This window comes from Salsuginibacillus halophilus (genome assembly GCF_003014715.1).
Taxonomy (GTDB): domain Bacteria; phylum Bacillota; class Bacilli; order Bacillales; family Marinococcaceae; genus Salsuginibacillus; species Salsuginibacillus halophilus.
In genome coordinates this window covers 172400-230070 of sequence record NZ_PYAV01000003.1, presented here as the reverse complement: position 1 = coordinate 230070, position 57671 = coordinate 172400, and the positions used below count along the sequence as shown (strand labels likewise).

The 57671-nt window shown below is 42.7% G+C and carries 49 protein-coding genes, 1 pseudogene and 1 riboswitch (1 of these 51 cut by a window edge); of the genes and pseudogenes, 7 read left to right on the top strand and 43 right to left on the bottom strand.

Features of this window, described 5'->3' with window-relative positions; genetic code table 11:
- The 12 genes from B0H94_RS03900 to B0H94_RS03845 all read right to left on the bottom strand — a co-directional run.
- Positions 1 to 605, bottom strand: the 5' portion of a protein-coding gene (locus B0H94_RS03900) for a phosphate/phosphite/phosphonate ABC transporter substrate-binding protein (protein WP_106587932.1). 307 nt of this gene lie to the left of the window's left edge; only the first 605 of its 912 coding nucleotides appear in the window; the start codon lies at positions 603 to 605; the stop codon falls past the left edge of the window.
- A gap of 327 nt (positions 606 to 932) precedes the next feature.
- On the bottom strand, positions 933 to 2156 hold the full coding sequence (locus B0H94_RS03895) for a NupC/NupG family nucleoside CNT transporter (RefSeq protein WP_106587931.1): 1224 nt from the start codon (positions 2154 to 2156) through the stop codon (positions 933 to 935).
- Between the two features lie 90 nt (positions 2157 to 2246).
- Positions 2247 to 2732: a hypothetical protein gene (locus B0H94_RS03890; protein ID WP_106587930.1), complete on the bottom strand. Its 486-nt coding sequence runs from the start codon at positions 2730 to 2732 to the stop codon at positions 2247 to 2249.
- Positions 2733 to 2748: 16 nt separating this feature from the next.
- Positions 2749 to 3216, bottom strand: a complete 468-nt coding sequence (locus B0H94_RS03885; RefSeq protein ID WP_106587929.1) for a hypothetical protein — start codon at positions 3214 to 3216, stop codon at positions 2749 to 2751.
- A 14-nt stretch (positions 3217 to 3230) separates the two neighbouring features.
- Entirely contained in the window at positions 3231 to 4322 is a 1092-nt protein-coding gene (locus tag B0H94_RS03880) for a C45 family autoproteolytic acyltransferase/hydrolase (protein ID WP_106587928.1), read from the bottom strand.
- Positions 4319 to 5947 (bottom strand): ABC1 kinase family protein, encoded by a 1629-nt coding sequence (locus B0H94_RS03875; RefSeq protein WP_106587927.1) that lies wholly within the window; start codon positions 5945 to 5947, stop codon positions 4319 to 4321. Before B0H94_RS03875 ends, B0H94_RS03880 begins: the two co-directional genes overlap by 4 nt.
- A 149-nt stretch (positions 5948 to 6096) precedes the next feature.
- Positions 6097 to 6507 (bottom strand): hypothetical protein, encoded by a 411-nt coding sequence (locus B0H94_RS03870; protein ID WP_106587926.1) that lies wholly within the window; start codon positions 6505 to 6507, stop codon positions 6097 to 6099.
- A 472-nt stretch (positions 6508 to 6979) separates the two neighbouring features.
- Positions 6980 to 7297 carry a CC/Se motif family (seleno)protein gene (locus B0H94_RS03865; protein ID WP_106587925.1) on the bottom strand — a complete coding sequence of 106 codons (318 nt, stop codon included), beginning with the start codon at positions 7295 to 7297 and terminating at the stop codon, positions 6980 to 6982.
- Positions 7298 to 7623: 326 nt separating this feature from the next.
- Entirely contained in the window at positions 7624 to 10782 is a 3159-nt protein-coding gene (locus B0H94_RS03860) for a UvrD-helicase domain-containing protein (protein WP_106587924.1), read from the bottom strand.
- Positions 10775 to 13657, bottom strand: coding sequence for a PD-(D/E)XK nuclease family protein (locus tag B0H94_RS03855; RefSeq protein ID WP_106587923.1), 2883 nt, complete (start codon positions 13655 to 13657; stop codon positions 10775 to 10777). Before B0H94_RS03855 ends, B0H94_RS03860 begins: the two co-directional genes overlap by 8 nt.
- A gap of 106 nt (positions 13658 to 13763) precedes the next feature.
- Positions 13764 to 15041, bottom strand: a complete 1278-nt coding sequence (odhB, locus tag B0H94_RS03850) for a 2-oxoglutarate dehydrogenase complex dihydrolipoyllysine-residue succinyltransferase (protein WP_106587922.1) — start codon at positions 15039 to 15041, stop codon at positions 13764 to 13766.
- 13 nt (positions 15042 to 15054) lie between these two features.
- Positions 15055 to 17880: a 2-oxoglutarate dehydrogenase E1 component gene (locus tag B0H94_RS03845; RefSeq protein ID WP_106587921.1), complete on the bottom strand. Its 2826-nt coding sequence runs from the start codon at positions 17878 to 17880 to the stop codon at positions 15055 to 15057.
- 549 nt (positions 17881 to 18429) lie between these two features.
- Here B0H94_RS03845 and B0H94_RS03840 point away from each other — a divergent pair.
- The gene (locus B0H94_RS03840) at positions 18430 to 19218 is read left to right on the top strand and encodes an HAD family hydrolase (protein ID WP_106587920.1); all 789 of its coding nucleotides are present in this window, start codon (positions 18430 to 18432) and stop codon (positions 19216 to 19218) included.
- Here the strand turns inward: B0H94_RS03840 and B0H94_RS03835 are convergent.
- Both B0H94_RS03835 and B0H94_RS03830 read right to left on the bottom strand, forming a co-directional pair.
- Positions 19215 to 19790: a hypothetical protein gene (locus B0H94_RS03835; RefSeq protein ID WP_106587919.1), complete on the bottom strand. Its 576-nt coding sequence runs from the start codon at positions 19788 to 19790 to the stop codon at positions 19215 to 19217. The two genes, B0H94_RS03840 and B0H94_RS03835, sit on opposite strands and share 4 nt — an antisense overlap.
- 236 nt (positions 19791 to 20026) lie before the next feature.
- Entirely contained in the window at positions 20027 to 20449 is a 423-nt protein-coding gene (locus B0H94_RS03830; protein ID WP_106587918.1) for a pyridoxamine 5'-phosphate oxidase family protein, read from the bottom strand.
- Between the two features lie 130 nt (positions 20450 to 20579).
- Between B0H94_RS03830 and B0H94_RS03825 the strand changes: the two are divergent.
- Positions 20580 to 21824: pseudogene (locus tag B0H94_RS03825) on the top strand (YeeE/YedE family protein).
- A gap of 40 nt (positions 21825 to 21864) precedes the next feature.
- Here B0H94_RS03825 and B0H94_RS03820 read toward each other — a convergent pair.
- From B0H94_RS03820 to B0H94_RS03770, 11 genes are all read right to left on the bottom strand, one after another.
- Positions 21865 to 23208, bottom strand: a complete 1344-nt coding sequence (locus tag B0H94_RS03820) for a hypothetical protein (RefSeq protein ID WP_106587917.1) — start codon at positions 23206 to 23208, stop codon at positions 21865 to 21867.
- Positions 23209 to 23290: 82 nt separating this feature from the next.
- A complete protein-coding gene (locus tag B0H94_RS03815; RefSeq protein ID WP_106587916.1) occupies positions 23291 to 23578 on the bottom strand; it encodes a hypothetical protein in 288 nt (95 codons plus the stop codon).
- 73 nt (positions 23579 to 23651) lie between these two features.
- Positions 23652 to 24551 (bottom strand): manganese catalase family protein, encoded by a 900-nt coding sequence (locus B0H94_RS03810; RefSeq protein ID WP_106587915.1) that lies wholly within the window; start codon positions 24549 to 24551, stop codon positions 23652 to 23654.
- Between the two features lie 40 nt (positions 24552 to 24591).
- Positions 24592 to 24825, bottom strand: a complete 234-nt coding sequence (locus B0H94_RS03805) for a YuzF family protein (RefSeq protein ID WP_106587914.1) — start codon at positions 24823 to 24825, stop codon at positions 24592 to 24594.
- Positions 24826 to 24924: 99 nt separating this feature from the next.
- Positions 24925 to 25254 carry a hypothetical protein gene (locus tag B0H94_RS03800; protein ID WP_106587913.1) on the bottom strand — a complete coding sequence of 110 codons (330 nt, stop codon included), beginning with the start codon at positions 25252 to 25254 and terminating at the stop codon, positions 24925 to 24927.
- A gap of 78 nt (positions 25255 to 25332) precedes the next feature.
- The gene (locus B0H94_RS03795; RefSeq protein WP_106587912.1) at positions 25333 to 26508 is read right to left on the bottom strand and encodes an alpha/beta hydrolase; all 1176 of its coding nucleotides are present in this window, start codon (positions 26506 to 26508) and stop codon (positions 25333 to 25335) included.
- A 744-nt stretch (positions 26509 to 27252) separates the two neighbouring features.
- The gene (locus B0H94_RS03790) at positions 27253 to 28230 is read right to left on the bottom strand and encodes a DUF523 and DUF1722 domain-containing protein (RefSeq protein WP_106587911.1); all 978 of its coding nucleotides are present in this window, start codon (positions 28228 to 28230) and stop codon (positions 27253 to 27255) included.
- 255 nt (positions 28231 to 28485) lie between these two features.
- Positions 28486 to 28800: a Zn-ribbon domain-containing OB-fold protein gene (locus tag B0H94_RS03785; RefSeq protein WP_106587910.1), complete on the bottom strand. Its 315-nt coding sequence runs from the start codon at positions 28798 to 28800 to the stop codon at positions 28486 to 28488.
- 3 nt (positions 28801 to 28803) lie between these two features.
- A complete protein-coding gene (locus tag B0H94_RS03780; protein ID WP_106587909.1) occupies positions 28804 to 29940 on the bottom strand; it encodes a thiolase C-terminal domain-containing protein in 1137 nt (378 codons plus the stop codon).
- A 124-nt stretch (positions 29941 to 30064) separates the two neighbouring features.
- Complete coding sequence (locus tag B0H94_RS03775) at positions 30065 to 30838, bottom strand: SDR family NAD(P)-dependent oxidoreductase (RefSeq protein WP_106587908.1); 774 nt, start codon at positions 30836 to 30838, stop codon at positions 30065 to 30067.
- Positions 30839 to 31170: 332 nt separating this feature from the next.
- Complete coding sequence (locus B0H94_RS03770; protein WP_106587907.1) at positions 31171 to 32721, bottom strand: AMP-binding protein; 1551 nt, start codon at positions 32719 to 32721, stop codon at positions 31171 to 31173.
- A gap of 224 nt (positions 32722 to 32945) precedes the next feature.
- Between B0H94_RS03770 and B0H94_RS03765 the strand changes: the two genes are divergently transcribed.
- Entirely contained in the window at positions 32946 to 33554 is a 609-nt protein-coding gene (locus tag B0H94_RS03765; RefSeq protein ID WP_106587906.1) for a TetR/AcrR family transcriptional regulator, read from the top strand.
- A 243-nt stretch (positions 33555 to 33797) separates the two neighbouring features.
- Here the strand turns inward: B0H94_RS03765 and B0H94_RS03760 are convergent, their stop codons facing one another.
- Positions 33798 to 34154, bottom strand: a complete 357-nt coding sequence (locus B0H94_RS03760) for a type II toxin-antitoxin system PemK/MazF family toxin (RefSeq protein ID WP_106587973.1) — start codon at positions 34152 to 34154, stop codon at positions 33798 to 33800.
- 86 nt (positions 34155 to 34240) lie between these two features.
- Complete coding sequence (locus B0H94_RS03755) at positions 34241 to 34507, bottom strand: hypothetical protein (RefSeq protein WP_106587905.1); 267 nt, start codon at positions 34505 to 34507, stop codon at positions 34241 to 34243.
- 228 nt (positions 34508 to 34735) lie between these two features.
- On the opposite strand from B0H94_RS03755, the gene B0H94_RS03750 reads away from it, so the two are divergent.
- On the top strand, positions 34736 to 35272 hold the full coding sequence (locus B0H94_RS03750) for a hypothetical protein (protein WP_106587904.1): 537 nt from the start codon (positions 34736 to 34738) through the stop codon (positions 35270 to 35272).
- 41 nt (positions 35273 to 35313) lie between these two features.
- On the opposite strand, the gene B0H94_RS03745 is transcribed toward B0H94_RS03750, so the two are convergent.
- The gene (locus tag B0H94_RS03745; protein ID WP_181315243.1) at positions 35314 to 35991 is read right to left on the bottom strand and encodes a YhcN/YlaJ family sporulation lipoprotein; all 678 of its coding nucleotides are present in this window, start codon (positions 35989 to 35991) and stop codon (positions 35314 to 35316) included.
- A 183-nt stretch (positions 35992 to 36174) separates the two neighbouring features.
- Positions 36175 to 36358, top strand: a riboswitch (Lysine riboswitch).
- A gap of 174 nt (positions 36359 to 36532) precedes the next feature.
- Here B0H94_RS03745 and dapA point away from each other — a divergent pair.
- Positions 36533 to 37423, top strand: a complete 891-nt coding sequence (dapA, locus tag B0H94_RS03740; RefSeq protein ID WP_106587902.1) for a 4-hydroxy-tetrahydrodipicolinate synthase — start codon at positions 36533 to 36535, stop codon at positions 37421 to 37423.
- A 70-nt stretch (positions 37424 to 37493) separates the two neighbouring features.
- Positions 37494 to 37754, top strand: a complete 261-nt coding sequence (gene yidD, locus B0H94_RS03735; RefSeq protein ID WP_106587901.1) for a membrane protein insertion efficiency factor YidD — start codon at positions 37494 to 37496, stop codon at positions 37752 to 37754.
- A 16-nt stretch (positions 37755 to 37770) separates the two neighbouring features.
- Here yidD and B0H94_RS03730 read toward each other — a convergent pair whose 3' ends face one another.
- The 10 genes from B0H94_RS03730 to B0H94_RS03685 form a co-directional block, all read right to left on the bottom strand.
- Positions 37771 to 38697, bottom strand: a complete 927-nt coding sequence (locus B0H94_RS03730; RefSeq protein ID WP_106587900.1) for a DMT family transporter — start codon at positions 38695 to 38697, stop codon at positions 37771 to 37773.
- Between the two features lie 36 nt (positions 38698 to 38733).
- The gene (locus tag B0H94_RS03725) at positions 38734 to 40095 is read right to left on the bottom strand and encodes a hypothetical protein (RefSeq protein ID WP_146139905.1); all 1362 of its coding nucleotides are present in this window, start codon (positions 40093 to 40095) and stop codon (positions 38734 to 38736) included.
- A 73-nt stretch (positions 40096 to 40168) separates the two neighbouring features.
- Positions 40169 to 41314, bottom strand: a complete 1146-nt coding sequence (locus B0H94_RS03720; RefSeq protein WP_106587972.1) for a M24 family metallopeptidase — start codon at positions 41312 to 41314, stop codon at positions 40169 to 40171.
- 117 nt (positions 41315 to 41431) lie between these two features.
- On the bottom strand, positions 41432 to 42877 hold the full coding sequence (locus B0H94_RS03715; protein ID WP_245893893.1) for an aldehyde dehydrogenase family protein: 1446 nt from the start codon (positions 42875 to 42877) through the stop codon (positions 41432 to 41434).
- Positions 42878 to 42910: 33 nt separating this feature from the next.
- Positions 42911 to 43948 (bottom strand): homoserine dehydrogenase, encoded by a 1038-nt coding sequence (locus B0H94_RS03710; protein ID WP_106587898.1) that lies wholly within the window; start codon positions 43946 to 43948, stop codon positions 42911 to 42913.
- Between the two features lie 16 nt (positions 43949 to 43964).
- Complete coding sequence (locus B0H94_RS03705) at positions 43965 to 45185, bottom strand: M20 metallopeptidase family protein (RefSeq protein WP_106587897.1); 1221 nt, start codon at positions 45183 to 45185, stop codon at positions 43965 to 43967.
- 19 nt (positions 45186 to 45204) lie between these two features.
- The gene (locus B0H94_RS03700) at positions 45205 to 46407 is read right to left on the bottom strand and encodes a cystathionine gamma-synthase family protein (RefSeq protein WP_106587896.1); all 1203 of its coding nucleotides are present in this window, start codon (positions 46405 to 46407) and stop codon (positions 45205 to 45207) included.
- A 369-nt stretch (positions 46408 to 46776) separates the two neighbouring features.
- Positions 46777 to 47151 (bottom strand): sporulation phosphorelay system protein KapB, encoded by a 375-nt coding sequence (gene kapB, locus B0H94_RS03695; RefSeq protein WP_106587895.1) that lies wholly within the window; start codon positions 47149 to 47151, stop codon positions 46777 to 46779.
- 23 nt (positions 47152 to 47174) lie between these two features.
- Complete coding sequence (locus B0H94_RS03690) at positions 47175 to 47429, bottom strand: hypothetical protein (protein WP_106587894.1); 255 nt, start codon at positions 47427 to 47429, stop codon at positions 47175 to 47177.
- 18 nt (positions 47430 to 47447) lie between these two features.
- A complete protein-coding gene (locus tag B0H94_RS03685; RefSeq protein WP_106587893.1) occupies positions 47448 to 47855 on the bottom strand; it encodes a hypothetical protein in 408 nt (135 codons plus the stop codon).
- A gap of 188 nt (positions 47856 to 48043) precedes the next feature.
- Here B0H94_RS03685 and B0H94_RS03680 point away from each other — a divergent pair, with 188 nt between their 5' ends.
- The gene (locus B0H94_RS03680) at positions 48044 to 49051 is read left to right on the top strand and encodes an FUSC family protein (RefSeq protein WP_106587892.1); all 1008 of its coding nucleotides are present in this window, start codon (positions 48044 to 48046) and stop codon (positions 49049 to 49051) included.
- Positions 49052 to 49153: 102 nt separating this feature from the next.
- Here B0H94_RS03680 and B0H94_RS03675 read toward each other — a convergent pair whose 3' ends face one another.
- The 5 genes from B0H94_RS03675 to B0H94_RS03655 all read right to left on the bottom strand — a co-directional run bounded on the left by B0H94_RS03675 (position 49154) and on the right by B0H94_RS03655 (position 57600).
- A complete protein-coding gene (locus B0H94_RS03675) occupies positions 49154 to 50638 on the bottom strand; it encodes a glutamate synthase subunit beta (protein ID WP_106587891.1) in 1485 nt (494 codons plus the stop codon).
- Positions 50639 to 50685: 47 nt separating this feature from the next.
- A complete protein-coding gene (gltB, locus tag B0H94_RS03670) occupies positions 50686 to 55278 on the bottom strand; it encodes a glutamate synthase large subunit (protein ID WP_106587890.1) in 4593 nt (1530 codons plus the stop codon).
- A gap of 278 nt (positions 55279 to 55556) precedes the next feature.
- Complete coding sequence (locus B0H94_RS03665) at positions 55557 to 56405, bottom strand: alpha/beta hydrolase family protein (protein WP_181315242.1); 849 nt, start codon at positions 56403 to 56405, stop codon at positions 55557 to 55559.
- On the bottom strand, positions 56383 to 57174 hold the full coding sequence (locus B0H94_RS03660; RefSeq protein WP_181315241.1) for an NRDE family protein: 792 nt from the start codon (positions 57172 to 57174) through the stop codon (positions 56383 to 56385). The genes B0H94_RS03665 and B0H94_RS03660 overlap by 23 nt, the downstream gene beginning before the upstream one ends.
- Positions 57175 to 57198: 24 nt before the next feature.
- A complete protein-coding gene (locus B0H94_RS03655; RefSeq protein ID WP_106587887.1) occupies positions 57199 to 57600 on the bottom strand; it encodes a DUF2203 domain-containing protein in 402 nt (133 codons plus the stop codon).
- Between the last annotated feature and the right edge of the window lie 71 nt (positions 57601 to 57671).

Below are 57671 nucleotides of genomic sequence, written 5' to 3'. Positions count from 1 at the left end.
TCTGCTTGACCATCAAGAAGGGATTGCAGGGCATTGTCGTGCCCGCCGACTGTTTGATGTCCAAAGTGTTCATTAATATCTTCTAAACCTTCATCAATCAAGTGCGAAGCCGGAAAAAGGTAACCTGCTGTTGAGGTAGTATCACCGTAAGCCCATGTAAGTTCACCTGGTTCTGCTTCAAGCACATCATCAAGGCTCTCAATATCACTATCTTCGTGTACAACAAACTGTGCTAAATACGAATCATCACCAAACCGCTCAGCTTTTAGTGCAACATTCACATCCGCCCGCTCTTCAGCTTGTACAAAGCCTAACGGCGGTAGAAACCCAATATCGATGGATTGTGTCCGCATCCCTTCAACGAGTGCAGCGTAATCGGTCATAACGTTTGCTTCAACACTGATATCATCCAGGTGTTCTTCAAGGTGTTCTTCCATAGGTTCAACTGTAGCTTCAATTTCACCTGCATCCTGAGATGGGACAAATCCCATCGAAAGCTCATCAATGTCACCATTTTCATTGTTGCCGCCTGCTTCATCATCACCACAAGCTGCTAATGCTGCCAATGTTGCCGTTAGCGTCGCACCCATTAACCATTTCTTCACAAGATAACCCCCCAGGATTGTTATTCCGCACAAGACATGGATCCTATGTAATGTCGATAACTAATCAATGATTCGTCGCCTCTCCTCCTTTATAATCCCCCGTTCCCCCCTTTGAATTTATGTGAAAGTTCAACAGGTATTTAGTTCTTTCGGGTGATTTCACGTTAATTCTAGGTGAGAATGAAACAAAAATCAATAAAGCTTTCATATTTTTTTCACAAATTTACGATGAAAGATGTTTAAAAACCGTAAAGATTGTTAAAAATATTAACTTCATAAAAAAAAACCGCGCTCTGTAAAGCGACAGAACGCGGTTCAAAGCATCGATTATAAAATAAACATACCTGCAATGGAAGCGCTGAGTAAAGAAGCTAACGCACCAGCGATAACAGCTCGTACACCAAGCTGAGCAATTTCACGGCGGCGGTCTGGTACGAGACTGCCGATACCGCCGATCAGAATTGCTAAGGAACTAATGTTAGCAAAACCACACAGGGCAAACGTAATCACAATTTCTGCTTTTTCAGAAATGTTACCTGCATCAACTTCCGGCGCGAAGTTTGCATAAGCAACAAATTCATTTAATACAAGCTTTTGACCAATAAAGTTACCGGCCATTAATGCTTCAGACCAAGGTACTCCAACAAGAAACGCAATTGGAGCAAAAATGATACCGAGAATTTGCTCAAGAGTGATTACACCAACACCTGGAATGTTACTTAATAGCTCAAGTCCGCCGTTAACAAGGGCAATTAAAGCGATAAACGCAAGAAGCATTGCACCAACATTTAAGGCAAGCTGTAAACCTGTTGCTGCACCACGGGCGGCAGCATCGATGACGTTTTGAGACTCAGTGTCTTTATGAAGCTTAATTTCATCTGAAGTCTCAGACACTTCAGTTTCCGGCATAATGGTTTTTGCCATAATCAAGCCTGCCGGTGCTGCCATAAAGCTCGCAGCTAAAAGATAATCAAGACGGACACCCAGTAAGGAGTAACCAATCAATACAGACCCGGCAACGGATGCAAGCCCTCCTGTAAGAACGGTGAAAAACTCAGAACGCGTCATCTTGTCTAAGTAAGGTCTTACAACAAGCGGCGCTTCTGTTTGTCCTACAAAGATGTTCGCTGCTGCAGACATGGATTCTGCTTTACTTGTGTTCAATACCCAAGATAAAAACCCGCCGATCACTTTCACGATAAACTGCATAATCCCTAAGTAATACAAGATCGAAATTAATGAAGAGAAAAAGATAATGACAGGTAATACTTGTAACGCGAAAATATTGTCTTCTTCAATATTATCGAATACATCATCAAATAAGAAGAGAATACCTTCATTCGTATAATCAATAATTTCTGCCACTGCAAAGGTTAAACCAGCAAGCGCATTCTCCCCTACGGTTGTACCAAGTACAATAAATGCAAATAAGAGCTGAAACGCAAGCCCGCCGATCAATGGCCGAAGCTTAATATGCTTTTTTCTCTCTGAAGCGAGAAAAGCGAGCAAAAATACGGTCGCTATCCCGAGGATACCCCATAAAATGTTCAAAATGGATCACCACTCCCTTTAGTTTTAAGAAGACATGCATTACTTTATCAAATTAAGGAGTGGTATGTAAACGTTTTATCATGTTGAATATTATTCCTTTGCCTCGTCCTCTTTCAATTGCATATACTTTTCTAAAATCAGTTGTGACTTCTCCGCATCGACCTGCATTAAAAAAGACGTATAATAGCGAAGCAGTCGCTGCTGCAGGTCAAGGCACTGCCCTTCTTTTACAATTAACCGCTCAAATGCATCTTCAGCAATAAATAAAGCGGCAGTTACTTCAGAGAAAAACAAGATCCCGGTTTTTGAAGAAACACCGGGGTGCAGGAGCCCCCGAAGTGTATCCCGCTGTTCAGCTGCCTCTAAAGCTGCTTCTTCATATAACGGCTTTATCCACGTATCAGCAGTAGTACGTCGTTCTAACAGCCAACCTTGAAGTTCATTCAGCCAGCTGATCAAAAGTGGAAGATCAATCAGGTCAATTTTTATTTCAACCCCACGCCTCCTTAAGTGATCCAAACTCACCTCAGAAAACCAAGGCCGGGATGCCCGGTAAAAGGAACGTCGTTTACTCACGTCATCCCCTCCTTAATTACGTTGACTCTGAAACGTCTTCCAGTGCTTTTTCCACATCATTGAGAATCTCTTCAACAGCGCCGGGGCCGTGTTCTGCTACAAGGCATGCTGTTCCAATCGGTGTGTTCCAAAACTCGTCAGGGATAACCGGATTTTTTAAACCCGCCGGCTTATATAGCGCACAATAAATGTTTTGCACGTGCCGGTTTGTCTCTGCGCGATCGTGCACCTTCTCGCCTCTAGCTGTATTAAACACATGCTGCATGGATTTAAAAATGTTCTCGCCTGGCATATAAGCATACAAACGAAAATAGCGCATCCGATCTTTTGCTTTCTCTGTAACAATACTTTGCATGTGCAGATAAGACAACTGTTCCATCATGTGGCGGTAGAGCATTCGAAAAATCCGCCGCTTTTCATCCATCATTACTTCGTTTGTATAAATATTTTGAAGCAGGTGAAATGCCTCTGTTTGCGTACGCATAAAAAGCCCCTCCTTTATTTTGGCTCTGTTAATTTTTGATGAAATGGCAGTGCCAGGCTGGTCTTCCAACTTGCCCGGATTTGTTTAATGGGTGTTTGCCACCCTCTGAAAAGATCCTTCAATGGTAGTTCCACCGGCCGGCGGTTGACGCCGAAGCCAAGTTTCACGGTTAAAGTATTTGTATCATAAACTGCCGTATGAAGTGTACCGTTCCACTGGCTGTAATCGACAGCGGAAATTTGTTCTTGTTTATGCTGCTTTGTTTCATTGAAGCTCTTGTATAAATGTTCAGCAGATATTTCATTTTTCAGCGCCTGTTCAGCGAGGTCCTCCCGCCGGATAGAGTCTGACACAACCTTCCGATTTTCTCGCTGCAACCGCGGCGCTCGAAACCGGTTGGCACAAACTTGTGAGGTTCCTTCAAAAACTGCAACGCCGCGCGGGGAACCTTCTACAACTGCTGTGCGCCCAAGTGCATCAGCCATCGAGTACGAAAAAGCATGGCGGTGCGGAAGTTTTTGCAGCAAAGCAGCGGCTTCTGCGACAGTGTGACACGTCTCAAGTACGATGCGGCAGATGTTCGAACAAACAATGCCTTCAGCAGGTTTAACGCGGTTAACAAAATGATACCCAAGCGCAAGACCGGCTTCATTCATCCCGTCTGTACGACCAATTAAACGTTGACTTATACCGAAAACAGCAAGGCCGTTTTCAGGAAGCGTTATAACCAACCGACCTTCATAAGATTGTGGCTGATAATCATAATTCCGTGCATAAACTCCTGCTGCTGCGGCAGCTGTACATCCAGCTTTCACGCGCGTTCCTTGAAATCCGCTATATTCATGGATGACATCATCTATCGGCCAGTTCAACCCATCTGCTAAACCTTTCAGCTCTTGAAATAAACCTGGACAAAAATGATCGTAAAGGTTTTTCACCTCATTTACCGGCGCAGCGAATCGCTTTTTTGAGCGCTTTAAACGGCGCGTATGGTTCTCGATTAAAGGTGTATTAATTAATGCCCTCCCCTGCTCATACCCAATCTCTTGATATGACCCACTGTAATATAATATCGGAAGGAAAAGTTCTTGAACATCATCGGTCATAAGCGCATTCTCCGTTCAAGCCTTTTTGTAATAAAACCTGCGCTTACTAAAGAAACGAAGGTAAGCACACCGCCGAAAATGATTGCATTGTACGCTTCAGTCCAAAGCCCGGCTCCGCTAAAGATGACACCGGTACCGATGCCTGCATACAACAAACCTCTCGTTTGCAGCATCTGTCTTTGCAGGCGGGTACGCCGTTCTTCTCGAATATACGTGCGTCTAAGCTTTTCAGGTTCATCTAAAAAACCTTGCAGCTTGCCAGGAAGTGCAACGAGCGGGCGGGCATAATAAGCCGCCCAGTCTGTCCAGCTAGAACGGTTATTTACATTCGCTTGAAGCCAGTCCATAACGACCGGGCGGCCGGCTTGAATTAAATCAAGCTGAGGATGCAAGGTATAAATTACGCCTGTAAATGTTGATACCGCCCGACCGAGAAATGCGAATTCTACAGGCAGGTGAATCGGCTGGGTACGAGCAATGTCCTGGATTCTCTCTAAAAATGCTTCCACCTGCTGCTCATCCCAAACCGGCATTCGTTCACCACCGTCAAAAAAGTCTGCCATCATTCGCTCGAGAGCTTCTTTCACCTCGTCTTCATCGGCTTGCGGCAGTAAGAAGCCAAGTAAACGCAGCGCTTCAACAACCTCATCGTACCGATCAAACACAAAGCCTGCCACAAGCTTTTGAATCGCTTCAGCTTGTTTTGGCTCAATCCATTTTGCCATCCCAAAATCAAGAAGAACAATTCTTCCATCTTTTTGAAGCAAAAGATTTCCGGAGTGCGGGTCGGCGTGGAAGATGCCTTCTTGAAGAACTTGATCTAAAAAGCCTTCAAGCAGCTGCTTTGCTATTTTTTCACGATCAAGTCCATGTTCATCAGCAAAGGCTGTATTTGTAATGTTTTCTCCGTCCATCCATTCCATAACGAGTACTTTGTCTGTTGTTAATGACTCATGATAACTTGGAATTACAAAGACAGGGTGATCTTTATATTTCTCTTGAAAAGCTTCACCATTTTTCATTTCTTGTACAAAGTTAAGTTCATCGCCCATGACTTCTTGAACTTCTCTATACATCGCGTTCAAATCCGTTCGCTCATTTAAAGAAGTGAACCGTTTCGCAAGCCAAGTGACAATACGCAAAGCGTAAAAATCAGCTTGAATAATCTTTTGGATGCGTGGGCGCTGCACTTTAACAGCGACTTTAGTGCCGCTTTTAAGCTCAGCGCGGTACACTTGACCGATTGAAGCTGAAGCTACCGGATCGCGACCAATCTGGCCAAGCACCTGCTCCGGTGGAGCTCCCCAGGCTTCTGTCATTACTTGAACACAATCATTCCATGCAACGGCTGGAACTTGGTCAACAAGCTCTGCTAATTCATCAAGAAACGCCGGTGGCATGATATCAGCTCTTGTACTTAAAAACTGCCCGAATTTTATGAGCAGACCTTCAAGCCGTAACGCTTGTTTTTTGTAAACTTGCGCTTGTTTTAGCGCCAGTGCTTCCCATGCTCGCTGACGTTCAGCTTCAGATAACCGCCGGCGGTTTAAGAGAAAGATTTGTAGAAAAAATTTAATGCTCATCCACACAATTGAAAAGATGCGATATATCGTTATGTACTTCATTGGTGCAGGTCACCGCCTGATGCTAAAAAATTTTTATAAGCATATACATATGCATTTTATTCCCTATTGCTCTTTAGAACAAACAAAAAACCGAGGCATAAGCACAGCTTATGCCTCGGTTCAGGGCTCGCAGCTTACCGAAGACACTTTTACAAGCAAGCCCAGCGTCGAACATCTGCAATGAGCTCTACAATCGGGGAGTTTCGGAACTTAGCTTCATGTAGTTCATCATCACATAAATAAATGTGCAATTTATCACGATCGTTAAATGGTTCGATACGTACACCACTAATTTCATCCGTTTCATCTACGACAGGTAGGTTGAGTCTTTCAGCGACAGATGCCTCATTCAATCGGCCTCTTGGTACATCAATGACCACATCAAGCCGGCCTGGCGCTCCACCTGCAATCATACCCCACTGCGTTCCTTTCCATGAACGACAGCCGGTTTTACTGTTTAAAATGATCGCTTCGTCCTTACCTCGTGAAAGCTTTGTATTCGCCCACCCCCTGACTTCAATTGCCGCACACAATTCGTTTGCCTTACGCTTTTCAGGCATATCGATCCCTCCTGTACATTGTGTTTAGGTTAGCCAATGACCACCCAGAAATTGTGAAAACTTTCTGAACTTTGTCCCTGTGTCTGTTCATTGGCTGCGAACCCATTTGGGGGTTACGCTCTCACAAGACACTTAACTATACCCGCTGTAGGCTGTCAGTAATCATCATCTTATGAAAAATTTTAGAAATGATGCTACTGAAATAGAGATTATCCTTAAAAATCAGAATAATCAGTTGAATTAATAATAACATATTATATAATTTTGTCTATGTATTTAAAGTGTTAATAGGTGCTCAAATGCTTATATCCCTTATATGGCAAGGAATGTGTTATTTATTAAAAATTTGTGACGCTCATTATACTACAAATATAAGAAAGCACTGTCTCCGTCTATGTTTGCAACGAAAACAGTGCTTTCACCTCGGGATACACATAAAAGTTAGTGTCCTCCTTTGAAATTCACAGAAGCTTTAAGCCATGGCTTTTTTCATTTCTTTTTTACGGAAATGCTTCACACCTTTTACTTGGATCTGTTGGAAAGGCCCAAATCCGATTAAGTGAAACGTTAGTTGTTCTTTCGTGTTCAAACTTTCATGAACGAAAACCTGAATGTTATCCATTTCGATCATCTGGTAGTCTGAAGTGTTCTCTGGTACTTCATAAGCAACCATTGCATCAATGAACCCGCCGGCAGCTGTACCAAAAAGCGGATGATAAGCATCAAGTTTAATGACCCCACCGTTTTTTTCAATCCAAGCCTCTGTTTTTTTGTTCATGTTCACTTTCATGAAACATTCCCTCCTTTGTGTGTTGACATTTTGCTTTCAAACGTATCTCTGCTTCATGTTGAAAAACAAAAAACAACTTGTACGTCAGATATGCAGAGATATGATGAAATAAAATGAAATGAAAGCAATTGATTAATTTATTTGCTCACATTTCGTATTATATCACATCTCATTCCGTTTAAAACTAGTTGAGTTTAAAAAATTTCTCAACATAAAATTTCAGAAATCTTTGTTTCACAACTTAAAACTACAAAAGCCTCCGCTTAAATCAGACGGAGGATTTTGTAGGCTGCAGGTATTTTATAGTTTAAGTTTGAACAGCATACTTAAGTAAAGTAAATGCGCTCTTGGGTGTGAAGCAAATATAAAGAAATTGTTGAAGGTTTAACAAATGCTAATTGAAACGCTTGTTTATAATACATTAATTGAGGTTGATAATATTCAGAAATGGCGTCTTTTTCATCTTCGTTTTGAAAACGATTCGTTTTAAAATCAACGAGATGCCATCCATCATCATCCTCGTATACGAGATCAATCACGCCTGATATCGTCGTTTTTTCTTGATCATCAAAATACGTGAATGGCATTTCTGTATAAGCTTGCCGTGCGGTGTTCACTTTCTTATAAAGCTCCTCATTTTGAAAGTCAACAATGATGGCTTCGAGTTTTCTTAGTTTATCTGCAAAGCCAAATTCTTGACATAATTGAGCTAACCACTCTGAAGTTATTTCTTGATGATTCATTAGATCTTCTAATGCTTTGTGAACAAGTGCTCCCCATTCAGGTCCGCTCATTTCTTCATCAGCAAGATCTGCTTTTGTCATAGGTGGTTTTCGTTTTTCATCAATCATTGCCGTTGCTGCTGTTTCACTGTAAGTAGGAGAAGATTTTTCGTTTATCCACGCTTCGGTCTCACTTTCTAAGCTGAACCATCCTTCACCAACATCTGGTTCATCAGTTTTAACAGCTTGGATGAGATTGAAATTGGTATTTATCTCTTCTAATGGCGGAAGTGAGGAAATCAGATGCTGCCATGGGTTCTTCTGTTTTTTGTCATCTTCATTCGTGCGACTGATTACAATCATTTGTTCAGCCCGTGTCGCTGCAACATAAGTTAAGCGAGTTTCTTCAGCTTCACTGTACGCTGTTTCAAGTGCAAAAAGCTCTTCCGCATTGTGAGGATGAGCGACCGTTTTTGATTGATACATACCTGTCTTTTTAGAAAACCAAAAATAACCACTACCTTCACCAGACACTCGTTCAATATGTTCTGATGAACGGCTTCCGGGTGTAATGAACTTAACAGGATGTGCTAAAAAAACGTACGGCGCTTCAAGGCCTTTTGCTTTATGAACATTTAAGATTTGTACCGCTTCATATTCGTGAGGCAGTACTGCATCTTCAAATCCCCCTTCTTCAACAAAGCTCCGGAACGTTTGAACCGCTTCAGCAAATGTACCGCTTCCGTTGGCGTTTTCGCGCCTGACGAGCGTGAGTAAATGATGAAGTCGACTTAAATTTTTTTCTGGTTCTTTACGATCTGATGCAAGAAGCGGCCAGGCTGAAGCGAATGCAATCTTTTCTAAAGCATCAATCGGCGAATATAGGTGTACATACTGACGGTAGTTCGACAGCTCTTCATTCGCTTTTTGAAAATTAGTTCCTGCTTTTTCTTCTGTTTCAATTGTTAATGCCTGTCCTGCTGCTTTTTCTGCAACGAAATCATCATCACTCAAACCAAACAACGGCCCACGGTACAGCCGGACAATATTTAAAGGTCGGTGTGGTGCAGCGACGGCTTCGTATAAATAACAAAGTTCCTGCCAGACTGGATCATCACTTAAGTTTAACTCCGTCGCCGCAGTTGCAGGTATGCCAGCTGTTTTTAATGCATCCCGGTAAATGTCCATACCTTCGTTATAACGTGTTAAAATCATAAAGTCTTGAGGCCGGGCTGCTTCTAGTTGAACTTTTTGCTGTATATAACCTGCGATGATTGTCGCTTCACGTTTTAAAACATCAGCTTTTTTACCGGCATCTAATGTAAGTTGATAAATACCTTCCATTTCTTCTTCAGCTGCAGGCTCCGGTGCGATTAATGGCCGGTACGAAGCTTGAGTGCTCGTTTCTAACGCAGGGAGCATCTTTTGAAAAGCTTCATTTAATGGTTCAGTTACTGCCTTTGAGGTACGGAAATTCATCGTTAAGGGAAGAACCCTTCCATTTGTGTTCTTTATAATGTTTTTCATCTCTTGATAAATTTGAATGTCTGCCCTGCGGAATCGGTATATGGATTGTTTCGGATCACCTACGACAAACAGCGATCCAGGGCGCGGCGTCATTTCCCGCCAATTGGAGTGGTCATCATCACTTGCAAGCAGCATGACTAGTTCTGCCTGTACAGGATCCGTATCTTGAAACTCATCAACAAGGAGCACGCGATATTTCTCACGGAAAAAAGCACGAACTTCAAGATTATGTTTTAACATCTGGACGCTGACAGTTAATAAGTCATGATAGGTCAATTTTGATTGCCGCTGTTTTTCAGCTTCATATACACTTAGAGCATCTTGTAAAACCGTAATGACTTTTGGATAACGGTAAGCCCGGTAATCAAACAAGGTCGCAGCGATTGTTTCACAAAATGCCGGTAAAGTGCTGTCACGCAGTTCTTTAGCTGCATCAGCATTCAACCAACGCTTCATTGTAACTTTAGCCGGTTTTTCAAACATCTCCAACAATTGAATTTTTGCTTCATCATTGTTGCGTCTTACATATTGCAAGTACCGTTTCGCATCAATCAGCTGTTTCTGGGCAGCGTCTAAATCAGCCGCTGTTGCTGTGTCAGGAATATTGCGCTCATGTACATGTACAAAGCGTTCAATTTGATGAACTGCTTCCTCAATGTCTGGCCTGTTTACTACATGTGCCGGCCAGTTTACATCTGCGTATGTCCGTACTTGTTCCAGCCATGGACGGATTTCTTGCAGTTCTATTCCTGTTGAAATGAGTTCCTGCATAGTCTCAGGGTCATCCCGCTTTTTTTGTTGAATAAATTTATCCCATACTTTGTCAAGCAGCTCCTGTTCCTCACGATCTTCAATGGTTTCAAATTCTAGATCAAGACCAGCCTCCACGGGCCGTTCGTGAAGCATTTTTGTACAAAAGGCATGTACTGTCCCAATGTAAATTTGATCAACTTCAGCAAGTGCCTGTTCACAGTGGAGCTTCTTTTCTCCTTCTGCCGACGCAGCCTCTTCTTTCAAAGCTTTCCGAAAGCGTTCCTCCATCTCCTGGGCAGCTTTTTGGGTGAAAGTAATGGCAGCAATTTCGTGCACTTCTGCAGCACCGCTCGCAACGGTATTGACCATCCGCTGCACCAAACTGTACGTCTTGCCCGAGCCAGCCCCGGCTTCAACGACAAAATTTTCATTTAGCTCATGAAGAATGGCTTCACGTTCTTGTTCGTCCTGCAGCCTAGTCATACTTACGTACCTCCTGAAACCCTCGATAAATCTCGGGTTGGTCTACGTCCTGTTTTTGTTCGATTAGTTCCTGGTCATAGTGGGTTCGACGACAAACGTCTTGAAAGCGGCAAAACTTACAATCTTCCGGGTCATCTGTTAAATAAAAACGCCCTGTAGCAGCCGTACGACTTAAACGTTCTAAAACCTCGGAAAGCTTCACTTGTTCCTTCTCACCGTACGAAAAACGAACAGAAGCTCCAAGACCTTTTGTTGTCGGATAATCATAACCAGTTTGTCTCACCTTTTGCTTTTCATTTTGTTCATAAGCGGCGGCATAAAGCGCCGGCTGAAGTCTGCGCCCACCTTCAAAGTAACTTGAATCTTTAAATTTTTGGGCACGGCCGGTTTTATAATCAACAATTTCAATGGATTGATCTTCGTATTGATTCACACGATCAATTTTTCCGCGAATTTGAATTGATTCACCATTTTCAGTAGGAATGGCTGTTGGATGATCAACAAACCCAAATCTGTACTCTGTGGAAATTGCTTGATGAGCCGGCTTTTGCTTTTCTACGTTTAAAAATAATTGGCTTGATGCATACAGTTCTCGACGCTCAATGTCACGAGCCGTTAAAGAAGCAGGTGGAATGCGCTCTTCTAAACTGGACATCTTTTCAATAAATAGTTCATCAAGCTTGACTTGTGATAGATTTTCTTCCATATTTATTAACCCTAATCTTACAATATCTTCGTACAGCTCATGTAGCACACTGCCACGTTCTAACGGTGTTAACCAGCGATATTCCTCACTCCGGTCTTCTTCAGGATCTAATTTGAGGACGTAAGACAAATAATAAGCAAATGGACAAGAAGCAAGTGTTTCAAGCTTTGATGCAGAAAACGGCACAGACTCGCGCTTAGGGTCTACAAGTGCAGCCGGATCTTTAAGTACACCATCCCAAGGTGTCCACTTTGAAGAAAATCTTTGCGTTGCGGCTTCTATTAATTGGTGATGCATGGTGTAAAACGATGCTGCTTCACGGGCAAAACGGTGACCCGCACCTAAATGCGCTTTATCATGCCACCAGTCCACCTGATCAAATTTCACATCAAGCGGACGATATGGTTTGTGAATGGTAATGTTTTTTGCCAATGCATCTTCAAGTGCTTGATACAGGTGGGCCTTTACCTGTGGACGGTTTTTTCCAAGATCCATTGATGCATACGAAACATAGAAACTACGGTTATTCCCATTTAGAAAAATCGAAGCCAGTTGCCATAAAGCCCTGCTCGTATGATAAGTGCTTAAATCAAGTTCGCTGTTTAGAGATGCCCGTTCTCCATCAAGCAGCAGTGGATCTTCTGACTGTCGGCCGGGATATCGGGTTTGGTCCATACCGAGTACCCAATGATGGCTGCGGTTGATGTATAAGCCATTTCGGTATGGTGTAATGTGCAGCCTTCCCGGCTTAGGTAAGGAACCGCCTGCATACAATTTACGGCATTCATGATCAATGAGCTGAAGAATATCCATCCATGCGTAATTTTCATCCAAGCATATTTCAACTGCCTCTAGATGTGTTTGTAAAGCTTCATGTACCACAGCTTCTTCACCAGCAAAATCAGGCTGAATCACCTGAAGCATTCGCTTTAAATGATTAGCTGCTGTGCCAAGGTCGAGCTCATCGTAACGGTATTTAACAGGAACACAGTCTAAAACTTGCTTAAACCGAGTAAATAACGCTAAATCGGTAGCACGTCCGCTATATTCAGCCGTTTCATATAGTTGTTGTAAAGCATATTCATTTAAAACTTGAACCCCGCGGTTTTCTAATTCTAAAAGACGTACTTCCGCTTCTTGTACGGCTACATCCGGCCATGAAAATAACCCCTCCTGCATATAATCACGCAAATCCGGTAATTTCATGTCGTTCTGCAACCATTGAACCAGAGCAAAAAAAGCCCGTCCATGTTTCGTATGATGAAGTGGAATTCCTTCAGCAAATGTTGCCGGTAATCCCATCGATGTTACAGATTCGTGTAATAACGGTAAGTAATCCTTCGTCGACGTGTAATGAATGACAACTTCATCAAAGGCATCTACGTTTTGCCTCATCGTTTCAAGCATCGCTCGTACTTCTTCATCTAATGAAAATGCCTCATGCATAGATAAGTTCGCTTGCTTTTGCTTAAGCCCGCGTTCTAGAGAAGGAACTTCTTTTTCTAAAAAGGAAAGCGGCTGGTTTGGCATCGGTGCATCAGCAGAAGATTCAGGCGCAGCAGTATAAACTGGAATATAGTCTTTAACCGTTAATAATAGCTCTCTTTCAAGCTTGTGGTATGCATCATGCGGAAAGAAAACGACAGCTGAAGGTAAAAATGTGCGTTCTACTGACGATACAGCTTTCTTTAAAATGTCTGCTTCATCGAACGCTTCTAAACTGTGCTTAATTGTTTCATACACGCGCTCCAATTTGGCAAGGTCTCGTGCCTTATCTGGATGAACAAAAGTTTCTTCACTCATTTTAGAAGCATTCAAGCCTGCTCGTTTAATGTCTAGTAAAGTTGTCATCATTTGATCAATGAAATTTGGAGAAATTGTAATGTTTGTAAAGTAGTTTAACTCCTGCTTCGACGCCTTCAATGCTTGATAAAGCCGGCGGTGAATACCATTTCGGTCCATACGTTTTGATGCTGTGTCTCCTCCAACCGCAGCGTCTGCCAACTGATCCATCGTCACTACTTTCACATTAAGAAGGGAAATCCCATTTTCTGCTAATGTTTTCATGATTAATCGTCCGTCACGAGTTGACGGAACCACCAACCAAACCGGCTCGATCGGATACGCCTCGCAAACTTCTTGCAGCTGCTTAAGCATCGCGTCATCCATGTAAAAAACTCCTTTTATTCACATAGGAACAGAAAAATTTGTAAACTCAAAACGAAACAAGACCCCTTCCTATATAAGGAAGAGGCCGTATCTGCTGGTTGAAGAGTTAACCTTCGAGCAGCAGATTTTCTGGTTCTTCAAGTAGCTCTTTAACTTTTACGAGAAAGCTAACAGCTTCTTTGCCGTCCACAATGCGGTGATCGTAAGAGAGTGCAATATACATCATCGGACGATTTTCCATGTTTTCTTCGTCAATGGCAACTGGACGCCACTGGATTTTATGCATGCCAAGGATCCCTACCTGTGGGGTATTTAGAATCGGCGTGGATAATAAAGAACCGAATACGCCGCCATTGGTAATGGTAAATGAGCCACCTTGCAGATCGGAAATTTGCAGCTGATTGTTTTGAGCTTTTTTCGATAAGTCTACAACTTCTTGTTCAATATCAGCAAAAGTTTTCTTATCAGCATCACGTACAACCGGAACAATTAGACCTTCCTCTGTCGATACAGCCATGCCAATATCATAGAATTGCTTACGCACAATTTCACTACCTTGAATCTCAGCATTCAAGTAAGGGTATTGCTTCAGAGCACCGATGACTGCTTTTGTAAAGAAAGACATGAAACCAAGACGCACATCATGCATTTCTTGAAACCGGTCTTTACGACGCTTACGGAGTTCCATGACTGCGCTCATATCAATTTCATTAAATGTTGTGAGCATTGCTGAAGTTTGTTGAGCTTCAACAAGGCGGTTTGCAATTGTTTGACGGCGACGGGACATCCGCTCGCGCACAACCGGCTTACCTTCAAATTCATCTTTTTCTTTCGGCTTAGAATCCTGCTTCTTCTCTTCTTTTTGTTTTGGTGCAGAAGCTTTTTCTTTGTTTTGTTCGTAGTTTTCTACATCTTCTGTACGAACACGACCGAGTGGATCGCGGACCGGCACGGCGTTTAAGTCAATGCCTTTTTCGCGTGCAAGTTTACGCGCAGCTGGAGAAGCGACAGGTTTCTCACCGGAATCGTCCGCCTCAACATCATCACTCTCTTCAGAAGAACTGCTTTCTTCTGCAGGCTTTGCTTCCTCTTTAGGCGCTTCTTTTGCTTCGGTTTCTCCCGCAGAGCTATCGCTGCTGGAGCTGTCTGCGTTCTCGTCAACAACTGCAATAGCATCTCCAACCTCAACAGTGTCGCCAGCTTCTTTTAAAAACTTTTGAATAACACCGGACTGTTCTGCTGTTACTTCTACGTTAACTTTATCAGTTTCAAGTTCAGCAATATTTTCACCTTGGTTAACGTACTCACCCGGTTCTTTTAAAAATTGTGCAATCGTTCCTTCTGTAATTGATTCGGCTAATTCTGGTACTTTAATCTCTGCCATTTCAAGTTCCTCCTTATGAGCGTGTCAATGCTTCGTCAATGATGCGGGCTTGATCTTTTTTATGAACATTCGGGTCGCCTTCGGATGGGCTTGAACGACGACGGCGGCCTGTGTATTTCACATCTGCGCCTTCTGGTGCCAAGTCCCATAAAGATGGAACAATATATCCCCATGCTCCCATATTTTTCGGCTCTTCCTGAACCCAGACAATTTCTTCTACGTTGGAAAAGCGGCTGATGATCGACTGCAGTTCTTCTGCAGGGAATGGATAAAGTTCCTCGAGCCGGACAACATGAATATCTTCTGGTACTTCGTCTTTTTTCTCAAGTTCTTCATGCAGGTTCACAGTGATTTTTCCACTGCCGAGAATTAACCGTTTCACTTGGTCAGGTTTATGTCCTGTTAACGGCTCTTCTAGTACCGGGTGAAAACGCTCATCCGTTAAATCTTTTACAGCGCAAGCCACTTTCGCATTACGAAGTAGACTTTTCGGCGTCATTAAGACGAGTGGTCGAATCTCTTCGTTTTCAAGGCTGTGTGCCTGACGACGTAAAATATGAAAGTACTGTGCTGCACTTGATAAGTTGCATACATTCCAGTTATTTTCAGCGGCCATTTGTAAAAAGCGCTCTAGACGTGCACTCGAGTGTTCTGGCCCCTGTCCTTCGTAACCATGTGGCAACAGAAAGACCATTCCTGATTTTTGTCCCCACTTGGCACGTCCTGAAGAAATGAATTGGTCAAACAAAACTTGAGCAGAGTTTGAGAAGTCACCGAATTGCGCTTCCCAAAGCACCATGGTTTCTGGGGACTGTACATTATAGCCGTATTCAAAGCCGACAGCGGACGCTTCAGAAAGCGGACTGTTATGAACCGCAAATGTTGCATCAGCTGTTGAAATATCATGCAGCGGCGAATAAATGTCACCGTCTTTATAGTCGTGAAGAACAATATGCCGGTGAGCAAAAGTTCCACGCTCAGAGTCTTGTCCAGTCAAGCGGAGCGGTGTACCTTCAGAAACGATACTTGCAAAAGCTAAAGCCTCTGCATGAGCCCAGTCAATTTCGTCATCATCAAATGCTTTTCCGCGGCGCTCAAGAATCTTTTTCAGCTTAGGAAACACATTGAAATCTTCCGGGAAGGTAATTAATTCATCGTTCATCTGTTTTAGTAAATCATAAGAGACAGAAGTATCTTGAACTGTTAACCCTTTTTCAACGACTTCCGGTGGCTCAGATACATCTGCCTGAAGCTTTTCGTCTGAAACATTGCCATAGGCAGACTGCAACCGTTCCTGTACTTGCTGCTTCATAGATTCAGCATCGTCTTTGCTAAGAACACCCTCGTTTATGAGCTGTTCAGCATAGCGTGCACGTGCACTCGGATGGTTGCGGATCACGTCGTACAGCTGTGGCTGCGTTGCAGCAGGCTCATCCATTTCGTTATGACCGAATCGGCGGTAGCCAATTAAATCAATCACAAAATCTTTATTAAAGCGCCGGCGGTACTCGTATGCAAGATCCATAGCTGCAATACATGCATCAAGATCATCAGCATTTACGTGAACAATCGGGATCTCATACCCTTTTGCCAAATCACTTGCATATGTCGTCGAGCGCGAGTCATGGCTTTCCGTTGTAAAACCGAGTTGGTTGTTGGCAATGACATGTACTGTTCCGCCTGTTTGGTATCCTTTTAAGCGGCTTAAGTTCAAAGTTTCAGCGACAATGCCCTGCCCAGGGAATGCAGCGTCACCGTGAATTAAGATTGCAAGCGCTTTTTGCGTATCCTGTAACGGGAAGCCTTCTGTATCGCGCACTTCTTGCGCGGCACGTGTATATCCTTCCACTACTGGATTAACAAACTCTAAGTGGCTCGGGTTGTTTGCTAAAGAAACTGTTGCATGATGGGAATCATGCTCAATTGAACGGTCTGCACCTAAGTGGTATTTCACATCACCAGTCCAGCCGTCGTTAATACCTACAGAACCTTCAGATGGTATCAGTTCTTTGTTTGGAGAGTGAGCAAATTCCGAAAAGATCAAGTCATACGGTTTACCAAGTACGTTGGCAAGGATATTTAACCGGCCGCGGTGTGCCATGCCGATAAACACTTGATTTGTGCCGTCTTTTACCGCATCGTGTACCGTTTCATTTACCATCGGCACCATTGCATCCAAGCCTTCTACTGAAAACCGCTTTTGACCAACGTATGTTTTATGAATAAACTGTTCAAACAATTCAGTATGTGTAAGCTTTTCAAGGATTGCTTTTCGCTTGTCATTTGAAAGCTCTTTATATATGCTTCCGGACTCGACCATCTGGTTTAACCATCGACTTTCTTCAACATCGTGAACATGGTCAAACTCAAAACCTAATGAAGTTGTATGCATCGACTTTAAATGATTGACTGCATCTAGGCCTGTATGAACATGGTTTGGCGCATCGGGGCAAAGCATACTCGCCGGCATTGCTTCTAGGTCACCATTTTCAAGCCCGTATTCTGCAGGTTCAAAAAAAGATGTTACCTCTTTTCGTTCTTCGAGCGGGTTAATATCTGCAAACAAATGGCCGTAAACGCGGATGTTTTCGGAGAGTTTGACCGCATTGGCCACTTTCTCCATAAAAGAAGCATCCATGACTGCTTCAGATCCGCTTGTAGTGATAGACCCACCATTTTCGAGCTTTGGTGGACCGTAACGATCGAACCATTCTTTCATTTCCGGGTCGATTTCTTCCGGATTTTGCTTATAAACCTCGTAAGCATCGAGAACATAACCGAGGTTCGGTCCGTGAAAATCTTCCCAAGGCTCTCCTTGACTGCCTTGATTTCTGCTCATCTGAATAACCTCCAACAACTTGTTGATGATTCACTTTGAAGTCTGGCTGACCGGCTTGAGAATTTAAAAATTGTCATAAGCTATTCTCATTTTCCAGCCGGTTTGATGAAACGTACGACCACAATTTCGTTAACGCTTTCATCAGCTTAATTTTAACACGCTTTTACACAAAACTAAAAGAATAACGACAAATAATTTTCATTTTTTCGCGCAAGTGAAGCTTGCACGTTCATCCATAGTTTAACACAAACAATTGTCTTTTGACACTAAACAAATGTGCACTCAAGGTGATCTGCATACGTCTGAATTTAAAACATCATATTTAAATAATCGTTGCATTGACCCCTTGACCAATAAATTCCGCTTGAACTTATTGTTTGCTGCAATTTACACATCTGATTTTCACTTTAATAGATAATCTAAACATATTTAAAATTGAAGGGTCTATTCATAACGGTTCTTTAGCGGCAAAGGTTTCTTTTCAAGTTACAAAGCTTTAAAATAAGATTTGATTCGTATTTTTAGTTCATTTTGAGGAGGACACCCACTATGGTAAAAACTGTCGTATTTGATTTGGATGATACGCTGCTAAACGACCGTCGCAGCATTTTAGAGGCACTGCGCGCGACATGTCAGCAGGCAGCATCAGCTTATAACATTAATGCAAGCGAACTGCTTGAACGTGTTCGTATAAACGCACCTAAAGTTTATCAAACTTTAAAGTCCTACGAGTTCACAAAACAAATTGGTATTAACCCGTTCGAAGGTTTATGGGGTTCTTTTACAGATGTACACCATCACGGCTTTCGCCAAATGCGCGCAGAAGTTCCAGCTTACCAACAGTTTGTCTGGAAGCGGAGTTTAGAAGACCTTGAAGTTTCATCTCCAAATGCGAAGTTCTGGGCCGACACATTTAAAGCGCACCGCCGTCGTCTACCGTGGTTGTTTGATGAAGCGATCGACACGCTGCACGACTTATCACAAGACTATCAACTATTGCTTTTAACAAATGGAGCGCCAAGCCTACAGCAAGAAAAGCTAACAATGTCCCCTATTTTAATTCCTTATTTTGACCATATCGTAATCTCCGGTGCATTCGGATGGGGCAAGCCTGAACCTGCACTGTTTCAACATACAGTTAAGCTTGCAGGTGTAAACCCTGAAGATGCTGTAATGGTGGGCGATAATTTAAACACTGATATTACCGGCGCTTCTTTGAGCGGCCTTTCATCTGTTTGGTTAAACTTACGAAAGCAAGAACAGCCAACTGCACCTGTACCGACAAAACAAATTTATACGATAGGCGAACTGCCTGAAGTCGTACGCGAACTTGATTAATTTTTCAAGTGAAATAAGTGGTGTAAGGTGCTTTTGACATCCGTTTTCAAATTGATACCTTCTGTTTTTAAAGCACTTCGCAATTCGTTCTCTCGATACTTATAGGAGCCGGAAATGTTGCGGGCAGCATCTTGAATCAACTGCTGTCCCTCTTTTCCGCATTGTTCCTCCACCCACGGACAAATAAACGTCCGGCATACCAATGGTTTTTCCTCGTCAGCTAAACTACACCCCGACTTGGACTTGAAAAAATTACAAGTTGAATAGCGTAAGGTTTCTTCAGGGTCATCGTTTTTCTTATGATCTTGTTCATACCTCGGGTCAATTTCTGCATGAACTTTTACCTCAAATGCTCGAATTTCAATTTTCTTTTTCATAAATAACAATTGTTCTACTGCATCAACACCGCGGTTGACGACCATGTATTGAATTTCTGGTAAGCCAAAAGTTGGACTATGGCTGCAGCACCCTATGTTTTCCATATCTGCATAAGCACGTTGATAATGAGGTTCTTGACAGTTCATACATGCATTAGTGAGAAGTTGTTCATTTTCAGGCTCATACACAATCATTTTTAACACCCCTATTTACGTCCGATCTTTATTAAGATCCTTACCTATCCTATCATTAATTTTTATTTTTTTAGATGTAAATTTATTAAAGATTACGGTGCGTGAAATTTTATGAAGCTTATTTCCATTAAAAGCGACCAATCCGTAATAAACGAAATGGTCGCAAGATGCTTCCTCTTTACTTAAAACTGACGGTTCCCTCAGGTGCTTATTACGACTATCTTTCAAGGCGAGCCTTATAAACGAACCTCTTGAGGTGTGTTAATATCGTCATCATTTCTGTACCTAATCACGCTTGGTGTGCATTTTAAAACAATTAATGCCGGGTCTTCAGGGTCGTTGTATCTTTGGTCCATCCGTTCTGACCACATCCAAGCCTTTACATCAGCGTCATCTTCAATTACTGCTTCTGCTTCAATTTCAACAAAAGTATCTCCTTGCCCTTCATCTTCATAGCCGAGCAAGATATGAACATTCGGATTAGCTTCGATATCTTCAACTTTGTGGGCATCAGCGCGCGTTGGGGTGTATAAAACGAGTTCGTCATGCCAAAATGTCATATAACGTGCATATGGTTGATCATCTTTGATGGTTGCGAGCACTCCGACACTATTACCTTCTAATACCGTCTTAATCCGCTTTTTCAAATCTTCGTTCACATGATCCCTCCTTTTATATACAAATTCAAATTGCCCTTCAAGCCTTAAGTTTAAACATAATTGCTTGAAAAAACCCGATAGATTTTATAAGATTAATGTTATCTAATTTCATTATTTTGGAGGGGTGGTTATGAAAACATCGGCGTCAATTAACGAGCACACGCCTTCAGCTCAACAAATTACCCTGCCTTCTACGCAGTCAAGTCTTGTTGGTGCAGGTTTAATTACAGCTCTCATCTTATCGGCTGTTACCCTTATGGTTGCTGATGCTGTCATGCTCTTATTATTATGGATCGGAGTAATGTTTGGTTATACATTATTTCATGCTCGATTTGGCTTTACTTCAGCATTCCGCCAGTTTTTAGCTGTCGGACATGGCAAAGGAATCCGCGCGCACATGGTGATGTTAGGCGCTGCTTCAACGTTTTTTGCTCCGATTTTGGCACTTAACCTTGGGGCTTTTGGAAATGATGTCTCCGGATATGTTTCACCTGTTGGTATAGGTATGTTGTTTGGTGCTTTTATTTTCGGTATCGGCATGCAGCTAGGCGGCGGCTGAGCATCTGGCACTTTATATTCCGCAGGTGGCGGAAGGTCATCTATTTTTATCACACTCTTTGGTTTTATCGCCGGTTCTGTTATTGGAGCTTGGCATTTTACGTTCTGGATGGAAGATATGCCGTCATTCGGAAGCGTTTCGCTTGCTGAAGATACCGGCCTTGGCTTTTTAGGAGCTTGGGCACTTCAAGCATTTATTTTTGCTGCTGTGATTGTTATTACACTCGTTTATCAAAAAAAGAAGCGGCCGCCTGAAGTTACTGCGATTCCTACTGAAAGCGGCATACGTAGACTTTTTCGAGGTTCTTGGCCGCTTTGGATTGCAGCGCTTCTGCTTGCCTTACTAAATGCTGTCACTTTAATGGTGCGCGGTGAACCTTGGGGGATCACTTCAGCATTTGCGCTTTGGGGAACCAAAGTGATTGAGTTCTTCGGCGTTGATGCTGCATCCTGGGGTTTTTGGGCTGATAACCAAGAGCCGCTTCAACAATCCGTCTTTTTAGATTCAACAAGTGTAATGAACTTTGGCATTATTACAGGAGCTTTCATTGCTTCAGCAGCCGGAGGATTATTTGCTTTAAAGAAAGTTCCTATGAAAACAGCTGCAGCCTCTTTAATCGGCGGTCTCATGATGGGTTATGGTGCCCGTCTTGCGTTTGGCTGCAATATTGGTGCTTACTTTGGCGGCATCGCCTCATTTAGCATACACGGCTGGCTTTGGGCGGTCATGGCTTTAGCAGGATCATTTTTAGCTTTATGGCTGCGACCAAAATTCGGCTTATCCGTGCCGAACAAAAAAGACAAGACGATTTCATAAATGAAGCTGCGCTTTGAAAGCGCAGCTTCATTTTTCATGCTTAAAGTAAAAACATTCCAAGCGCTACCCCAGCTAAACCGAACAAATACGCATACCCTAAATTCCAAGCCGTAATTTTATAAGGGCTGCGGCGTGTTAATTGCGACATCATGGTTACCGGCACACCAAAAGTTCCGGCAGCATCATTAGCAACCACCGAAGTTACTAGCACAATGGCCACACTAAGCGGCGCTACATCATCTAAAAACGGCGCCACAAGCAGTCCTTGCACACTTAGCGTTACAAGTGGATGAATACCAATCAGCGACAACAAAAGCGTACTTGTTTGAATAAATAAAAATAAAAGAAGCGGCTGTTCTCCTAAAAAACTTGCTTTTGAAGCTAGCGTGGTCATTATTCCTGACCTTTCAACAACTTCATTAAATACCCCTAAACTGATAAACAACACCATAAAATTATGAAATGCCGGCATCTGCCGAGGTTTAGACGCAAAATGAAATTGGATAAACCGCCGGAACCGTCGTAAAATTAAAGCCCATAACACTACATAAGGCACAATAACTAGAATAATGCCTTCAAAAAATGAAAGTTCTGCGAACTGTGATACAAATGCAGCACTTAGTAAGAACATTATAAAAAATAAAACAATCCAAATGATTCTTTTATCGAACGTGAACTGAAATCGTTGAGACGAAGTTGCCGCCTCAGGTATTTCTATTTTTCTCCATTTAAATGCAGCCTGCGCCCAGTCGATCAAAAGCATTGTTAGTGAAAAACCTAACAACCATAAGACAACATCACCATAAGCAACACTTGTAATTTGTAGCGACATCACAATATATACTTCAATTGGACTCCATGCATTCACACTCGCAAACGCCCGCAATATACTTCTTGAAGCTGCCTGGTCTTTCAGCTCGTTTGTCATCAAACGTAAGCGTTGCGATATGAACCGATGCATAAGCGGGATAGCTGTAAAAAATATAAATAAACTTAATACATACGTCGTGAAAGACATCCTTATGTAAAACGTACGAAAAAACTGAGTTTGTCCCTCCACAATACGAAACAGAGCTTGATCCAAACGAGCAGCGGTCATAAAATGCTGAATGAATGGCAGCAAATATAATAGCGTAAGTAAAAGTGCCATAGGCGTGAAAAATTCATACCATGCTTGAAGCGAGACATCATTTAACAGCACAAGTGTAATTGCAGCACACAGAAACACAAAAGATATGATTTGATACATTCGCGTAGCCGCTTTAAATGAACTTACAATAACTAACAAACCGACTGCTCCAAGAGCCGCTTCGATTGTTTCACTTGATATAAATAACGAAGTCATGAACAAGCCTGCATACGCGGTATATAACCAAGATCTCATGTCTCTTACCACCACCTAGTACGGAACCACACAGTTTATAAACAGCTGATTTTCACGATCAATGAAACAAGCCCGACAGCTGCTATTCGGCGCTGTCGGGAACTAAAAACGGGGAAAGTTTTTTTATATATGTGCGCAAGCGATAATAAATTTCCCGCTTTAACTTTGTATCTTCTACGATTTCGCCAATTTTTTTAATGTCAGGGTACACACCATACTTGTGAAACTGTACTGGTATCATTAAGGTGTGCTGTGTTTCGCCAGACGCTTGATCAAGAACTTCTGTGTGGACGTATGCCACTTTGGATTGTAGTTCATCTTCGGGTTTGCGCTTTTCTACTTGGTCTACATCAAAAATCAATTGAGGCATAAAGCCACCCCTTTTAGGTACTAAGGGTGACATACCCATTTTTTCACCATCCTACACATATTGCAAACAGTGTTTAATCAATATTTGCGCCGCGCTTCAAACGCTCAAGAATTTTTCGATAGTCTTCAATTGAAACGCCTGGGGCAAATGTCTCTGGTATAGGCGGGAGATCAGGAAGCGGTGCACCTTCAGGAGCTCCAGCAATAACTTCAAGGGGCTCTCCATCATCTGGGTGAGCGCCTTTCCATATTTTATCTACATCTTTATAATCCTGCTCGCTAAAACGATAGAGCCGGCGGTGAACGCCATCTGCTTCAAATTTTCGAGCTGTATCAAATTTATCATTTGACAAATCCGGAACAGGCAGCATTTTTGTCATATCAACGCCGCTGACCACTTCAATCGCCTTTGCATAAGCAAGCACATGAACGCCTCCGCGTACGAGCAAATAACCGATCATTTCCCGGGCTACTGGGTTATCTGTCATTTCATAAACGCGCATTTTATGTGTCCGAGCTCCGATCTCTAGAAAATAGTTGTGCAATAAGTCTTGTATTAAATTACCACTATTAAAAACATACTTACCGGTCCAGTGCTGACCCATAGAATCCATCGGCCTAGACGTTTGGGCATTTGCGATAAAATGATAGCTGTTTCTTTTATCAACTGCATTTTGCATCGGACTGTTATTCACGTTCCCAGTATGCGTTGTGCCTTGAATCATTAAATTAATCGTCTGTGAAACAAGCTCTACATGCCCGAATTCTTCAGCAGTAATACTTGAGATTAAGTCATAAAACGGCTTAAATTTCTTTCGGTCGCGGAAATTAAATGACTGAAACATGTAATTATTTAAAGTTGACATTTCTCCGAATTCCCCGCCAAGCAGCTCCTGCACTGCACTCGCTGCATTTGCGTCTGCATAAGACGGCTCCGGAAGTGGAATTAACATCCGGTTCTGCCGCATAAACATAGGCATCTTCCTCCCTCATCCCGCCTGTCTTAAAGCAAAATTACGTTACATCAAGTGTCACCCAAACAATTTCTTGAATACGAACAAAAAAGTTTCCACCGCTGCGCTCGAGTACGACATGATCAGGTTGCACACCAACAATTCGCCCCTGCAGACTTCCTTGTGTCGTTTGTATTACCGCTTCTTCACCTTCCACACTTCGCAAGGTTTCAAATACATAAGGTTCCACAATCGCAGTCATTTCTGGAGGTCGACGAGTTTCTTCTTGATCCATATCTTCTCCTCCTTTTCATATGCCTCGCCTTCATTCTATTCAAACAGAGTCATTTCATAACAAAAAAGTGCTGCCCCGTTTACGGGACAGCACTTCGAGTTACATTTCTGTTGAACTTTGTTGGTTCGGAAAGCTTGATTCATACCACTCATCAAGCACCTTTGCATCCAAAATTTCATTTTCAATGAACGCCTGCTGTTTTTCATCGAACTGTTCTTTCCACGGGACCTCCAGCTCATCAGCATAGTTTACCGTCGTCAACAGTTCCTGCCAGGCAACATAACGCTTATACCAGAAAAATTGCGGCTGCTCGCTCATATACGGGTACAAATCATCAAAAGTTGTATGCTTACAGTCAATCGTACGCTCAAACTGGGCTTTCGTATCCTCAAGCTTTTTTTGAAAGAAAGAATGAATGGTCTCGTTCATTGCAAGCCACCCTCCCGCATTTACTATCATTATGACATAGCCTGAATGAAACGTCTATGAAAATGACAGATGGAAAAATCACTCTTGAAACGTGTTCCAGGCCGAGCGGCCAATGAGGAATGCGGCAATCGCGTAAGCTTCTGCCTGCTCTCGCACCCGCTCCATCCCTGACGGCTGCGATTTTGATTGAATCGCAAACACTTCATCATGTTCAGGCTCTTCAGCTGTCATCCGCTGAACAAACTGAGAGGTGTCCTGCAGCCCTTGTTGACCACTTTCCATAACTTCAAAGAAAGATACAAATCCGTGCATAACACCTTCATAGCGGATCGTATTAACAGGTACGCCTGCTTCATGAAGTTTTTCGGCGTAAAGTTCACCTTCATCACGTAACGGATCATACTCAGCAGTTAAAATTAACGCCGGAGGTAAGTTTTCAAACGAATCAGCTTCTAAAGGTGAAGTATAAGGGTTTTTCCACATTTCAGGCTGCGGCGTATAAGCATCGCGCGCCTTCTCCATCACTTGTCTTGATAACAAATAATATCCACTATCGTACTCCATACGCGAAGCAAAAGCTGCATCTTCAAACGTTGTAAGCGGATAATATAATACTTGTCCTGCAATTTCCGGACCATTCCTATCGCGAGCCATCATAGAAGTTACCGCAGCTAGATTCCCTCCGGCACTATCGCCAGCGACGATCACATCTTCTTCACTCCCACCGAGCGCTTCAGCATGATTCACCGCCCACTTTAAACCTTCGTAAGCATCTTCAGCAGCAGTAGGAAACGTATGGTCAGGCGCAACACGATATCCCACGCCAACAACGACAGCACCGGTGCGCTGGGCTAACTCTCTCATTAAATCCTGATGTGTGTGCAGACTACCGTACCCTTCAAGGAATGCACCTCCATGAAAATAAACAAGTATCGGAGCATCTTCTGCATCATTATAGCGAAAAATTTCAAGCGGAACATGATAACCATCATTTGTTTCTAACTGCTCGTGTTCGTTAATTAACATGGGACCACCACCAGCATTGCCCGATGAAGTTTGAAACGGATGGTTATCGAACAACTCAGGTGGCTCAAAATCTAATGAGACAATATTATTATTTACCGCGTGTAGAATAACAGCTGTTTTTGCTGGCAAAGTACCTTCATCTGTACTTGCCCAATACTCCACAGCAAGTACGAGCGTAAGCAGAATCGAAAGCGTTCCCCAGCTGATCCATTTCATCAAGCGCTTCATTGAGTCCCACCCGCTTTACAAATTATAGAAATTTCTGATTTTTAAAAAGGTGAAAATTCTTTGCAACTTTGATCTTGTTTTTATAATATCACAATCAATCACATGATTTCACACATTTTATGTGATTTTTTCATATTGGTGCTTTTTTCATAAAAAATCCTCCGCTTTAAAGCGGAGGTGAGCGTTTAGACAAAATTTCAAGAAAAACGAAGGCTGATGTCGCTTTTGGGCGGACGCTTGACCCAGGCACGGCCTCAACTTCCTCGGCAGAAAGTCACTGCCTGCGGGATTTTCGGCTCGCGCTGTTCCTGGTGGCGTCGCCGCCGATGCTCGTCAGCCTTTCGTCATTTGATGGTCATGAATGATAGAGAACACTTTGATCAAGCAAAATCTACATAAATCATTTTCATCATGACGCTTCATGAGCGATTAAAACGAACCATATCCATTGGAAATGATGATCATCTGTAAATTGAAAAGTGACCGAAACGAAAGACGGCGACTCCCAGAGGGTCAAGCGCAGGATGAAGATCCACTTGTTCGATTGGAAATCAAATCGAACAAGTTAGCTGAAGCCAAGCCCTCGGGAAAGCGTCCGTCTGGCGTGAAGGTTACATTCATGATTCGGTTTTTTCCTCTTAATAGGGAAGCCAGCGGCGGTTGGAGCAGTAAGTTGTGAGTTAATATTAAGTTTTGTACTTTGTCGACAGTCTGTCCTCCGCTTTAAAGCGGAGGTTACAAAAGTTATAAAGCCCGTCCCTTACCGGAATCATTCAGCTCTACGAGACTTTCAGGATAAGGTTGAAAAAAAGACTGCTTTAGTAAGTCATGCTGTTGAAAACGTACTGCCCACATCCGGATTACTTCCATCAATGTATACCTCGGAAGCTTATTGTTTTCATAACGCGATAGTGTATCGTAAAAATGTTGCTTTTCAGGTTGGCTTAAATGTTGTTGTACAGTGTGAGCCATACGTTCAAATACGTGAATAAAGGTTGATTTTGTCGGCTTGTGACTAAGACATGCTTGAAGCATCTGTTGTATATCGTTTAAACGGTTAATATCGAGCAATCCTTGAATGTTTTTGTATGTTTTTTGTAGTTCAGTTGCTAAATCAGGGTTACAGGAATTTAATAAGTACCAGTGTTGATCAATCGCTTGTTTTACATGCTCACCTTGAAACGTACTCATCCGCTCTTTCAAGTCAGCATTTGTAAATATTTGCTTCAAAAAATGTTCACGCAGCTCAAAATTACGCAGACGACCATCATCTTCTACCACAGCTTCTGGAAAACGGTGTCTGATCTCTTTCGTAAACAAACCTTCTCCTCGCTCATTGACCATTGCACCTTGCTCACTTCCGGCGTATACTTTCGCATCTGTTAAGCCACAAGTTGGTGATTTTCCTTTTAAAATAATACCGTCTGGATCACTTGGGACATCAAAATTCCAACTGAAGTTTTTAACAGCTTCTGTAGCATCCACACCCGTTGCCGGTTGTAACAACGATGGCGCCGTTTCACCTTTTTTTTGAACGAGCCGGACTGGATCACGAGGCGCGCCCAACCCTGCAGCCACTTCAGGACAAACCGGAACAAAGTTAACATAGGAAGACAGTTGTTCAATGAACTGATTTGGAATAACTTCTCCATTATAACGCACTCGAGCAAAGCTCAAACATTGACTGACGATGATAACTGGTCGGACAAATGATTTCACCATAATTTAACCGCCCCCAATTCTTGTTCCATGTATGTAGTTTTCCCGATCAACCGCAAAAAAAACATTCTTAGTTAAATGAAGTGGCTGTTGAATATATTGCTTAAAAGATATTTATAATTAAAACGTATGGGGATCACTAAAATTTCAATCCTCTTACCTGAATATAAAAGGAAGAGGATCTTTAAATCATTTTTATGTCAAAGCTACATCTTCAATCGTTGAACAAAAATTAACAATGGTTATCGTAATTTAATGTCACGTCTCACGTTCAAAATACAAACATCCACTGTCTATTTCTTTCAATTGAACACGTTCATCTATTGTTAAAGAAGACCCCTCTACTCTTCCGGTTACCTTCATCCCGTTTTCCAATTGAACCAAAACAACATCATAGGATGATTTATCAAAGTTGGAGCTAAAAGAAGTATAAATTTTTGTGAATGAATAAACTGTTCCCTTACCTTTTGTTGTTGCAGATTCCAATGTGGTTGAGTGACAAGAGGTACATTGATTTTTGTACGTATATTCCACATGCCAACATCTAGCGCATTTCATGATTGGTACATCCATGTTTTAACCCCCTCTCTTTTTCAAGAGATGGACAACGGAATAAGCACCTGTCCCACCTAAATTTTGAGTTAATCCGATTTTAGCACCTTTTACTTGGTTACAAGCTCTTCCGTTTAATTGGTCAACGATTTGAATAATTTGAGCTATTCCTGTCGCTCCAATCGGATGCCCTTTTGAAAGCAACCCACCACTCGTATTGATAGGTACTACCCCTTCATGTGCTGTCCAACCGTTTGCAATAGCTTCCCACCCTTTTCCTTTTTCAAAGAAACCGAGCTCTTCAGTTGCTACAATTTCTGTCATTGAAAAACAATCATGTAATTCAACCACATCGATTTCTTCCGGGCCCAAGCCCGCCGCTTCGTATGCTCTTTCAGCCGACGTCTTCGTAGCTGGTATGTGAAGCAAATCACCTACTTCCTGCATAACAGGGGTGCCAGTGGCTTGACCTGAAGAAAGCACCTCAACACCTTGTTTACCTTTTTGAATGACGACTGCTGCCGCCCCATCCGAAATAGGAGAGCAATCAAGCAGCCCAAGAGGGTCTGTGATTGAACGAGCCTCCATGATCTCTTCAATCGTTGTGCTCTTCTTAAAGTGAGCAATTGGGTTTTCTTTTGCATACATGCGGTTTTTTAATGCTACTTTCGCTAAATGTTTTTTTTCAGCTCCATATTCATGCATGTAGCGATTCGCTAACACTCCGAAAAACCCGGGAAATGTAAGGCCTGCGACACCTTCATTTGTTTCTTTGTCCATCGCATAATTGATTACATTCGTGACCGTGTTTGTATCTTCACTTGTCATTTTTTCGCCTCCGGCAACGAGAACCGTCTCATATTCGCCGGCTTTAACTAGTTGATAAGCATTCCGAAAGGCTATGCCCCCTGACGCACAAGCTCCTTCCATTTTCACGGATGGAATATCACCTAACCCTAATTCATTTGTTAAAAGCGAGCCAAGGATTTCTTGATTTGCAAGAGGCCCGGAGGAAAAATTACCAACAAACACCGCATCAATTTTTGGACTTCCGGCGTCACTTAAAGCCTCTCTACTTGCTTTGGCTAGCATCGTTTTCAAAGTGTCCTCTTTTTTTCCAAAGCTTGTAATCCCCCGGCCTATGACAGAGACTTCATTCATTATTACACCTCTTTTTATCTACTGTTAAAATTCTTTGTTAACTCTCTTCGTGTTGAATATTAAAAGTGTAGAGTCAATACGGCTCAACAGCTTACCTAATTTAATGATTTCGCATTGTTTAAAGTTAGCTGATTCCCGAGCCTCCACATACTTTTAACACTTCACCCGTTACATAGTCAGCCGCAGGGGTTGCTAAATAAGCTACCGCTTCACCGATATCCTCAGGCTCCCCTGGCCGTTTGATTGATTGAAGGTCCAGTGGATAACTCATCCCTTTTGTGATTTCTGTCTGCACAGGTCCGGGAGCCACTGAATTGACATTAATTCCATGCTCACCGACTTCCTTTGCCACCCACTTAGTTAAGGCGATGATACCGCCTTTGGAGGCCGCATAAGCTGGACCTGAACGAGCTGTTCGATCACCATTTTCATTATAAGATATTGCCCCGCCCATCATGCCGGAGATAGAGCTGATATTAATAATCTTTCCACTTTGTTGTTCCCTCATATAAGGATAAATTGCTGATTTCATAAATAGAAAAGTGCCTCTTAAATTTGTATCAATGTCTTGCAACCACTCATCTTCGCTCATTTTTTCTAAGCTTTGCCTGGAGCAAGTTCCCGCATTATTAACAACAATATCAACCGATCCAAAGCTGTGTACTGTATGCTTAACAGCTGACTCAATTTCCTTATTGTTTTTCACATCAACTTGTTGTGTGATAACTTGCACACTGGGAAACTCATTTAATAGATTTTCTTTCGCAGGTTCTGCATCCAATACATCTACAAGGGTAATATTTGCGCCTTTGCTTGCTAATGATCTAGCACAAGCGAACCCAATTCCTCTTGCACTACCTGTCACTATAGCTGCTTTACCTTGCAACACTTTTTCCATAAAACGTCACCCTTTCATGGTTCTCATTGAAATAAAAGATTTATAAAACTATTGCATTGGTGAAAAAGAGCAATGGAAATCCTCACAGAAGCACTAGTACTAGCTTTTTAGCTAGGTTTAAAGCTTTTATTTTATTCACTTTGATTATGCAAATAAGCGATGTATAGTGTTGACTAGTGAAAAAATCTAGTTATGTGTCCATAACGTAATTACCTCAGACGTTAAAACACCTGATACCGCTTAACGTTTATTAGTGTTGTTCCTCTTTTTTCTTCCTTCTTCTTTGATTCAATTGTTTTCTTTGAAGCTTTAAAAGAAGTACTATAGAAAAATTAGAAGCCTTCTCGCAATTTGTTTTTTTGTATCTTTCCAACGGAGGTACGTGGAAAATCTTCGACAAATTCAATGTGGTCTGGCACTTTAAACTTCGCCATTGTTTTACGGCAATGTGTAATAAGAGCGTCAGGGGTGAGTGACCGGTTTTCTTTAAGGATAATATATGCTTTAATCGTTTCGTCCCGTACAGGGTCTGGTACCCCAACTACAGAAGCTTCGTAAACATCCCCGTGTTCCATTATGATGTTTTCAACTTCACTGGCTGCGATGTTTTCTCCGGCACGCTTGATCATATCTTTTTGCCGGTCCACAAAGTAGAAATATCCTTGCTCATTCATCGTCGCTTTATCTCCCGTTAAAAGCCATCCGTTCTGAATCGTGACATTAGTTGCTTCATGGTTTTTTAAATAACCTTTCATCATTGTGCGTCCAGGCTCGCCTCTAACAGCTATTTGACCTGGCTGACCTACGCTCACCTCTTCTCCTTGCTGATCTAATAATTTTACCTCACTACCAAGGAGCGGCTTTCCTATGCTCGTATTGTCAATTCGTCTGTCTAATGGGTTCATAAGCGGAGGAGCCACAGTTTCAGTCATACCGTAGAGCTGAAGCAATTTTGTATCTAGGCGCTCTTCAAATGCTTTCAATTCTTCTGGAGCTACTGATTGCGCAAAAAAGATAAACCGCAGTAAATTTTCTTGTTCCGTTAGATCTTTTGTTTGAGCTAAAATCATTCGAATCGGTGCTGCAAAAAGCGAGCCTATTGTGGCCTTTAATCGTTTCGCTTGTTGAACATATTGAGTGGCGCTAAACCGTTCGGTAATTGCAACACTTCCCCCTATCACTAACGCTGGCATAAATAGATAGTACTGGCCGTTGCCATGGAAAAGAGGTAGTACGATGAGTGAACGGTCCTCTGGTGAGAAGCGCACAGACTTTGCGACAGCTTCTCCCGTGTATAAGTAGTTTGTATGTGTAATTAAGCACCCCTTTGGCTTTGAAGTCGTACCAGAAGTATAGAGAATCGCTACTACATCTTTAGCACTTAAGCTGATATTAGGATTTTTGCTGCTAGCCTGAGCAATTAAATTGTCAACGCTTACATTTTCATGTGTAGAAGTGACAACCCGTGTAAGCAATATCCCTTTCAATCGTTCGAGTGCAACTTTACTCGTTTCGAACTTTTCTAGATACTCCTCTTCAGTAATTAATAATACCGATTCAGAATGCTCAATAACGTAATCCATTTCATTTGATGTTGCAAGAACATTTGTCGGAACCATGACCGCACCAATATTAGCTATTGCAAACCAGCTTACCAAAAATTCTGATGAATTCGGCAAATGAAGAGTGACGCGATCTCCTTTTTTCACTCCGAAACCCAGGAGTACATGGCTTAAACGATTCACTCGCTCTAAAAATTCGTTGTACGTATACTTCAATTTCGACCCAGAATTATCTTCAAACAAAAGAAAAACCTTTTCTCCGTGCATCCTACATTTTTCATGAAGTACATCAATAAGGGTTTCGTTGCCCAAGATGTCCATACTTATCTTCCTCCAAGCAAAATGGATTTTTGTTCATAGACTCTAGTCTACTTTTTATAGACTAAAGTCTATTTCAAAAAATTCTGTTTGTCAATTAAGTTGATATATTATAAAAAAACATTGGCGTTTTTCCTTGAAGGCGATAAACTAAATTCATAAAGAATGACGACAAGAACACATGCATTTTGTATGACACACCTTCTATCAAGAAAGGATTGCAGCAGATGCCACAACTCACGAATCGACAAATGAAAGCACAGCAAACCAAACAACGTATTTTAGTCACGGCCCTTTCTCTGTTTAGCCAAAAAGGCTATGACAATGTCACCGTTGATGAAATCGTTTCTACCAGTGGTGCTTCTAAAGGTGCTTTTTACGGGCATTTCAACTCAAAATATGAAATTTTCCTCGAAAAATTCAAAGAAATTGATAACTTTTATATCCACATTGAAGAAGAGTTAAAAAATATTTCTACCGCTGAAGAAAAAATTGTTCAACTTGCTTTGCGTCAAATGGATTATTTGAAGGAGGAGTTAGGGGACGAACTCATGCGCACCCTTTATATAAACGCACTAACCCCTGATGCGCATAATTTTCTTGCTGATAGAAATAGGTCTCTTTATGTGATCATTGAACAAATTTTAAAGGAAGGGCAAACATCTGGTGAACTAGACCCTGCGTTTAACAGCAATGAAATCACGCTTATTATTTCCCGCTGTATGCGAGGAACTCTATTCGATTCATTTATTTTCACAGAAAAAATTGATCTAGATAAAGAAATAGAACAAATGCTTCGCCTTATCTTTTCAGGGCTTAAAATGAGTCACCAGTAGTTCAGAAAAAGCGGTGCATCCTTACTTGAATGAAGCGTAACCAGCACATGACCGGTGAATTTTCAGTAAACTGTAAGTTTAACTAGCTTTTACCAGCATCATGGGTCACCATATGCTGAAACATCCAGTTATTGCATATAAGTTATGATTTAGATCATGACCATGCCCATCATGCTACCTAAAAAAACCACCGGTTAACATCCGGTGGTTTCAGTACTTATGTACATTCGTTATGTAGTTACTTTACATTTCAGTCAGTCCGAGACTGATCTCAAGTGCTTTTGATACCTCGACCATTTTTTCATTATCCAAATACGTTATTTTATCAGTTAAGCGCTGCTTATCAATGGTGCGGATCTGCTCTAATAATATAACGCTGTCCCGGTCAAAGTCGTGCTTTTCAGCATCGATTTCAACATGGGTAGGCAGCTTTGCTTTTTTAATCTGAGCTGTAATTGCTGCTACAATCACTGTTGGACTAAACCGGTTTCCAATATCGTTTTGTATCACAAGTACAGGTCGAACTCCTCCCTGCTCAGAACCTACAACGGGAGATAAATCGGCGAAAAAAACATCGCCTCGTTTTACACTTTTCTTCATAGCTTGCTGCTGGTTGTCACTCAATGCATCCGTTCACCTCCTGCACACCCTGCCTGAGTATCCTATATAGATGCCGGCGTTCGGAGTTACCGTCCGCCGGCATAAACACCCTCGGTTAACTGCAGGGCTTCGCATTCACATGAACAGAAGTCTTCTGCAATTTCGAGGTTAATCTGCGCCATCTCCATATATCCCTGTTTCATTTGAAAACGCAGATCCTGCGCTTTTTTTTGTTCTACATGGCGACGTAGCACATCATAAAAAAATGAATCCTTTTGGGAATCCGTAAGGTGCTGGATTTCTTCGTAAAGATCAACAGGAACATGAACTGCGATCTGCTGCGTATTTGACATGACGAGAAGTCCCCTTTACGGCAGGTAGTCTTCTCTCATTATAAGCAAATACGCACGACTTGAAAATGCTTTTTCGAAAAATTATTCAATAACCTTAAAAAAATAACGCAATATTTGCCAAAAATTCCTTATAAACGCGAGGTTACTTTTATGATTTTGCTTCGATTCGTATAACTTATGCAGATATGTGCAGTTTAAGAATGATAAATTTCCTAGAGGAGGGATCATGTGCAAAAACCATTGGTTATAACCACCATTGCGCTAGCCTTGTTTATCTTTACCGGCTGTAATCCAGAATCGGGTGACAACCTTGATAATGACTTACAACATTTAACTTATGATGGTAATGATGAGGGAGAACTCTTAGATGGAACCCCAATGGATCAACGAGAACAGGACGCACAAATTTACAGAGCTTATGGAACGTTTATTTCTAAACACACCCGAGATGTGCAAAAGCTAAATGACTTGCTTGGTGAAGAGGGAGAGGTTTCTCATGAAGTAAGTGAACATTTACAAAAGATGTCAAAAGATGTTGACCAACAGCTTGATGAAAAAATACCCAATTCTTTACAGCCTTTGCACGATATTCTCGCTGTACAGATTACTGAAATAAGTTCAATGCAGGAATCCGTTGAAGATTGTTTAAATGCTGGCGTTGATGCATCCTGCTCCAGCGCTGAACTACACTATGAAAATTTACGCACTGATGCCAACCGTTTAGAAAACACGTTCGAACAAGCTGATTTTCATCGTGCACCGTAAAGCTATTGCGTTTAATAACCTGTATTTGTTCAAACCTGCGGTTATTCACCGAAGTGCCGCAGGTTCTCTTCAATTTTTACCATTTCAAACTCTGCACGTTCTAAATCATCAAGGAGTCCGGGGCGATTTTCGGTTGTTGACGCCTGAATCCGCTGGACGCTGCGACGGTCTGTATACACTTTAATCGGTTTTGATATCTTTGTTTGTGCAGCTTCATGTTTAAGTTTTTCTAGCACCGGTTCTTTCTTTCCCGGCTTAACAGCTAACCCTGCATAAATTACATCATCAGTTTCAACAACATAGGCATCAAAAACTTCCTCCATCTGTGTTAAATTTTCACTTGAAAGCGGATCGAGGGAAATCCCTTGATCTACAGCCTTTCCTTGGTCTTCATACTTATCGTTGACGTGGCCGCTTCGCTGCACATTCATCCGGTCACGTTGGTACTGTTTTCGTTGATGGCTGCCTGATAAAAACGGTTCATTTTCTTCCTGATTTATACGGTTTTTTTTCAGTGCTTCATCTCCAAATTGAACTTTATCATCATCTGGTGCAAAAAAATCAATAAGCGGACCTTCGTGATCTTCATACAGCTCTAATCCGTATCCGCTGTAAGCATCATCTGTCCCTTCGCCAGCACCAAAGCTCTCTGATGACTTTTCGTACACACAGCCGCTTGTAACAATGATTGAGCATAAAAGCAGCAAACCTTTTCGCATCATTACCCTCCTTTCTTTTCAACTATAGCTTTAACGTTTACAAACGAATTCATCGTGGAAATAATTGATACAGGACTCAATTCGTTTCCAAGTGTGCTTAAAAACTTTGGCAAATCCATTGCATAATGACAGCTCCTTTGGTATGATGCTGTTGAGAAATGAATATCCGGCTTCTTATCAAGAAGTGTGGGTAGAGGTGCATTGACCATGAGTAAGTATTTCGAGGAGAATGAGCTCCTTTGACAAATGCTGAAAGGGGGATTTGCCGAAGCCTTCGGTTCACTCATAGTTCCCGGGCTGGTTTTGTGCTGAATAAGTGCAGAACTGTCATATAGTGTTTTCTGCTATATGGAGGGCTATCTCACGCATGGAATGTTCCCGTAAGTTACGGAACGGACGCATGCAACAATGAGGTACCTAATCCTTGTTGTTGCTTTTTTTGCGAATGAGCTTTTAAAGCTTCCGTTTACAGGAACCGCGTGCCCTCAATTTGACAACCCAGTATAGCTGCGGAAAATTTTTTAGAGGGTGATGATTTAAAATGGCATTTGGACGTTTAATTACCGCAATGGTTACTCCGTTTGATGAAACAGGCGAAATTGATTACAGTGCAGTAACAAACATCGTGAATCACTTAATTCAAACCGGCACTGAAGGGGTAGTTGTCGGAGGTACAACCGGCGAATCCCCAACGCTGTCTAAGGATGAAAAAGTTGCTCTATTTAGCCATGTTGTCCACACAGCTGCCGGTCGTATTGATGTAATCGCTGGTACTGGCTGCAACAACACACGCGCTTCAATTGAATTAACCAAGCAGGCAGAAGCATGTGGTGTCAGCGGAATCATGCTAGTTGCACCTTACTATAGCAAGCCTTCACAGGAAGGAATGTACCAGCATTTTCAAGCGATAGCTCAAGCAACAACACTACCGGTAATGCTTTACAATATTCCAGGACGCAGTTCTGTCAATATGAGCCCGGCTTTAATTACACGGCTGGCTGAAATTAATAACATTACTTCTGTTAAAGAAGCAAGCGGCGACCTTGATGCAGCTGCAGAGATTATTGAAAATACGCCTGATGATTTTCAGTTGTTTGGCGGCGATGACAGTTTAACTCTCCCATTGATGTCTATTGGCGGCGCAGGCATTGTCTCGGTCACTGCGCACGTTAAAGGAAACCGCATGCAGGAGATGATTCAAAACTTTGTGAACGGGAATGTTCAAGAGGCTTCTGCCATTCACCGTGAGCTTCTCCCGGTAATGAAAGCAATGTTCTCAGCACCAAGCCCGGTACCAGTAAAAGCAGCCTTAGAAATGCAGGGCACGATTACTGGTGACGTTCGCCTGCCGATGATCCGCTTAACCGAGGATGAAGCAAAGAACGTTTACAGTGCATTACAGCCAACAACCACTGTGTTCTTTCAAACGTAATGCGAAACATGAAAACACCCTCTGTACAGCTGCAGAGGGTGTTTTACTATGTTAAACAGGAGGGCTGCAATTGCTTAAAAAAACCGCTGTGGTCATTATCCGCGGATACCAACGCTTTATATCACCAATCAAACCACCAACATGCCGCTTTTATCCAACCTGCTCTCAATATGGACTTGAAGCTTTTCAAAAGCACTCATTTATTAAAGCTTTTTGGTTAACTTTAAAAAGGATCATGAAATGCCAGCCTTTTCACCCTGGTGGCGTAGACCATGTTCCTCCCGTTAAAACAAAAAAAGACCGGCGCGACGAACCGCCCCGATCAACTTAACTCCTTTTTACTTTGCTCAGTAAGCTTTCTTCCGTTTTTTGATTAAAAGCTGTTCCACATAACCTGTTCCTAATAAAACACCAGGCACAATTAATAGGAAGCCTAATAACTGGGTCGCATAAATCGGTTCACCTAGAAAAAGTGCTGAGCTCACTAAACCAAAAAACGGTACAAAGTTGTTATATACAGCCGTTTGTCCAGCACCAATGTTTTGAATGGCAGCATTATAAAGCTGATGGCCAATGGCTGTCGCAAGAACTGCTGAACCAAAGAATACGACCCATATTGCAAATGGCGCCTCGAAAAAGGCAGACCATTCATTCCGTTCGAACCCAAATCCTAACAGTAAGAGTAAAAGCGATCCCGGCACAAACATTACCCCGGTCATCACGCGCGGCTGTACATAATTTGTGGCTTTCTTAATAAAAATAAAGCTGAGTGCCTGCACAATCATACTTACAAAAACAAAAAAATCACCTAGCGTCGCTCCACCAAACTCTTCATCTCCGGTGAATAAAATAACAGCTACGCCCGCCAGACCTAAAATAACACCTGTCAGGCGTACACGTGTTAAGGTATCGTTTAACAATAACATCGCTGAAACAGAGGTCGCCAATGGCAGAAGCGCTAAAATGAGAGCAGCGTTTCCTGCACTGGTGCCTGCAAGACCGAGTGCCAAGAAAAAGTGATGCCCGGTTACACCTAAAAGCGTAGCATAAATGACCGGGCGGACTGAGGCTTTCGGAATTTTCATCTGCTTCATTTCTTTAAATACGAAAATGATAACGATTAAGACAACACCAGCAGCCAGCACACGTAAACCTTGCATCGTTGCCGGTGGTAAATACTCTACTAACACTTTAATGGCAACGACATTCACACCCCATAAGAGCATGACAAATAAGAGCAATACGTTAAATAATAACATCGATCGTTCCTTCATGATGGTCCCTTCCTTCTACGTTCTCCTACAGTTCATTCAGCTGAACATGTGAAATACAGTAATTAAAAAGCTTGAAATGAAAAACATAAGCGCAACAAATCCAATATTCTTTTGTACAAGGCGCCATGCTGATTCATCTGTTAAATGAGCAGCCATTAAAACAGAACCTGAAAATGGTGAGATTTGCGTACCGAGCGTCCAGGCCGATAACAAAAGTACAGCCATCACTTCCGGCGCAATCCCGAATAATTCCGGTGACAATGACTGACCAAGACCAATGACAATAATAACAGGATGAATCCCGACTAAAGCAAGAATGATTGCGAGTAACAATACGAGTGCAGCGATCAATGGGACATATCCTTGGGAAAGTTCATACAAAAACTGAGATACAACTGGACCAACGTCACTTCGCTCCAAGGCAGTACCTAGCACGCCGGCTGTAATAAAAATTCCCATTTCATTATAAACCCGGTCATAACTTGTAGCCAGGTGTTGTTGCCCTGCTTGAAATACTGGAATAAATATTCCTTTTGCAATCGCCCATACAAACGGATAAATTAAAGATAAACTCGTCACAATCGCAAGCATATTTAACGGCAGCCATGCTTCAAGGAGTAATGATAAAACCATCATAAGTAAAATGTACATAATAAGTCCTCGCGTTGTTACATTTTGCTTTACCTTCGCTTCTGAATGTTCACGCGAGACAGGTGGGTCGTTCGAAAACGATGTCACCGGGAAAAAGAGGACAACAACCAACGTATATACAAGTGCCGAGACCATCCCATACAGTGCAATATCTGTCCAAGCTAAGTCATAAAGCACTAATACAAGACCTACGTTCACAAAATAAGGGGAAACAAGCATACAAAATCCAAAGCCACGCAAAAGCGTCATACCAAATAATTTAGGCCTGTACCCACCTAAACTTTTTTCACCTAAATGATAAATCAACGGAAGTGACCCGAGGTTTAAAACTGAGCCCATACCAACAGTTAGTCCATAACCTAAACGGTATGGATGCTCTCCTTTTTCTGCTTCCCTCGCTTGAATACGCCGGCTTAAAGCTTCGTAATATCCTGCCTGATTCAAAGTTATCCCAAAAAGAGGTACGAGTAAAAACAAACCTAGAAGGCTCATATTTTCCCCAAAACTGTATAAAACCTCATACCAACTTGCATTCGTATGTAAAAATAAAAAGCCTGCGCAAACTAAAAGCATTATGAGAATTAACAAATTTACTTTTCGCATGCGCCATAAACAAAATGGCAGCAACAAAAGCGCTAAACTGCTGTACAAATCCCTCGTCTGCACATCGCTAACCCACACTTCCAACAAATAAAGGCAGACTGCAATAAATGCAGTCATGCCCAACGCTTTTCTCCATTGTTCCATTTTTACATAAACCCTTCCCTTACCGCAGCCAAATCGCTTTTACGATGCGAACTTGGTTATGCAAATTCGCAACTTAAGAAGAGGACGGTTTAATGAGCAGGTCTCTTGATACGTCTGCTAACGTTTCACATCCGTCTTCTGTCACTAAAATTGATTCAGTAATTTCCACACCGTAGTCATCCATCCAGATTCCCGGCATTAAATGAAATGTCATGTTTGGTTGAAGAACACTTAAATCGCCAGGGCGAAGACTAATTGTATGTTCACCCCAGTCCGGAGGGAAACTGCAGCCAATCGAATAACCTAAACGTGAATCTTTTTCTACTCCGTGCTTTGCAATTTGATTGCGCCAAACTGACTCTACATCCTCTGCCGTCATTCCTGGTTTAATTGATGCGAGCGTCTCATTGATCCCTTCTTTAACGACGTTGGATAAGTCTTTAACTTTTTGAGGTGCATCGCCAATCGCCATCGTTCGAGCGATCGGTGAATGGTACCTTCTATGCGCTCCAGCAATCTCAAGCGTTAAATAATCTCCATACTTATACTCCCGGTCTGACCAAGTCAAATGTGGGCTTGCTGTATTTTCACTCGTTGGAAGCATAGGAACAATTGAAGTATAGTCTCCAAAAGCATCCTTAGTTCCGGCAATTTGTGCATGATAAACAGCAGCTGCAACATCGTTTTCCCTTACCCCGACATCAAGCGTATCATAAGCTGCCTGCACAGCGTTTTCGACAATGCCTGCCGCTTTACGCATATAATCAATTTCCCGTTCACTCTTAATGACGCGAACCCAATTTGTAAGCGTACTGGCGTTTTTAAATTCTGCGTTAGGAAGCTCTTGAAGCATACGCTCATAACACATCGCTGTAAAATAAAATGCATCCATTTCCAAACCGATTTTTCGTTCACCTTGACCAAGTTCACTTAAGATATTCGCTACATAATCCATCGGGTGGCGAATTGTCGACTGCACGAACTCGTCTGGATAAGGGATGATATGGTTATCATCGAGCCACGTTGTAACTTGAGCGCTGTGCGCATCCATCTCCCGGCCGATCCATATCGGTTGATCTACATCAATCATAACAACAACGACTTGATGGACGTAAAAGCTCCACGCGTTATAACCCGTTAAATAAAACATATTTGATGGGTTTGAAACGATTAACACTTCTGTGCCGTACTCAAGCATTTTTTGCTTTGTATAATTCATTCTCTGTTCATACTCTTCTTTTGGAAAGGCCTGCACGAGAGATGCACCTCCTATTTAGTTTGGTCGAAGTGATGCTTAACGTCAATAAAAATGCAGGTTGTTGTGAGGTGCTTATGCTTAAGGCTCAAGCTTTAACTTAAAACCGACAACGCGCGGCTCTGTCATATCATTGACAGAAGCCTTTACCCCTTCACGCCCAATGCCTGAACCTTTGACACCACCAAAAGGCATGGCATCCACACGGAAGTCACTACTGTCATTGACCATAACACCGCCAACATATAGCTGGTGCACCATTCGCATTGCACGATTTAGGTCGTTTGTGAAAACGCCTGCCTGCAATCCGTAGTTCACCCCGTTGGCTTTCTTAACTGCTTCACTTTCACTTTTAAATGTGTTTAAAGTAACGACCGGGCCAAATACTTCTTCATTTATAATCGTGCATTCTGGCGGTACATCTGCAAGTATTGTCGGTTCATAAAACGCACCACTGCGTTCGCCGCCAGCTAGTAACTGGGCCCCGGCGTTAACAGCTTCATCTACCCAGCGTTCCACTCGTTTAGCTTCTTCTTCATTAATCAAAGGGCCTACATCGGTTGTTTCCGATTGTTTACTGCCAATTTTTAATTCTTTTACAAGTGGGACAAAACGGGACTCAAACGCATCACGTACAGATTCATCAACATAAATCCGCTGCACTCCGATACAGTTTTGGCCCGCTGCTGCATAACCTCCATCGCAAATCGCTTGAGCTGCTTCATCTAAATCCGCGTCAGAAAATACAAGCGCCGGGCAGTTCGACCCGAGTTCCATCGACAACTTTTTAAGCCCTGCTTTTTTTGCGATTGCTTCACCTGCACCTAATCCTCCGGTAAAGGTAATCATACGGACATCTTCGCTTTCAATAATCGGATCACCTACTTCACGACCGCGCCCGGTGATTACGTTTAAAATATCAGCTTCAAGGCCGGCTTTTTCAAAAGCTTCCGCAAGCATTATTGCGCTTAACGGCGTTTCAGCTGCAGGCTTTAAGATCACTGCATTACCTGCTGCAATGGCTGGTGCAATTTTATGTGCTACAAGGTTTAACGGATCATTAAATGGTGTTATTGCTGCAACAATCCCAAGCGGAAAACGGAAGTAATAGCCATGTCGGTCACCATTGCCAGGCATTTGATCAAAAGAGATCATTTCCCCATTTAAGCGTCGTGCTTCTTCTGCAGCTAGTCGAAGTGTCTCTTCAGCCCGGCGCACTTCACTTTCAGCTTCTGCTTTTGTTTTAACACCTTCAGCACTCATACACGCTGCAAACATTTCGCTTGAATTTTTCAATTCATCTGCAGCCGCGTGTAAGACATCCATCCGCTCTCGCACTGTAAGCTTTGCTGCTTTCTCTTTCCCGCGCCGGGCAGAGGCAAGCGCTTTTTCGGCTTCATCTGCACTTCCTTTTGGCACTGAACCGACTGGCTCTTGTGTCGCAGGATCTATCACTTCAATACGTTGATCCGCATCAATCCATTCTCCTGCAATCAACATTTTCTTTTCTGCATATGACCATACCAAAGCGACGACCACCTTTCCTGTTCAAACTTAGCATTACTGTTGTGTTGTCGTGTGCAATAGATCAATTAATAAGGCAAATCCAGTTTCCGGTATCCCTGCCCCTGCGCCGACAAGTGTAATCGGACCGGATAGATCACAATCGTAAGTGATCGCGTTTTGGGCTCCGCTAATCGAACTAAGTGGATCTGTAAGTGGCAGCTGTTCAGGAGCAACGCTCGCTTTTATACCATTTGATGTCTGTTCAATACGTCCAACAAGCTTCCAGCGGCAGTTGTTACTTAAAGCTTGCTCCATATCTTTTGGTGTAAGGTGTGAGATCCCTTCACGGTAAACATCATCTTTTGTTAATGTTTCACCTAAAACGACATTTGCTAGAATAACAACTTTATAAAGTACATCATAACCTTCTACGTCACTTGTAGGATCAGCTTCAGCATAACCCTTTTCTTGAGCCTCCTGTAATGCTTCATCGTAAGAAAGACCTTCTTCCATCCGTTTAAGCATATAGTTGGTAGTGCCATTTAATATCCCGCGGATCGAATTGATATGATTGCCTTTTAACGTTTCCTGAGGTAAACGCAGCGCAGGTGTACCACTCATTACTGTTCCTTCGTAAGAAAGCTGCACACCGTTTGCTTGAGCTAAAGCCTCTAATTCTTTGACAGCTAAAGCGATTGGACCTTTATTTGTGAGCACAACGTTTTTCTTAGCTTCAAAGGCTGCTTTGCAGTGATCAATTGCCGGCTGACCTGTTTCAATATCAGTGAATGTAATCTCAAGGATTGTATCAGCGCTTGATTTTTGAATGGTGGTTAACGTGTCCCAATCGCGCACGAGCCCGGGTTCGTCAGGATAATTAGTAAGATCACCATGTTCACGAAGCGCAGTCATAACTTTTGTTAAATCTAAACCTTCATCATGATGAAGCGTTCCTTTATATAAGTCAGTAATACTTACAACTTGAAAATCTGTTCCGAATGATTCTTTTAACCAGTCGGCGCGGTCAATTAAAATATCTGCAAGACCTTGACCTACACCACCAAAACCAATAAATGCGAGTTTGTGTGCCAAGACGTATCCACCTCCGTTATGTCGTGCTATTTTGGGTTGTTTCAATAACAGCAGCTGCCGCAAGAATTGCAGCCCCATCTTTCAAAACAGTTTCATCAATGTCAAATTTCGGCATATGCAAACCGTCCTGCTCTCTTCCCTCAAGACCTGCACCGACAAACATCATTGCTGCCGGAAGCTGTGTCGCCACATAAGCAAAATCTTCGCCACCAAGCCCATATGGTTCCTTTAAAATTTGGTAGTCTGAAAACAATGATGTTACTGAGTTTTCTAAAACACTGACTGCCACAGCGTCATTATTTAAAGCTGGTTCACCGTATTCAATCGTTACTTCACTCGATCCACCAAGAGCTTCAGCTGTTTTAAAAGCCTCTTCGATCTTTTCAGCATATACCTCTCGTGTATTTTCGTTATACGTACGAAACGTTCCGCCTAGTTTCACTTCACTAGGTATAACATTTTCAGCACCTTCGCTTTTTATTTCACCAATGCTTAGCACTGCAGGTTCTAATGGCGGCATCTGGCGCGCTTGAATGCCATAGAGCGCCTGCATAACAAATGAAGTCATCCAAGCTGGATCTGTCCCTTCATGCGGATAAGCGCCGTGACCGCCAGTGCCTGTTACTTTTCCTCGAAAAATATTGACATTGGCCATACTTGCTCCTTCGTTCAAACGCACCGATCCACGTGTAAGCGTAGGGTCCATATGAAGCGCGTAAGCTGCATCAACGTTGTGATACACCCCTGAATTGATCATGTAAGCCCCGCCAGTTTTCCCATACTCATCTGTAGTTTCCTCTGCAGGTTGAAACACAAAGTAAATTTTACCGACTAAGTGTCCTTCACTTTTCATTTCATCTAATAGGTGTGCCGCGCCAAGCAACATCGTTGTATGAGCGTCATGTCCGCAGGCGTGCATAACACCTTCATTTTTTGAGGTATAATCGGTTTCATTCTGCTCGTAAATAGGGAGCGCGTCCATATCCGCCCGCAATGCTACACTTTTACCTTCATCATCACCTTCAATAAGTGCTATCACCCCTGTGGTACAGCCGGTTTCTTCGCCGGCCTGTACGTGAACATGGGTTAACTTCTCAAGCTCTTTTTTTACAAAAGCTGCCGTTTCATGTTCCTGAAAGCTTAGTTCGGGATGTTGATGCAGATGACGGCGCCAAGTAATTAAATCATTTTCAAGTTTTTCTGCTGCAGCCACTAGCTCATTGAATAGGCTCGACATCCCTTAACCTCCTTAAATTTTAATTTGACGAATCAATATAAGCTAACGCCTGTTCAAGGTCACGCTTTAAATCTTCTACATTTTCAATTCCGACTGAATAACGTACCAGGCTTTCCGGAATCCCTAAGGCGGCCCGTTCTTCCGGCGTGTTTTCAACGTGGCTCGTCGTTCTTGCCGGACCTACCGTTGTTTCTACTGCTCCAAGGTTTGCAGCTCTGTTGGCAAACTCAAGCTGGGGCATAAACGCTTTAACCCCTTCAATTCCACTTTTCAGCGAGAAACTGAACATACCGCCGTAGCGGCGCATCTGTTTTTTAGCAATTTCATGATTTGGATGATCTTCTAAACTTGGATAAAATACTTGATCAACGGCCGGATGATCAACTAAAAATTCTACAAGCTCTTTCGCTGAAGCGCATTGGCGTTCATTGCGTAAATCGAGCGTTTTCATACCGCGCAGTAGGAAATATGCCGACATTGGATCCATCGTTGCACCATTAATTTCACGATAATGGTAGATTTTTTCAACAAGCTCTTTTGATCCACAAACGACACCACCGAGTGCATCCGCATGACCACCAAGAAACTTTGTTGCGCTATGAATGACAAGATCAGCGCCAAAATCAAGTGGATTTTGATTCAAAGGCGTTGCAAACGTATTATCTACAAATACAAGTGCGCCTACGTCGCTAGCTGCTTTGACCATACGATTAAGATCAGTGATTTTTACTGTTGGGTTTGTCGGTGTTTCTAAGTACAAAATGTCACAGCCTTTTTTAACTTCAGCTTCCATGTCTTCATGATTGCCTGTTTCACAAAGTTGCACATCGATATTAAGCTGCGGGAGAAACTCACTGAAGATTTTATTTGTGCCCCCATACGTATCTTTTGTCGAAACAACGCGCTGACCGGGACGCAAGAATGTGTGAAGTGAATTACTAATTGCAGCCATGCCGGTTGAGAAGCTTGTAGCTGCTTCAGCACCTTCAAGGATCCGCATTTTTTCTTCAAATGATTCCACGGTTGGGTTTGTGTTCCGACCGTAAATATGACCTTCTGCTTTACCTGTTGCTACGTCATACCAGTGATCAAGATCTTCGTACGTAAAAGCAACGCTGTGTACAACCGGAACTTGACTTGCACCGTGAACACGGTAAGGCTTTTCACCAGCCCAAACAGTTTCAGTTGCTTTTGTTGGATCAAATGGTTGTTTCTCTGTCATAAGATCATCTCCTTCTGCATTGTAATCAAATCGAATTCTTCAAAAAAGTGAATAAAAATACGGGCCGTACGCAAACATACACCCGTCTGCTTACTCAAACCCGACATTTTAAATATATGCATCTTCTTAATTTTATACTTCAATCTTAATAAATATCATCACAAGGTTGCAAACATTAAGAAAACAAATTCAGCTTTCATTTTTTCTATATACGATCTGGATTTTTAAAACCTTGCTTCATCAACTGTGGAAGCAGACGGGTAGAAAAATGTTTCACGTCAACCGCTACTTACTGATACCCTTTTATGACAAAAAATAACCAGCAGCAGCTATAAAATTGATAGCTGCTGCTGGAACATATATTATAAACTAATTTGCAAATTTATAATCTCTTTTTAAATCATCGAGTTTTAGTAATGCTTGTTCACTATAAGCATCATTGCGCTGCTTCATTTTTTCATACAACGCTTGAAAAGCATGTTCAAGTGAAGCTTGATAGTCGTCATATAAAAAGTCACTTTCAACGTGCTTAACTGTTGATGTCGGCACCCATACTTTTTCTTTTTCTGCTAACGCTTTACGCTGATGAAAATGCGCAACTTCCGCTTCATAAGGTTGATGCAGATCTCCTTGTTTTGGGTGTTTAATAACTTGCTGAACTTCAAAAAGCGTTTGTTCTCCTTTTTCTTTTATGACATAACCGTGATAAACACCTGTTTTATATTTCGCTTGATAGATCTCCAATTTACTGAACCTCCTTCAAAAAACTAAAAACCTGCAGGTACCGGAAATAAGCGTAAAAACCAAGTCCAAAACATCTCCGCGTATTCCCCAAACTGATCGGCTACACCACTTGGTGCATCACTATCCAAGATCGTTTGAGCAGCTTCTCCGGTAAAGCTTACCATTGCTGTTAAAATAAACATGAGCAACAGTGTAGCGAGAACCCCTCCATAGCCGATCAATAACCGACTGCCCCATATTTTCATGCGTTGCTTCGCGTTGATATTATTGTTTTGCATGATCTACAGCTCCGATGTTTAATTTTCTTGTTCAACAAGCAACCCCTGCTCTGTTAAGCGGTTTAAAACTTCTGCAGCGGAAACACCGTCTGCACCAATACTAAGAACACCTGGAGAAGCTTCAATCGCTTCAAACTGCTCATTAAGAACAGATGTTTCTTCGGCATTTGCAAACCCACTGGTAAGATCTGTTTCTTCAAACTCATCCATGTCTTCTCCATTTTCTTCTTCAGTCACTTCATCTTCTAATGTTTCAAATAAATCTTCATCCGGCACAACTTTTTCAGGCACTTCCGTTTCTGTTTGTCCGACAGTTTTACTCCCTATCAAATTTTGCTGTTGGGGTGAAAAAACCACAGCAAACACCATCCCCCAAACGACAGCAAACATGATCAAAGCTGTAGTGACTCCCAAAACCTGCTTCATGTTTATCTTCCTTCCATCCCGCAACACTTAATTCTCTCTCTCGTATTTTAGCATAATTCCCCTTTATCACGAAGGTTTGACTCTTCTTTGTAAAAAATTTGTTAATACGGTGCGTGAAATTTTTATGCATATTTTTTCTTTTTTTAGCTTACATTACTAAGAAACCGAAAGCTGAGGGAGGCTTCGGCATGCAGGAGCGCAACCGGATAACTCGTATCGTGAAGCTGCCTAAGTTTGGCGGACGGATCGGCAAAACAGGAGCTGCTGTTTTTCTAACTGGTGGCTTATGTTACTTATTAAATATGAACCCTGTTTTTGCAATCATTGCAGCTATTATAACCATTGAACCAACAACTTACGATTCGATTAAAAAGGGGATTGTACGTCTACCGGCTTCGTTGATCGGCGGAGCTGTTGCCATTTTGTTGTTTTTAACGTTTGGTACCCACCCACTCACGTATGCAGCAGCTGCAGTCGGTACCATTTATATTTGCCGCTGGTGGCGGCTTGAAGAAGGTGCTTTAATAGCTACAATTACCGCTGTTGCAATGATTCCTAATTTAAGCGGTGCCTGGGTTTATGATTTTTCAGTTAAAATTGCAGCAACAACGCTTGGCTTAACGGTCTCAACCATCATTAACGCTTCATTTCCTTCAGCTGCTTTTATAGACCTATCCAAAAAGCGCGCGTCTAATGTAGAACAATTGATCGGACGTTTGTTATTCATAACAGAATCTGATCCGGCGCAGGTGATTCAATCCCGACAAGAAGTAGCTGCTATCCGTAAAGACCTCGATGCTGAAAAGAAAGAATGGTTGTTCCACCGCCCTTCTTTTGCGAAAAAACGTAATTATCTTCGTATGCAGCAACGTCTCGAAAGGCTTGAGCGTATGCTTTGTCACATTGAACAGCTGCAACACTGTTACAAAGCTAAATCCCTGCCGCCTTTATTACAAACATATCAACACCAACTCGGCAGACAGTTATTAGCTTTCCAGTATGCAGAAACACAAAGATTTCACAAGCAGGTCGAAGATTTTTTACAAAGCACCTCTGTAAGATTGTCCTCGACAGCTTGTGCTGCTTTTGAACTTCTTAGACTACATGAAATCGTTCATTTGCATGTTAAAGCAAACCAATTAAAACAGAGAAAAGCTGCTCCCAATAAGGAAGCAGCCCGAATTATCGATCGATAAAGTAAAAACGTGATATGCATACAAAACACATTCAAACGACAAACTTAAGAAACTGAACCATTTATCGCAGGTATAAAATAAGTTTTCTGAAATGTGCCTTTGTTATGGCAGGTTTGTCGAACCTTCCAAATAACGATCGCATTCACGTGCAGCCTCACGACCTTCATGAATCGCCCAAACGACGAGGCTTTGACCACGGCGGTTGTCGCCGGCTGCAAATACACCTTCAATGTTTGTTTCGTACTTACCATATTCAGCTTCAACCGTATTACGCTCAGTCGTTTGAATGTTTAAAGCATTAAGCAGCTCTTTTTCTGGACCAGTGAAACCAATGGCTACAAACACCAAGTCTGCTTCCCAAGTTTTTTCTGTACCCGGAATTTCATAACGCTTTTTCACACCATCTTCATAAACGGTATCCACATCAACAGTCACAAGACCTTTCACACGTCCTTGGTCATCTGAAATGAACCGCTTCGTCTGCACTTTATAAGCACGCGGGTCTTTCCCGTACACAGCTTCTGCTTCTTTATGTCCGTCTTCTTGACGATATACAACTGGATATAACGGCCACGGGTTGTTCTCCTGTCGCTCATGTTCGAGCTCCGGATGAATATCAAACTGTGTAATCGAAGCTGCCCCGTGTCGTACGGAAGTGGTGATACAATCCACGCCGGTATCACCACCGCCAATCACAATGACGTTTTTACCTTCAGCACTGATGTATTCTCCGTCGGCATGGCCGGAGTCCAAAAGAGACTTTGTGTTTGCACGGAGAAAATCCATTGCGTAATGAATGCCTGACAACTGATTCTCTTCAGCTGGAACATTGCGGTGGACTTGCGCACCTGTACACAAAATGACGGAATCAAAGTCTTCGTATAATTCTTCAGCAGGATAATTACCACCAATATCTGTGTTCGGCTGAAAAGTAATACCTTCTGCCTCTAACAGCTCAATGCGTCGATTAACAATATGGTTGGCAAGCTTCACATCTGGAATGCCGTAAGTTAACAACCCACCGATCCGGTCATCTTTTTCAAACACGGTTACCCAATGCCCTGCTTTATTTAACTGCGCGGCTGCTGCAAGGCCAGCCGGACCACTACCTACAACAGCAACATGCTTCCCTGTCCGTTTTGCCGGCGGCTCAGGTTGGATCCAGCCCTCACGAAATCCTTTCTCAACAATGTGGTATTCAATTGATTTAATTGTTACCGGATCATCGTTTAATGCAACAGTACATGACCCTTCACATGGCGCCGGGCACACACGGCCAGTAAATTCAGGGAAATTGTTCGTTTTATGAAGGCGCACCAGCGCTTCGTGCCACCGGTTATGATAAATAAGCTCATTCCATTCCGGGATTAAGTTGTATACCGGACAACCAATCTCATCCGAACCTGGAATTGTCGTACCGGTTTGACAAAATGGAACCGCGCAATCCATACACCGGGCACCTTGTTCTTGAAGCTCTCCTTCGGGAACAACAATTTGAAACTCCTGCCAGTTTTTCACACGTGCCAGCGGGTTTTTCTTTGGTGGGTCCTGTCGTTCATATTCCATAAATCCTGTTGTCTTACCCATCTCTACTCCCTCCAAACCTATCTCTGTGACGAAGGGGACGGGGCGGTTTATTTACCGCCCACCCGAGCTTTGTCATTTTTATTTTCATCAAATGCAGCCATAATGGCTTCTTGTTCTGTTACACCTTCTGCTTTGACACGTTCAATCGCTTCGAGCATTCGCTTATAATCTTTTGGAATAACTTTAACAAATGACGATGCCGCTGTTTCGAATCGTTCTAAAATGGAACGGGCAAGCGAACTGTTCGTATAATTGACGTGATTTTCAAGCATTGACTTAACGTAGCTGTAATCTTCACTCGTATCAATCGTTTCAAAAAACACCATCTCCGGATTGCACAAATCTTTGACAGTATGGTCGGGATCAAACAAGTAAGCAACCCCGCCGGACATACCAGCTGCAAAGTTTTTGCCAATACCTCCGAGATTCACGACTGTTCCTCCGGTCATATACTCACAACCGTGGTCGCCCACACCTTCAACAACAACTTGCACACCACTGTTACGAACGCAAAAACGTTCACCAGCCGCCCCTCGGACATACGCTTCACCACGTGTCGCCCCGTAGAAGCTGACATTACCAATCAACACATTTTCCTCCGGTGCAAACGTTGACGCCTCCGGCGGATAAGCAAGCAGTTTTCCTCCAGAAAGCCCTTTACCGAAGTAATCGTTGGCATCCCCTTCAAGCTCAAGTGTCATACCGCGAGGTACAAAAGCACCAAAGCTTTGACCTGCTGAACCGCGGAACCGATAATGAATTGTATTCTCCGGAAGGCCATCAGCTCCGTGACGGGCGGTTAATTCACTCCCTAAAATCGTACCTGTCACCCGGTCGGTATTTGCGATACGAAAATCACCTTCAACCGGTGTTTTATTTTCGAGGGCTGGCTGGGCTTTTGGAATTAACTCTACCGTATCTTTTGCTTCAGCAATACCATGGTCCTGCAATTTACTGCCGAAATGTTTTTCCTGCTCTTTAGCTTTTGGACGATATAATAGCGCAGTTAAGTCGACAGTATTTGCTTTCCAGTTATTCACTTCTGTTTTCTGCTCTAATAAATCTGTACGTCCGACCATATCATCAAGCTTTGTAAAGCCAAGTTCAGCAATAATTTCACGAAGTTCTTCAGCAATAAAATGCATGAAGTTTACGACATATTCCGGACTGCCCATAAACTTTTTACGAAGCTCTGGATTTTGTGTTGCAACACCTACCGGACATGTATCCAAGTGACAGACGCGCATAATAACACAGCCGAGAACAACAAGTGGCGCTGTTGAAAACGCGTACTCCTCAGCACCAAGCAGCGTCGCAACTGCCACGTCGCGCCCGGTCATTAATTTGCCATCTGTTTCAACACGAATCCGATCGCGCAAGTTGTTTAAAACCAGCGTTTGATGCGTCTCGGCAAGACCGAGTTCCCATGGCAGTCCAGCATGCTTAATACTTGTTCGGTTGGCTGCACCCGTGCCCCCATCATAACCGCTGATGACAAGATGATCAGCCCGGCCTTTAGCCACCCCGGCTGCAATTGTGCCGACACCTGTGCCGCTTACAAGTTTTACACTGATCCGTGCATTTGGATTGGCATTTTTTAGATCATGAATTAATTGCGCCAAGTCTTCAATTGAGTAAATATCGTGGTGCGGCGGCGGTGAAATTAAACCGACACCTGCTGTAGTGCCGCGTACTTCTGCAATCCACGGATAAACTTTATTGCCTGGCAGCTGACCACCCTCACCAGGTTTAGCCCCTTGGGCAACTTTAATTTGAATCTCATCAGCATTAACTAAATAATGACTTGAAACGCCGAACCGTCCGGAAGCAACCTGTTTAATCGAACTGCGGCGAAGGTCGCCGTTTTCATCCGGTGTAAACCGCTCCGGGTCCTCTCCACCTTCTCCCGAATTTGACCGGCCGCCAATGCGGTTCATTGCGATGGCTAAGGCTTCGTGAGCTTCTTCGGAGATCGCCCCAAACGACATAGCGCCGGTTCGAAAACGATGAAAAATATCTTCAGCAGGCTCGACATCTTCAAGTGGGACAGATGGCCGGCTGCTATTCATTTCAAGCAAGCCGCGCAGCGTTGTTTGATCTTCGTGCTGCTCGTTAATGGCTGCTGCATATTTTTTGTAAAGTTCATAATCATTTTGCCGTGTCGCATGCTGCAGCATATGAATCGTGTGCGGATTGTATTGGTGAGGTTCACCATTACGGCGCCACTGCAGATCATCACCAGGATCAAGTGTTTCATCTTTACCTTCTTGATCGTTGAACGCACGCTCATGACGAAGCAACACTTCATCAGCCACTTCATTCAAAGTGACCCCTCCGATGCGCGATGGTGTCCATGTAAAGTACCGATCAACAACGTCTTGAGAAATTCCTACTGCCTCAAAAATTTGGGCTCCGCGGTAGCTTTGTATCGTAGAAATCCCGATTTTAGATAGCACTTTCATGATCCCTTTTGTCGCCGAAGAAATATAAGCGCTCACAGCTTCAACGTACGAAAAGTCCTGCATGGTCCCGTCTTGAATCATCGCTTCAGCTGAATCAAACACAAGATATGGGTTGACCGCTTCCGCTCCAAATCCGATTAAACAGGCAAGGTGATGCACTTCCCGCGGCTCTCCGGATTCAACGATGATGCTTACTTTCGTCCGGCAGCCGGCTCGAATTAAATGATGATGCAGCCCACCAGCTGCTAAAAGGGCTGGGATAGGTGCGTTTGCTTCGTCTATATCCCGATCACTTAAGATTAATAAGGTAGCGCCGCGAGATACCGCTTCGTCTGCTTTTTGGAATAATGACTCCAAAGCTGATTCAAGCCCTGCACTTCCTTGTTCACGGTTGAATAACATTGGCAGTGTTTCAGCTTTAAAACCTTTTTGTTTATTCGCACGTAACTTTGCAAGTTCTTCATTATTGATGATCGGCGTTTTTAAATAAATATGGCGTGCACTTTTAGGTGTCGGATGAAGCAGGTTCCCTTCGCGCCCGATCGTCGTACCTACAGCTGTTACAACTTCTTCGCGAATCGCGTCAATTGCTGGGTTTGTAACTTGAGCAAACAGTTGTTTGAAATAGCTGTACAACAACTGTGGCTTTTTTGATAAAACTGCAAGTGGGGAATCATAACCCATAGAACCAACCGGATCCTGCCCTTCGGCAATCATTGGTTTAAGTTGTTTGTTCAATTCTTCAAACGTATAACCGAATGCGAGCTGTCTTTTTGTCAGCTTTTCAAAGTTGGTGTTATATACATCCGGTGTTTCCATAACGTCATCAAGCTCGCACAAATGCTCTTCAACCCAATCGGCATACGGTTCTTTTCTTGCAATGGAAGATTTCAATTCATCATCCGGAACAATTCTGCCTTCTTCTAAATCGATCAAAAGCATATGACCTGGGTGCAGGCGGTCTTTATAAAGCACGTTCTCCGGCTCAATATCAACGACCCCTACTTCTGAAGACATGACAATTTTATCGTCTTTTGTGACGTAATAACGAGCCGGGCGTAAGCCATTACGGTCAAGACATGCCCCAATTTGACGACCGTCTGTGAAAGCAATTGCAGTTGGTCCGTCCCATGGCTCCATTAAAGTACTATGGTACTGATAAAACGCCTTCTTTTCCTCAGACATATTTGGGTTGTTCTGCCAAGGCTCCGGTACCATCATCATAGCTGTGTGCGGCATTGAGCGCCCTGCAAGCGTTAAAAATTCAAAGGTATTATCAAACATGGAAGAGTCACTGCCGCTGCCGTCAATCACCGGGTGAATTTTATTTAAGTCCCGGCCAAATGCAGTCGACTCAAATAATGCCTCCCGGGCATGCATCCAGTTCACATTCCCTTTTAACGTATTAATTTCACCATTATGAATCATATATCTGTTTGGATGAGCACGCTCCCAGCTTGGGAATGTGTTCGTGCTGAAACGCGAATGAACGAGTGCAACCGCTGTCTCAAACTTCTCATCTTGTAGATCTGTATAGAACGAGCGCACCTGCTCTGTCGTTAACATCCCTTTATAAACAATTGTTCTTGTTGATAAACTCGCAAAATAAAAACGATCATTGGTAGGCACAATACTTGTAGCTTCATGCTCAACACGCTTACGAATCACGTAAAGTTTACGCTCAGCCTCTTCACGACTAAGCGAGGCATCGGTTTCAATAAAAACCTGCCTGATGCGCGGCATTGTTGTAAGTGCTGCGCTGCCAAGCATCGTGTCATCTACCGGCACCTCACGCCAGCCGAGCAATGTTTGTTCTTCTTCTGCGATGATTTTTTCAGCAAGACGCTCCGAAGTTTCTCGAACATCATCATCCTGTGATAAAAAGAGCATGCCAACGCCGTAACGGCCGGCTTCAGGAAGCGAAAAGCCGCTCTCTTCGACTTTAGCTGCAAAAAAATTGTGCGGGATCTGCATTAAAATCCCTGCGCCATCTCCTGTATTCGGCTCGTCACCTTGACCGCCGCGGTGTTCTAAATTGCATAAAATCTGTAACGCCTCTTCTACAATTGTATGGGAGGGTCTGCCTTGAATGTCAGCGAGAAAGCCAATTCCGCAATTGTCTTTTTCAAACTGAGCATCATACAGACCTTGCTTGTTTTGATAATTTGTATCAGTCATCTCCCTCTCCACCTCTCTTTTGAACGGCCGCTTTTCGAGCGGTCAGTCCTTGCACATTTTTCTAATATACAAGAATATATCATTTTTCTGAAACTTCGGCAAATTGAAATTTGTCACCCATCTTTTTGTAAGCGCTTTCTTTGCGGTGATTTCACTAAATTTTAAAATTTTAAAGCAAAATATCAATTTGAATAACAATTAATGCATTTGCATAAAAATTCAACCGACGGTAATCACCTGCCGGTTGAAAGCTTATATCTCTTTACATATACTTCTCATTAATAACCCTCTGCTTCATTGATCCAGTCCGTAATACTCGTAACAACCTTATTCATCTCCGCTGTACGACCTTGAAAAGGATGTTGGGTTTCAAACGTATGACCGGCGCGGGGGATAAATGCTATATCTACATGCGCCAGGTTTTCACGCTTTAACTTCTCTACACGTTCCACAAAGTACGCCTGGTCCAGCTCTCCTTGTATGATGAATACTGAAGTTTGAAGCCGACGTAGCCTGTCCATTAAAGATATTCCTGTTTCAAGTGTTAATACATCTTCTAATACTGGACGATGAAGCGGCATATCGCTTTTGGTGCGTCCATTATAAACGCTTGAAGCTCCGGTTGCTTGAAGCTCTTCATATAAGGTTTCAGGTAAAAAGCGGTAATTAAGGACACTATTCAATAAAATCAGTCCTTGAACCTTTAAATCCTCGTACATCGATTGAAACAAAAGTGCACTTGCCCCACCCCGGCTGTGGCCTGCAAGATATATACGGTTTGTATCAATCTTGTCTGCTTCAGGAATTTCTTTGTTTTGTACAGCTTCTATCATATGTTTTATATCCAAAACCTCATGATGAAATGTGTTTGCAGCGAACTTATGAAGCTCATCGTAAACATCGTGATGCCCACTTATGCCATTTCCTGAAAAATTAAAAGTTACAACAGAGAAACCTAATTCCGCAAGGTCTTCAGCAATATAAGGAAACATGCCCCAATCTTTAAAACCTTTAAATCCATACGCTAAAATCATTAACGGCACTGTGTTCTCTTGAGTTTCAGGTAAAAAAAGTGTGGCATGAAGCTTATAGCCTTCGGTTGTCTCAACTATGAAATTTTCGGCCAACCTCTTCACCTCCGTTTACCACGTCGAACTTTTCATGATGGGTCTGCCACGCACGATCACGCGTTTTTTCATAAACATCTACCGCACCTGAGTAATGAACATAAATTAACGTCTGCGACCGTGTTCCGTAGGTTTCACCATCAATGAAGGCAGGTGAAAGGAAGCGTTCAAAAGACAAACCGACCCCGGTATCAGGCAGCTCTCGATCATGAGGTTTCATTTCATCAGATAAAAAGTGAAACAGTGTACCTGGCTTGGGTACATCTCCTTGTGGAACAAATGCCTGCGCAAAAGCTGAGCGTAGCTGCTCTGTTTTGGGCCAGGGGGTATTTAACGCTGCGTTGCTTAAAACATGAATCCCTGGTTCAACAGGCTGAACATCTGCTGAATCTGTCGAAGTATAATATAATTCATCTTTTGAACCTACCAATAAATTAAATGGATGATACTTCCCTGCTTGATGTGCCGCCTCTGCTGCTGCTGCATGTGGAGAAGCTGATTTAAGCGCCTCACTGACTAACGTTCCTCGTGAGTAGCTCCCGCCTGTATGTTCACCTTTACGAATGTTTGTAACTGCACTAATTATGCCAGTGTTCGTCACGCCAAGCCAGGTGCCTTTACTTACTTCATCACGACCTGCAAAGATGTAAGGCAGTTCCGGCCACCAATGCATTCGTGATGCGGGCCGGCTATAATACTCGTCCCGGTTTGCTGCAATGACAAGCGGGTACTCTTTATGCACACGGTAAGCTATACCAATTAAACACACAAAACATCCATCCTTTATTAACGATCAATCATCTTCTTCACAGTTTTCCAACAATTCACGTAAATGTTTGCGCCCATGATAACCTTCGTTTAAACCGTGTACATAAGAAACGTATTCTTCCCCTTGGTGCCAGCATAACAACATCGGCTTGCCATAAATCATGACAGGAAAGTCAACAATTCCTTGCGCAATACTCTTCACTAAAATACCTTCGCTCTCTAAATGTTTGACAACCATACGAGCTTCAAGGTCAATAAAATCAAGTGAAGCTTCAAGAATGAAGCGATCTCCTTCTTCTATTGTTTCATCAAGCAAAAGGTGTTTACTTTCAAACTCCCTTTCTAATGTTTGCAGTCGGGCTATAGCCGCTTTTACTTCCGGCAGGCAAGCATTAGCTTCCCGAACGGTAAAATATTTATGAAACATGATGCCGCCTCCTTTGTTTAGAGCGGTGAAACGCTGCTTCTTTCTTTATCGTATATGATTCACGCTCGAAT

Excerpts from the sequence above, each read along its gene's own strand:
- B0H94_RS03790 (WP_106587911.1), bottom strand. The coding sequence starts at position 28,230 with ATGGTGAAATCATTTGTCCGACCAGTTATCATCGTCAGTCAATGTTTG.
- B0H94_RS03775 (WP_106587908.1), bottom strand. The coding sequence starts at position 30,838 with ATGGAAAAAGTGTTGCAAGGTAAAGCAGCTATAGTGACAGGTAGTGCA.
- odhB (WP_106587922.1), bottom strand. The coding sequence starts at position 15,041 with ATGGCAGAGATTAAAGTACCAGAATTAGCCGAATCAATTACAGAAGGA.
- gltB (WP_106587890.1), bottom strand. The coding sequence starts at position 55,278 with ATGACTGATACAAATTATCAAAACAAGCAAGGTCTGTATGATGCTCAG.
- B0H94_RS03725 (WP_146139905.1), bottom strand. The coding sequence starts at position 40,095 with ATGGAACAATGGAGAAAAGCGTTGGGCATGACTGCATTTATTGCAGTC.
- B0H94_RS03815 (WP_106587916.1), bottom strand. The coding sequence starts at position 23,578 with ATGCCTCAATTGATTTTTGATGTAGACCAAGTAGAAAAGCGCAAACCC.
- B0H94_RS03855 (WP_106587923.1), bottom strand. The coding sequence starts at position 13,657 with ATGGATGACGCGATGCTTAAGCAGCTGCAAGAAGTTTGCGAGGCGTAT.
- B0H94_RS03760 (WP_106587973.1), bottom strand. The coding sequence starts at position 34,154 with ATGAAGAAAAGTGTAAAACGAGGCGATGTTTTTTTCGCCGATTTATCT.
- B0H94_RS03820 (WP_106587917.1), bottom strand. The coding sequence starts at position 23,208 with ATGAGATCTTGGTTATATACCGCGTATGCAGGCTTGTTCATGACTTCG.
- B0H94_RS03795 (WP_106587912.1), bottom strand. The coding sequence starts at position 26,508 with ATGAAGCGCTTGATGAAATGGATCAGCTGGGGAACGCTTTCGATTCTG.
- B0H94_RS03675 (WP_106587891.1), bottom strand. The coding sequence starts at position 50,638 with ATGGGTAAGACAACAGGATTTATGGAATATGAACGACAGGACCCACCA.
- dapA (WP_106587902.1), top strand. The coding sequence starts at position 36,533 with ATGGCATTTGGACGTTTAATTACCGCAATGGTTACTCCGTTTGATGAA.
- B0H94_RS03845 (WP_106587921.1), bottom strand. The coding sequence starts at position 17,880 with ATGAGCAGAAATCAAGGCAGTCAAGGAGAGCCTTGGGAAGATTTTCAC.
- B0H94_RS03880 (WP_106587928.1), bottom strand. The coding sequence starts at position 4,322 with ATGACCGATGATGTTCAAGAACTTTTCCTTCCGATATTATATTACAGT.
- B0H94_RS03685 (WP_106587893.1), bottom strand. The coding sequence starts at position 47,855 with ATGAAGCAGGTTTTGGGAGTCACTACAGCTTTGATCATGTTTGCTGTC.
- B0H94_RS03780 (WP_106587909.1), bottom strand. The coding sequence starts at position 29,940 with ATGAATGAAGTCTCTGTCATAGGCCGGGGGATTACAAGCTTTGGAAAA.
- B0H94_RS03805 (WP_106587914.1), bottom strand. The coding sequence starts at position 24,825 with ATGGATCAAGAAGAAACTCGTCGACCTCCAGAAATGACTGCGATTGTG.
- B0H94_RS03865 (WP_106587925.1), bottom strand. The coding sequence starts at position 7,297 with ATGAAAGTGAACATGAACAAAAAAACAGAGGCTTGGATTGAAAAAAAC.
- B0H94_RS03700 (WP_106587896.1), bottom strand. The coding sequence starts at position 46,407 with ATGACAGAGAAACAACCATTTGATCCAACAAAAGCAACTGAAACTGTT.
- B0H94_RS03800 (WP_106587913.1), bottom strand. The coding sequence starts at position 25,254 with ATGAACGAGACCATTCATTCTTTCTTTCAAAAAAAGCTTGAGGATACG.
- B0H94_RS03655 (WP_106587887.1), bottom strand. The coding sequence starts at position 57,600 with ATGTTTCATAAATATTTTACCGTTCGGGAAGCTAATGCTTGCCTGCCG.
- B0H94_RS03730 (WP_106587900.1), bottom strand. The coding sequence starts at position 38,697 with ATGAAGGAACGATCGATGTTATTATTTAACGTATTGCTCTTATTTGTC.
- B0H94_RS03810 (WP_106587915.1), bottom strand. The coding sequence starts at position 24,551 with ATGTTTATGCGGCAGAACCGGATGTTAATTCCACTTCCGGAGCCGTCT.
- B0H94_RS03785 (WP_106587910.1), bottom strand. The coding sequence starts at position 28,800 with ATGGATGTACCAATCATGAAATGCGCTAGATGTTGGCATGTGGAATAT.
- B0H94_RS03885 (WP_106587929.1), bottom strand. The coding sequence starts at position 3,216 with ATGCGTACGCAAACAGAGGCATTTCACCTGCTTCAAAATATTTATACA.
- B0H94_RS03755 (WP_106587905.1), bottom strand. The coding sequence starts at position 34,507 with ATGTCAAATACGCAGCAGATCGCAGTTCATGTTCCTGTTGATCTTTAC.
- B0H94_RS03705 (WP_106587897.1), bottom strand. The coding sequence starts at position 45,185 with ATGTCGAGCCTATTCAATGAGCTAGTGGCTGCAGCAGAAAAACTTGAA.
- B0H94_RS03690 (WP_106587894.1), bottom strand. The coding sequence starts at position 47,429 with ATGCAAAACAATAATATCAACGCGAAGCAACGCATGAAAATATGGGGC.
- B0H94_RS03765 (WP_106587906.1), top strand. The coding sequence starts at position 32,946 with ATGCCACAACTCACGAATCGACAAATGAAAGCACAGCAAACCAAACAA.
- B0H94_RS03770 (WP_106587907.1), bottom strand. The coding sequence starts at position 32,721 with ATGGACATCTTGGGCAACGAAACCCTTATTGATGTACTTCATGAAAAA.
- B0H94_RS03870 (WP_106587926.1), bottom strand. The coding sequence starts at position 6,507 with ATGCCTGAAAAGCGTAAGGCAAACGAATTGTGTGCGGCAATTGAAGTC.
- B0H94_RS03840 (WP_106587920.1), top strand. The coding sequence starts at position 18,430 with ATGGTAAAAACTGTCGTATTTGATTTGGATGATACGCTGCTAAACGAC.
- B0H94_RS03860 (WP_106587924.1), bottom strand. The coding sequence starts at position 10,782 with ATGACTAGGCTGCAGGACGAACAAGAACGTGAAGCCATTCTTCATGAG.
- B0H94_RS03720 (WP_106587972.1), bottom strand. The coding sequence starts at position 41,314 with ATGAATTATACAAAGCAAAAAATGCTTGAGTACGGCACAGAAGTGTTA.
- B0H94_RS03835 (WP_106587919.1), bottom strand. The coding sequence starts at position 19,790 with ATGATTGTGTATGAGCCTGAAAATGAACAACTTCTCACTAATGCATGT.
- B0H94_RS03875 (WP_106587927.1), bottom strand. The coding sequence starts at position 5,947 with ATGAAGTACATAACGATATATCGCATCTTTTCAATTGTGTGGATGAGC.
- B0H94_RS03745 (WP_181315243.1), bottom strand. The coding sequence starts at position 35,991 with ATGCGAAAAGGTTTGCTGCTTTTATGCTCAATCATTGTTACAAGCGGC.
- B0H94_RS03680 (WP_106587892.1), top strand. The coding sequence starts at position 48,044 with ATGCAGGAGCGCAACCGGATAACTCGTATCGTGAAGCTGCCTAAGTTT.